The organism is Roseovarius sp. SK2 (genome assembly GCF_028807495.1).
Taxonomy (GTDB): Bacteria; Pseudomonadota; Alphaproteobacteria; order Rhodobacterales; family Rhodobacteraceae; genus Roseovarius; species Roseovarius confluentis.
This window is the reverse complement of the sequence record NZ_JARAMK010000001.1, coordinates 561,784-615,866: the sequence shown is the minus strand read 5'-3', so window position 1 is coordinate 615,866 and position 54,083 is coordinate 561,784. Positions and strand designations below refer to the sequence as shown.

60 protein-coding genes, 1 other RNA gene and 1 riboswitch (2 of these 62 only partly in view) are annotated in these 54,083 nt (G+C 64.9%); of the genes, 34 read left to right on the top strand and 27 right to left on the bottom strand.

What is annotated here, in order from left to right; all coding sequences use genetic code 11:
* Positions 1-624, bottom strand: the 5' portion of a protein-coding gene (locus PVV74_RS03090) for a hypothetical protein (RefSeq protein ID WP_274592186.1). It extends 246 nt beyond the left edge of the window; 624 of the gene's 870 nt are visible here — the first part of the coding sequence; it begins with the start codon at positions 622-624; its stop codon lies off the left edge, out of view.
* Positions 625-738: 114 nt separating this feature from the next.
* Here PVV74_RS03090 and miaB point away from each other — a divergent pair, with 114 nt between their 5' ends.
* The 10 genes from miaB (at position 739) to trmB (ending at position 10,418) form a co-directional block, all read left to right on the top strand.
* Positions 739-2,070, top strand: coding sequence for a tRNA (N6-isopentenyl adenosine(37)-C2)-methylthiotransferase MiaB (gene miaB, locus PVV74_RS03085; RefSeq protein ID WP_103761910.1), 1,332 nt, complete (start codon positions 739-741; stop codon positions 2,068-2,070).
* Positions 2,071-2,373: 303 nt separating this feature from the next.
* The gene (locus tag PVV74_RS03080) at positions 2,374-2,877 is read left to right on the top strand and encodes an OmpA family protein (RefSeq protein ID WP_245890403.1); all 504 of its coding nucleotides are present in this window, start codon (positions 2,374-2,376) and stop codon (positions 2,875-2,877) included.
* Between the two features lie 11 nt (positions 2,878-2,888).
* The gene (locus PVV74_RS03075; protein WP_274592185.1) at positions 2,889-3,191 is read left to right on the top strand and encodes a hypothetical protein; all 303 of its coding nucleotides are present in this window, start codon (positions 2,889-2,891) and stop codon (positions 3,189-3,191) included.
* A gap of 144 nt (positions 3,192-3,335) precedes the next feature.
* Positions 3,336-4,364 carry a PhoH family protein gene (locus PVV74_RS03070; RefSeq protein ID WP_103761701.1) on the top strand — a complete coding sequence of 343 codons (1,029 nt, stop codon included), beginning with the start codon at positions 3,336-3,338 and terminating at the stop codon, positions 4,362-4,364.
* Between the two features lie 90 nt (positions 4,365-4,454).
* Positions 4,455-4,949: an rRNA maturation RNase YbeY gene (ybeY, locus tag PVV74_RS03065; protein WP_274592184.1), complete on the top strand. Its 495-nt coding sequence runs from the start codon at positions 4,455-4,457 to the stop codon at positions 4,947-4,949.
* A gap of 44 nt (positions 4,950-4,993) precedes the next feature.
* Positions 4,994-5,926 carry a hemolysin family protein gene (locus PVV74_RS03060; RefSeq protein ID WP_103761700.1) on the top strand — a complete coding sequence of 311 codons (933 nt, stop codon included), beginning with the start codon at positions 4,994-4,996 and terminating at the stop codon, positions 5,924-5,926.
* A gap of 3 nt (positions 5,927-5,929) precedes the next feature.
* On the top strand, positions 5,930-7,462 hold the full coding sequence (lnt, locus tag PVV74_RS03055) for an apolipoprotein N-acyltransferase (RefSeq protein WP_274592183.1): 1,533 nt from the start codon (positions 5,930-5,932) through the stop codon (positions 7,460-7,462).
* Positions 7,463-7,501: 39 nt separating this feature from the next.
* Positions 7,502-7,552: riboswitch (SAM-SAH riboswitch) on the top strand.
* 5 nt (positions 7,553-7,557) lie between these two features.
* Complete coding sequence (metK, locus tag PVV74_RS03050) at positions 7,558-8,736, top strand: methionine adenosyltransferase (protein WP_274592182.1); 1,179 nt, start codon at positions 7,558-7,560, stop codon at positions 8,734-8,736.
* A gap of 103 nt (positions 8,737-8,839) precedes the next feature.
* Positions 8,840-9,703 carry a bile acid:sodium symporter family protein gene (locus PVV74_RS03045; protein ID WP_274592181.1) on the top strand — a complete coding sequence of 288 codons (864 nt, stop codon included), beginning with the start codon at positions 8,840-8,842 and terminating at the stop codon, positions 9,701-9,703.
* A 1-nt stretch (position 9,704) separates the two neighbouring features.
* Positions 9,705-10,418, top strand: coding sequence for a tRNA (guanine(46)-N(7))-methyltransferase TrmB (trmB, locus tag PVV74_RS03040; protein ID WP_103761696.1), 714 nt, complete (start codon positions 9,705-9,707; stop codon positions 10,416-10,418).
* Positions 10,419-10,494: 76 nt separating this feature from the next.
* Here trmB and PVV74_RS03035 read toward each other — a convergent pair whose 3' ends face one another.
* From PVV74_RS03035 to PVV74_RS03000, 8 genes are all read right to left on the bottom strand, one after another.
* The gene (locus tag PVV74_RS03035) at positions 10,495-10,860 is read right to left on the bottom strand and encodes a hypothetical protein (protein ID WP_274592180.1); all 366 of its coding nucleotides are present in this window, start codon (positions 10,858-10,860) and stop codon (positions 10,495-10,497) included.
* 63 nt (positions 10,861-10,923) lie between these two features.
* Entirely contained in the window at positions 10,924-12,096 is a 1,173-nt protein-coding gene (gene argE, locus PVV74_RS03030) for an acetylornithine deacetylase (protein ID WP_274592179.1), read from the bottom strand.
* A gap of 609 nt (positions 12,097-12,705) precedes the next feature.
* Positions 12,706-13,056: RNase P RNA component class A (gene rnpB, locus PVV74_RS03025), an RNA gene on the bottom strand.
* A gap of 12 nt (positions 13,057-13,068) precedes the next feature.
* Positions 13,069-13,755, bottom strand: a complete 687-nt coding sequence (locus PVV74_RS03020) for an N-acetylmuramoyl-L-alanine amidase (RefSeq protein WP_274592178.1) — start codon at positions 13,753-13,755, stop codon at positions 13,069-13,071.
* A gap of 16 nt (positions 13,756-13,771) precedes the next feature.
* Positions 13,772-14,641, bottom strand: coding sequence for a hypothetical protein (locus PVV74_RS03015; protein ID WP_274592177.1), 870 nt, complete (start codon positions 14,639-14,641; stop codon positions 13,772-13,774).
* A 34-nt stretch (positions 14,642-14,675) separates the two neighbouring features.
* Positions 14,676-16,160 (bottom strand): Asp-tRNA(Asn)/Glu-tRNA(Gln) amidotransferase subunit GatA, encoded by a 1,485-nt coding sequence (gene gatA, locus PVV74_RS03010; RefSeq protein WP_274592176.1) that lies wholly within the window; start codon positions 16,158-16,160, stop codon positions 14,676-14,678.
* The gene (gatC, locus tag PVV74_RS03005) at positions 16,160-16,447 is read right to left on the bottom strand and encodes an Asp-tRNA(Asn)/Glu-tRNA(Gln) amidotransferase subunit GatC (RefSeq protein ID WP_103761691.1); all 288 of its coding nucleotides are present in this window, start codon (positions 16,445-16,447) and stop codon (positions 16,160-16,162) included. The genes gatA and gatC overlap by 1 nt, the downstream gene beginning before the upstream one ends.
* A 34-nt stretch (positions 16,448-16,481) precedes the next feature.
* Positions 16,482-17,201, bottom strand: coding sequence for a ceramidase domain-containing protein (locus PVV74_RS03000; protein ID WP_338020412.1), 720 nt, complete (start codon positions 17,199-17,201; stop codon positions 16,482-16,484).
* Here PVV74_RS03000 and PVV74_RS02995 point away from each other — a divergent pair.
* Positions 17,200-17,892 (top strand): metal-dependent hydrolase, encoded by a 693-nt coding sequence (locus PVV74_RS02995; RefSeq protein ID WP_274592175.1) that lies wholly within the window; start codon positions 17,200-17,202, stop codon positions 17,890-17,892. The genes PVV74_RS03000 and PVV74_RS02995 overlap by 2 nt on opposite strands.
* A gap of 133 nt (positions 17,893-18,025) precedes the next feature.
* Here PVV74_RS02995 and PVV74_RS02990 read toward each other — a convergent pair whose 3' ends face one another.
* Complete coding sequence (locus PVV74_RS02990) at positions 18,026-18,481, bottom strand: nucleoside deaminase (RefSeq protein ID WP_103761688.1); 456 nt, start codon at positions 18,479-18,481, stop codon at positions 18,026-18,028.
* Between the two features lie 61 nt (positions 18,482-18,542).
* On the opposite strand from PVV74_RS02990, the gene PVV74_RS02985 reads away from it, so the two are divergent.
* Positions 18,543-19,346, top strand: coding sequence for a pseudouridine synthase (locus PVV74_RS02985; protein WP_274592174.1), 804 nt, complete (start codon positions 18,543-18,545; stop codon positions 19,344-19,346).
* Positions 19,347-19,384: 38 nt separating this feature from the next.
* Here PVV74_RS02985 and PVV74_RS02980 read toward each other — a convergent pair whose 3' ends face one another.
* Positions 19,385-20,395 (bottom strand): GlxA family transcriptional regulator, encoded by a 1,011-nt coding sequence (locus PVV74_RS02980; protein WP_274592173.1) that lies wholly within the window; start codon positions 20,393-20,395, stop codon positions 19,385-19,387.
* Between the two features lie 48 nt (positions 20,396-20,443).
* Here PVV74_RS02980 and dtd point away from each other — a divergent pair, with 48 nt between their 5' ends.
* From dtd to PVV74_RS02960, 4 genes are all read left to right on the top strand, one after another.
* A complete protein-coding gene (gene dtd / locus PVV74_RS02975) occupies positions 20,444-20,881 on the top strand; it encodes a D-aminoacyl-tRNA deacylase (protein WP_274592172.1) in 438 nt (145 codons plus the stop codon).
* 59 nt (positions 20,882-20,940) lie between these two features.
* The gene (locus PVV74_RS02970) at positions 20,941-21,459 is read left to right on the top strand and encodes a DUF2244 domain-containing protein (protein WP_103761685.1); all 519 of its coding nucleotides are present in this window, start codon (positions 20,941-20,943) and stop codon (positions 21,457-21,459) included.
* A gap of 149 nt (positions 21,460-21,608) precedes the next feature.
* Complete coding sequence (locus PVV74_RS02965) at positions 21,609-22,148, top strand: cytochrome b (protein ID WP_274592171.1); 540 nt, start codon at positions 21,609-21,611, stop codon at positions 22,146-22,148.
* A 105-nt stretch (positions 22,149-22,253) separates the two neighbouring features.
* Positions 22,254-23,444: a sensor histidine kinase gene (locus tag PVV74_RS02960; RefSeq protein WP_274592170.1), complete on the top strand. Its 1,191-nt coding sequence runs from the start codon at positions 22,254-22,256 to the stop codon at positions 23,442-23,444.
* Positions 23,445-23,466: 22 nt separating this feature from the next.
* Here the strand turns inward: PVV74_RS02960 and PVV74_RS02955 are convergent, their stop codons facing one another.
* The gene (locus PVV74_RS02955; protein WP_103761682.1) at positions 23,467-23,928 is read right to left on the bottom strand and encodes a GatB/YqeY domain-containing protein; all 462 of its coding nucleotides are present in this window, start codon (positions 23,926-23,928) and stop codon (positions 23,467-23,469) included.
* A 195-nt stretch (positions 23,929-24,123) separates the two neighbouring features.
* Between PVV74_RS02955 and carA the strand changes: the two genes are divergently transcribed.
* Together carA and PVV74_RS02945 are read left to right on the top strand one after the other, a co-directional pair.
* Entirely contained in the window at positions 24,124-25,272 is a 1,149-nt protein-coding gene (carA, locus tag PVV74_RS02950; RefSeq protein WP_274592169.1) for a glutamine-hydrolyzing carbamoyl-phosphate synthase small subunit, read from the top strand.
* Between the two features lie 88 nt (positions 25,273-25,360).
* Positions 25,361-27,277: a glycosyltransferase gene (locus tag PVV74_RS02945; protein ID WP_274592168.1), complete on the top strand. Its 1,917-nt coding sequence runs from the start codon at positions 25,361-25,363 to the stop codon at positions 27,275-27,277.
* On the opposite strand, the gene PVV74_RS02940 is transcribed toward PVV74_RS02945, so the two are convergent.
* A complete protein-coding gene (locus PVV74_RS02940) occupies positions 27,251-27,901 on the bottom strand; it encodes a GntR family transcriptional regulator (RefSeq protein ID WP_103761679.1) in 651 nt (216 codons plus the stop codon). The genes PVV74_RS02945 and PVV74_RS02940 overlap by 27 nt on opposite strands.
* Positions 27,902-28,006: 105 nt before the next feature.
* Here PVV74_RS02940 and PVV74_RS02935 point away from each other — a divergent pair, with 105 nt between their 5' ends.
* The 3 genes from PVV74_RS02935 to PVV74_RS02925 all read left to right on the top strand — a co-directional run bounded on the left by PVV74_RS02935 (position 28,007) and on the right by PVV74_RS02925 (position 30,674).
* Positions 28,007-28,651 carry a pyrimidine 5'-nucleotidase gene (locus PVV74_RS02935; RefSeq protein ID WP_274592167.1) on the top strand — a complete coding sequence of 215 codons (645 nt, stop codon included), beginning with the start codon at positions 28,007-28,009 and terminating at the stop codon, positions 28,649-28,651.
* A 143-nt stretch (positions 28,652-28,794) separates the two neighbouring features.
* Positions 28,795-29,997: a UbiH/UbiF family hydroxylase gene (locus tag PVV74_RS02930; protein ID WP_274592166.1), complete on the top strand. Its 1,203-nt coding sequence runs from the start codon at positions 28,795-28,797 to the stop codon at positions 29,995-29,997.
* Between the two features lie 2 nt (positions 29,998-29,999).
* Positions 30,000-30,674, top strand: a complete 675-nt coding sequence (locus PVV74_RS02925) for a M50 family metallopeptidase (RefSeq protein WP_274592165.1) — start codon at positions 30,000-30,002, stop codon at positions 30,672-30,674.
* A gap of 413 nt (positions 30,675-31,087) precedes the next feature.
* On the opposite strand, the gene PVV74_RS02920 is transcribed toward PVV74_RS02925, so the two are convergent.
* The 4 genes from PVV74_RS02920 to PVV74_RS02905 form a co-directional block, all read right to left on the bottom strand.
* Positions 31,088-32,215 (bottom strand): aminotransferase class V-fold PLP-dependent enzyme, encoded by a 1,128-nt coding sequence (locus tag PVV74_RS02920; RefSeq protein ID WP_274592164.1) that lies wholly within the window; start codon positions 32,213-32,215, stop codon positions 31,088-31,090.
* A 161-nt stretch (positions 32,216-32,376) separates the two neighbouring features.
* Positions 32,377-32,721 (bottom strand): hypothetical protein, encoded by a 345-nt coding sequence (locus PVV74_RS02915; RefSeq protein ID WP_103761676.1) that lies wholly within the window; start codon positions 32,719-32,721, stop codon positions 32,377-32,379.
* Between the two features lie 205 nt (positions 32,722-32,926).
* A complete protein-coding gene (locus PVV74_RS02910) occupies positions 32,927-33,385 on the bottom strand; it encodes an Lrp/AsnC family transcriptional regulator (protein WP_274592163.1) in 459 nt (152 codons plus the stop codon).
* Positions 33,382-33,840, bottom strand: a complete 459-nt coding sequence (locus PVV74_RS02905; RefSeq protein WP_274592162.1) for an Lrp/AsnC family transcriptional regulator — start codon at positions 33,838-33,840, stop codon at positions 33,382-33,384. The genes PVV74_RS02910 and PVV74_RS02905 overlap by 4 nt, the downstream gene beginning before the upstream one ends.
* A 129-nt stretch (positions 33,841-33,969) precedes the next feature.
* On the opposite strand from PVV74_RS02905, the gene ilvC reads away from it, so the two are divergent.
* Positions 33,970-34,992, top strand: a complete 1,023-nt coding sequence (gene ilvC / locus PVV74_RS02900; RefSeq protein ID WP_274592161.1) for a ketol-acid reductoisomerase — start codon at positions 33,970-33,972, stop codon at positions 34,990-34,992.
* A gap of 59 nt (positions 34,993-35,051) precedes the next feature.
* Here ilvC and PVV74_RS02895 read toward each other — a convergent pair whose 3' ends face one another.
* Positions 35,052-35,216: a hypothetical protein gene (locus PVV74_RS02895; RefSeq protein ID WP_274592160.1), complete on the bottom strand. Its 165-nt coding sequence runs from the start codon at positions 35,214-35,216 to the stop codon at positions 35,052-35,054.
* 102 nt (positions 35,217-35,318) lie between these two features.
* Here PVV74_RS02895 and PVV74_RS02890 point away from each other — a divergent pair, with 102 nt between their 5' ends.
* A complete protein-coding gene (locus PVV74_RS02890; RefSeq protein ID WP_274592159.1) occupies positions 35,319-36,242 on the top strand; it encodes a DMT family transporter in 924 nt (307 codons plus the stop codon).
* Between the two features lie 36 nt (positions 36,243-36,278).
* Here the strand turns inward: PVV74_RS02890 and folP are convergent, their stop codons facing one another.
* Together folP and PVV74_RS02880 are read right to left on the bottom strand one after the other, a co-directional pair.
* The gene (gene folP, locus PVV74_RS02885) at positions 36,279-37,289 is read right to left on the bottom strand and encodes a dihydropteroate synthase (RefSeq protein WP_274592158.1); all 1,011 of its coding nucleotides are present in this window, start codon (positions 37,287-37,289) and stop codon (positions 36,279-36,281) included.
* 106 nt (positions 37,290-37,395) lie between these two features.
* Complete coding sequence (locus PVV74_RS02880; protein ID WP_103761670.1) at positions 37,396-38,325, bottom strand: dihydroneopterin aldolase; 930 nt, start codon at positions 38,323-38,325, stop codon at positions 37,396-37,398.
* A 212-nt stretch (positions 38,326-38,537) separates the two neighbouring features.
* Between PVV74_RS02880 and PVV74_RS02875 the strand changes: the two genes are divergently transcribed.
* Positions 38,538-39,938 carry a glycine cleavage T C-terminal barrel domain-containing protein gene (locus PVV74_RS02875; protein ID WP_274592157.1) on the top strand — a complete coding sequence of 467 codons (1,401 nt, stop codon included), beginning with the start codon at positions 38,538-38,540 and terminating at the stop codon, positions 39,936-39,938.
* Positions 39,939-40,135: 197 nt separating this feature from the next.
* Here the strand turns inward: PVV74_RS02875 and PVV74_RS02870 are convergent, their stop codons facing one another.
* Complete coding sequence (locus PVV74_RS02870) at positions 40,136-40,387, bottom strand: YdcH family protein (protein WP_103761669.1); 252 nt, start codon at positions 40,385-40,387, stop codon at positions 40,136-40,138.
* Between the two features lie 134 nt (positions 40,388-40,521).
* On the opposite strand from PVV74_RS02870, the gene PVV74_RS02865 reads away from it, so the two are divergent.
* The 4 genes from PVV74_RS02865 (at position 40,522) to PVV74_RS02850 (ending at position 43,577) form a co-directional block, all read left to right on the top strand.
* On the top strand, positions 40,522-41,454 hold the full coding sequence (locus PVV74_RS02865; protein ID WP_103761668.1) for a hydrogen peroxide-inducible genes activator: 933 nt from the start codon (positions 40,522-40,524) through the stop codon (positions 41,452-41,454).
* Positions 41,455-41,826 carry a cupin domain-containing protein gene (locus PVV74_RS02860; protein ID WP_274592156.1) on the top strand — a complete coding sequence of 124 codons (372 nt, stop codon included), beginning with the start codon at positions 41,455-41,457 and terminating at the stop codon, positions 41,824-41,826.
* 131 nt (positions 41,827-41,957) lie between these two features.
* A complete protein-coding gene (locus PVV74_RS02855; RefSeq protein ID WP_274592155.1) occupies positions 41,958-42,740 on the top strand; it encodes an MBL fold metallo-hydrolase in 783 nt (260 codons plus the stop codon).
* Between the two features lie 81 nt (positions 42,741-42,821).
* Complete coding sequence (locus tag PVV74_RS02850) at positions 42,822-43,577, top strand: MipA/OmpV family protein (RefSeq protein ID WP_274592154.1); 756 nt, start codon at positions 42,822-42,824, stop codon at positions 43,575-43,577.
* Between the two features lie 17 nt (positions 43,578-43,594).
* On the opposite strand, the gene PVV74_RS02845 is transcribed toward PVV74_RS02850, so the two are convergent.
* From PVV74_RS02845 to ctaD, 5 genes are all read right to left on the bottom strand, one after another.
* Positions 43,595-43,837, bottom strand: a complete 243-nt coding sequence (locus tag PVV74_RS02845) for a hypothetical protein (protein WP_274592153.1) — start codon at positions 43,835-43,837, stop codon at positions 43,595-43,597.
* Positions 43,834-44,274, bottom strand: coding sequence for a MarR family winged helix-turn-helix transcriptional regulator (locus PVV74_RS02840; protein WP_274592152.1), 441 nt, complete (start codon positions 44,272-44,274; stop codon positions 43,834-43,836). The genes PVV74_RS02845 and PVV74_RS02840 overlap by 4 nt, the downstream gene beginning before the upstream one ends.
* 12 nt (positions 44,275-44,286) lie before the next feature.
* Positions 44,287-44,574, bottom strand: a complete 288-nt coding sequence (locus tag PVV74_RS02835; protein ID WP_103761662.1) for a putative quinol monooxygenase — start codon at positions 44,572-44,574, stop codon at positions 44,287-44,289.
* Between the two features lie 227 nt (positions 44,575-44,801).
* Entirely contained in the window at positions 44,802-47,270 is a 2,469-nt protein-coding gene (locus tag PVV74_RS02830; protein ID WP_274592151.1) for a 5'-nucleotidase C-terminal domain-containing protein, read from the bottom strand.
* Positions 47,271-47,521: 251 nt separating this feature from the next.
* Entirely contained in the window at positions 47,522-49,198 is a 1,677-nt protein-coding gene (gene ctaD / locus PVV74_RS02825; RefSeq protein ID WP_103761660.1) for a cytochrome c oxidase subunit I, read from the bottom strand.
* Positions 49,199-49,566: 368 nt separating this feature from the next.
* Between ctaD and PVV74_RS02820 the strand changes: the two genes are divergently transcribed.
* From PVV74_RS02820 to PVV74_RS02800, 5 genes are all read left to right on the top strand, one after another.
* Complete coding sequence (locus PVV74_RS02820) at positions 49,567-50,199, top strand: ATP-dependent Clp protease proteolytic subunit (RefSeq protein WP_103761659.1); 633 nt, start codon at positions 49,567-49,569, stop codon at positions 50,197-50,199.
* A 193-nt stretch (positions 50,200-50,392) separates the two neighbouring features.
* The gene (clpX, locus tag PVV74_RS02815; protein WP_103761902.1) at positions 50,393-51,655 is read left to right on the top strand and encodes an ATP-dependent Clp protease ATP-binding subunit ClpX; all 1,263 of its coding nucleotides are present in this window, start codon (positions 50,393-50,395) and stop codon (positions 51,653-51,655) included.
* A gap of 248 nt (positions 51,656-51,903) precedes the next feature.
* The gene (locus PVV74_RS02810) at positions 51,904-52,287 is read left to right on the top strand and encodes an NADH:ubiquinone oxidoreductase subunit NDUFA12 (protein ID WP_103761901.1); all 384 of its coding nucleotides are present in this window, start codon (positions 51,904-51,906) and stop codon (positions 52,285-52,287) included.
* A gap of 27 nt (positions 52,288-52,314) precedes the next feature.
* Positions 52,315-52,782, top strand: coding sequence for an outer membrane lipid asymmetry maintenance protein MlaD (gene mlaD / locus PVV74_RS02805; protein WP_274592150.1), 468 nt, complete (start codon positions 52,315-52,317; stop codon positions 52,780-52,782).
* A complete protein-coding gene (locus PVV74_RS02800) occupies positions 52,779-53,156 on the top strand; it encodes a DUF2155 domain-containing protein (protein ID WP_103761658.1) in 378 nt (125 codons plus the stop codon). Before mlaD ends, PVV74_RS02800 begins: the two co-directional genes overlap by 4 nt.
* Here PVV74_RS02800 and aat read toward each other — a convergent pair.
* Positions 53,120-53,770: a leucyl/phenylalanyl-tRNA--protein transferase gene (gene aat / locus PVV74_RS02795; protein WP_274592149.1), complete on the bottom strand. Its 651-nt coding sequence runs from the start codon at positions 53,768-53,770 to the stop codon at positions 53,120-53,122. The two genes, PVV74_RS02800 and aat, sit on opposite strands and share 37 nt — an antisense overlap.
* 95 nt (positions 53,771-53,865) lie before the next feature.
* On the opposite strand from aat, the gene PVV74_RS02790 reads away from it, so the two are divergent.
* Positions 53,866-54,083, top strand: partial view of a class I SAM-dependent methyltransferase gene (locus PVV74_RS02790; RefSeq protein ID WP_274592148.1) — the 5' end (the start) only. It continues 487 nt past the right edge of the window; the window shows 218 of its 705 coding nt (coding positions 1-218); the start codon lies at positions 53,866-53,868; its stop codon lies beyond the right edge, outside the window.

Below are 54,083 nucleotides of genomic sequence, written 5' to 3'. Positions count from 1 at the left end.
GGCGCGGAACAGCGAGATGCGGTCGATCTTGCGACGTTCCACCGGGATATGCTCCTCGTAGCGCCAGCGCAGACCGCCGAAGAAATCCAGTTGCCGTTCGCGCGGGTGGTTGTGGTTGTCGGGGTCGTTGCGCGCCAGCGCGTAATAGCCCGAGCGGTCGAGATGGGCATCCTCCAGCGACACGGCCCCGGGGTGGCGGTCGAGATCGCCGGCATAGAGGTCCACCACGTAGGTCAACATCGCGTCGCGACGTTCCTCTGTGTGAAAGGCCAGCATTTCGCCCACGGTGCGCGTCTCGCAGAACGGGAAGAACAGGTATTCGGCGTTGAAGCAATAATAGAGCCAGAGGCCCGGTGCGGCCTCGATCACGCGGTTCACCGCCTCGACGAAGCTGTCGCCCGCCGCGATGTCATGGCCGATCCGCTCGACCCGGTCGGCCACGTCGGGGGCCAGGTCAAAGGCGTGGGGCATGAACACCAGCACCGACGCAAACCCGGTGTCAAGTTGATGGCGGATCGCGCTGTCGACCTCGACCTCGTCCTCGACGAAGATCATGGCGACGGGGCCCTTGGCGAGCGCGGTGCCGGGGCTGTCGAAAAAGGCGGAGAGGGTGGGGTACTGCATCGTCATCCTCTGGGGCTGCGCCGGTAAAATTCCGCAATTCGCGGCGCATTGCAAGTCGGGCGGCAGGTGGTGTAGGCAGGCGCCTTGAAACCGCTTGAGATGCAGGGTGTGGCCATGTCCGAAGCGAAGAAGCTATACATCAAGACCTACGGGTGCCAGATGAACGTCTATGACAGCGAGCGCATGGCCGAGGCCATGGGTGGCGCGGGGTATGTCGAGACGGACACGCCCGACGACGCGGACATGATTCTGCTCAACACCTGTCACATACGCGAAAAGGCCGCGGAAAAGGTTTATTCGGAGCTGGGCCGGTTCAAGGGGCTGAAGGACGCCAAGCCGGACCTCAAGATCGGCGTGGCCGGCTGTGTCGCCCAGGCCGAGGGCGAGGAAATCATGCGCCGCCAGCCGATGGTGGACCTGGTGGTGGGGCCGCAAAGCTATCACAATCTGCCGGCGCTGGAGGCCAAGGCACGGGGTGGGGACAAGGCGCTGGATACGCAGTTTCCGCTGGATGACAAGTTCGAGACGCTGCGCAAGCGCGGTGGCAAGGCCAAGCGCGGCCCGACCGCGTTCCTGACCGTTCAGGAGGGCTGCGACAAGTTCTGCGCCTTCTGCGTGGTGCCTTATACCCGTGGGGCCGAGGTAAGCCGCCCGGTCAGCCGCATCGTGGACGAGGCGAAGGAGCTGGTGGAACGCGGTGTGCGCGAGCTTACCTTGCTGGGTCAGAACGTGAATGCGTACCATGGCGAGGGGCCGGACGGGAATGACTGGTCGCTGGCGCAGCTGATCTGGGAGTTGGACAAGGTGGACGGGCTGGAGCGCATCCGGTTCACCACCAGCCATCCCAACGACATGAGCGACGACCTGATCGCGGCGCATGGGGAGTGCGCCAAGCTGATGCCGTACCTGCACCTGCCGGTGCAGTCGGGCAGCGACCGGATTCTGAAGCGGATGAACCGCAGCCATACTGCCGAAAGCTATATCCGGCTGATCGAGCGCATCCGCGCGGCGCGGCCCGATATCCTGTTGTCGGGGGATTTCATCGTGGGCTTCCCCGAAGAGACAGAGGCGGATTTCGCGGACACGATGGCGTTGATCGAAGAGGTCCGCTATGGCTACGCCTATTCCTTCAAGTATTCCACACGGCCCGGCACGCCCGCGGCGGAGCGTGCGCAGCTGGACGAGGAGGTGAAGACCGAGCGTCTGCACCGCCTTCAGGCGCTGATCACCGAGCAGCAGCGCGCGATCCAGGACGCGATGGTGGGCCGCGAGGTGGGCGTGCTGTTCGAGAAGGCCGGGCGGCGCGACGGACAGATGGTGGGCAAGTCGGATTACCTGCACGCGGTGCATGTGAGCGACTCCACCGTGCAGTCGGGCGACCTGCGCCGGGTGGAAATCATCGAGAGCGGCGCCAATTCTCTGGGCGGGCGGGTGCTGCCTGCCTGAATTTCCGGCGGTCTGGCCGTAACGCCCTCTGGTGGCGGGGTAATTTGGCCTGTCGGGGTGTGGATAACCCATAGGTGGCCATTGTTTCCCGCAGTGCCACAATATCTGGCTATTTATACTTCACAACGCGCCGGAACTTGCTAAAGTCAAACAATAATTTGTTTTTTGTCGCGGAATCGCTGCCTGGTACCGTGACAAGCGGGGGAAATAATAAAAAGGACAGTGGCTGTGACGAACACGTTTTCGAAAACAGTGCGCACCCTGATGAACGGCCTTGCTGCCGTGGCTCTGGGTGTCGTGGCGATGACCGAGCCCGGTCAGGCGCAAAGTGGCCAGCGGGTCGTGAAAGGTGAGCGTTACGTGCCGACGATCTGGGTCGATCCGGACGGGTGCGAACACTGGGTGATGGATGACGGCTGGGAAGGGTACATGACCCCGCACGTGAACCGCCAGGGCATCCCGGTCTGCCGCCGCGGCAACGTGTGCGGCGTGGTCAACACCGACCAGCTCTTTGCGACTGACAGCGCGAATATCAATTCGGCCGGTCGTGCGCGTCTGCAGGAGTTCTTCCGCAGCACGGGGGCGATTTCCTACATCATCACCGGGCATACCGACAGCCGTGCGTCGGACCAGTACAATATCGACCTGTCCTATCGCCGGGCCAACTCGGTGGCGCGAATCGCTGCCGGCACCGGCGCGCGGATCGCGGATGTACGCGGCTATGGCGAGCGTCTGCCCAAGGCATCGAACAACACCGCCGCCGGCATGCAGCAAAATCGCCGCGTCGAAATCATCTGCATTCGCTGAAGGGGACCATGATGAAACTTCTTAAACTGATCGCCGTCGTTCCCCTTGCGGGCCTCGTCAGCGCCTGCGACGTGCCGAAGACTGACAAGACCGTCGACCGTGGCTTCGATTCCAAGCACCTGAGCCAGCTTCAGGCCGGGATCTGGGTCGATCCGAACGGCTGTGATCACTGGATCATCGACGACGGATCCGAGGGCTACCTGTCGCAGCGGCTGGACAAGTACGGCAAGCCGGTCTGTTCGGGCACCGCGCCGCCGACCGTGGCGACCGGGGGGTACAAGTCGGGTTCGCCCGTGCCGGACCCAAGCACCTGACATGCCGCTTTCGCCGAAATTCGTGCCGCAGCGATACCCGCTGCGGCATTTTTCGTTTCAAAGCCGTGACAATTGCGCCGTGGGCCTTGCCCTTGGGGGCGCATCTTGGCAGCATTGGCACAGGCCTTTGACAGGGAGATTTGATTGGTCACGAACGTGCTGACGTCGCAATCCGAAAGCAGCGACATTCTGGAAACGGTTGTCGAGTTCCCCGACAATTTCCTGTTGATCGACCTGTGCGGCGAATACGACCGCAACCTTGCCGAAATCGAGAAGAAGCTGGGCGTGCAGATCCTGCGCCGGGGCAACCAGCTTGCCGTGATCGGCGATCCGGAGCAGGCCAAGGAGGCGCGCGACGTGCTGCTGGCGCTGTACCAGCGGCTGGAAGAGGGCCGCACGGTCGAGCATGGCGACGTGGACCGAGAGCTGCGCATGGGGGCGGGCGGCAGTGCCGACCGCGGCGCGGGCGACGACGCGGCGGCGGATGGGGGTGACCAGCTTGAGATGTTCAAGGGCGGGCGGGTCGAGATCAAGACCCGCAAGAAGCCCGTCGAGCCGCGCACGGACGCGCAGAAGGCTTATGTGCAGGCGCTCTTTGCCAACGAGCTGGCCTTCGGCATCGGGCCGGCGGGCACCGGCAAGACGTACCTTGCCGTGGCTGTGGGCGTCAGCATGTTCATCGAGGGGCATGTCGACCGCATCATCCTAAGCCGGCCGGCGGTGGAGGCTGGCGAGAAGCTGGGTTATCTGCCGGGCGACATGAAGGACAAGGTCGACCCCTACATGCAGCCGCTCTACGACGCGCTGAACGATTTCTTCCCGGCCAAGCAGGTGGCCAAGCTGATCGAGGAGAAGCGGATCGAGATAGCTCCGCTGGCCTTCATGCGGGGGCGCACGCTGGCCAATGCGTTCGTGGTGCTGGACGAGGCGCAGAACGCCACCTCGATGCAGATGAAGATGTTCCTGACCCGGCTGGGCGAGGGCAGCCGCATGGTGATCACCGGCGACCGCAGCCAGATCGACCTGCCGCGCGGGGTGACGAGCGGGCTGCACGATGCCGAGCGGCTGTTGAAGGATATCCCGAAGATCGCCTTCAACTACTTCACTTCCAAAGACGTGGTGCGCCATCCGCTGGTGGCGGCGATCATCGAGGCCTACGACGCGGATGTCTGAGGCCGGGCACAATTTTCTTTGGAAGAAAATTGCCCGGAAAATTGCAATTTTCCGATCCGGAATTTTGCAAAATTCCGGCCTGCGCCCGGTGTGAGCGTTTCTGTCGATACGGTCATCGAGGATGACCGCTGGCTGGACGCGGGGCTGGAGCGGCTGGCCGTGCGGGCGGCGGAGGCGACGCTGGCGCACCTGGGGCTGGACCCCGCGGAGTGGGAAATCGCGGTGCTGGGCTGCGACGATGCGCGGATTGCCGCCTTGAACGAAGATTTCCGGGACAAGGCGGCGCCGACCAATGTATTGAGCTGGCCGAGCGAGGAGCGGGGCGCAGGCACCGACGGTGACGTGCCGGACCTGCCCGATGCGGGCCTCGACCCCGAGCTGGGCGATATCGCGATCGCCTTCGACACTTGCGCGAAAGAGGCCCGCGCGGCGGGCAAGCCGATGCAGGACCATGTGACGCATCTTATCGTTCACGGAATCTTGCATTTGCTGGGCTACGATCACGTTCGTGACAAGGATGCCACCTTGATGGAACGAACCGAGGTGGAGATACTTGGCAAACTGGGTCTGCCTGACCCATATTGAGTTACCCGTTGTCCGCGAACGCGGGCACGATTCGGAAAGGTAAGATGAACGACAGCAACGACGCCTCTTCTATGGCAGCGCATGGCGCGCGGTCCGAGGCATACAAGGGCGACGATCCGGCAGAGGATCAGAACGACACGCAGGGCGGGTTCTTCCGTCGCTTCTTTGGCGCGCTGGGCGTGGACGAAGAGTATGGCGGCGAGGAAGACGACCTGCAGGGTGATGGGGATGACACGACAGGCAACGGCCTCGCGCCCAACCTGGGGCTGGGCAACCTGCGGCGGCTTTCCGTCGAGGACGTGATGATCCCCAAGGCGGACGTTGTTTCCGTACCCGCAACAGTCACCAAGGATGAACTGGTCCAGACGTTCCGCGAAAGCGGGCTGACGCGTCTGCCCGTGTACGAGGGCACGCTGGACACGCCAACGGGCTTTGTCCACCTCAAGGATTTCGCGCTGAAGCACGGATTCAACGGGCAGGGCGCGGATTACTCGCTGGAAGAGCTGTTGCGTCCGCTGATGTACGTGCCGCCATCGATGACGATCGGCGTGCTGTTGCAGAAGATGCAGGCCGAGCGCCGGCACATGGCGCTGGTGATCGACGAATATGGCGGGGTCGACGGCCTGGTGACCATCGAGGACCTGATCGAACAGGTCGTGGGCGAGATCGCCGATGAGCACGACCAGGACGAGGGCGCCTATTGGTCCGAGGAAAAGCCCGGCTCTTATGTGGTGCAGGCCAAGGCCCCTCTGGAGGAGTTCGAGGCCGAGATCGGGCTGTCGCTGACCGACTCGGAAGAGATCGACGAGGAAGAGATCGACACGCTGGGCGGGCTGGTCTTCATGCTGCTGGGCCGCGTTCCGGCGCGGGGCGAGCTGGTCGAGCATCCCACGGGCATAGAAATCCAGGTGCTGGATTCCGATCCGCGGCGGATCAAGCGGCTGCGGGTGCGCCTGCCCGAGGCGATCGAGGGGTAATTCATGGTCCGTCTTGACGCGCTGACGCGGCAGATCGGTGAGGGCCGCGTGTGGACGCGCTATGCCTTTGCCGCCGGCCTGGGCGCCGCGGCGGCACTGGGGCAGGCGCCGTGGGGACTGTGGCCGCTGACGATTATCGCACTGGCGGTGATTTTCGGCCTTTGGCGCGAAACCCGCGGGTGGCTGTCGGCCACGATCCTCGGGCTGGTGGCGGGCACCGGCCATTTCGTCATCGCGCTCAGCTGGATTTTCGAGCCGTTCCTGGTGGATGCCGCGCGGCATGGCTGGATGGCGCCCTTCGCGGTGCTTGGGTTGTCGGTCTTCATGGCGTCCTACTGGGCCGCGGCCTTTGGCGCCGCACGGTCAATCGCCCCCCGCAGCGGCGTGGCGCTGGTCGGGGCCTTCGTCATCGGAGAGGTGCTGCGCGGATGGTTTTTCACCGGGTTCGCCTGGGCGCAGGTGGGGCATGTGCTGATCGACACGCCCTTGCTGTATTGGGCGTCCGTGGGCGGGGCCCTGGGCCTGTGTGCGCTGGTCATGGGGGCGGCGGTGGCGCTGTGGCACCTGGGCGCGGGCCGGCGCATGGCCGGGGCCGCAGGACTCGCGGGCATCGCGTTGCTTTATGGCGCGGGCGCGGCAATGACGCCGACGGACGCCGCCGCACCGGGACCGGAGGCGCAGACGGTGCGGCTGGTGCAGCCCAACGCGGCGCAGCACGAGAAATGGCGGCCCGAGAACCTGCAGATGTTCTACGACCGCCAGCGGCAGTTCACCGCCGCTCCGGGCGAGGATGGACGACCCGACCTGGTGGTCTGGCCGGAAACGGCGATCCCCACCTTCCTGCACGAGTCCGACGACCTTTTGGGCGGCATCGCGGCCTCGGCGCAGGGGGCACCGGTGGTGCTGGGCCTGCGGCGGCTGGACGGGCAGCGGTTCTACAACTCGCTTCTGCGGCTCGACGAGACCGGCGCGGTCAGCCAGGTCTATGACAAGCATCACCTTGTCCCGTTCGGGGAGTTCATGCCGCTGGGCGACCTGATGGCGCGGTTCGGCATCCATGGCCTTGCCGCCGAGGAGGGCGGGGGATATTCCGCCGGGCCGGGGGTGGAGCTTGTGGATATGGGCCGCTTGGGCACGGCGGTGCCGCTGATCTGCTACGAAGGGGTGTTTGCCCGCAACATCCTGTCGGCCCCCGAGCGGCCGGACATGATCCTGATGATCACCAACGACGCGTGGTTCGGAAAGATCTCGGGGCCCTACCAGCACCTTGCGCAGGGCCGGCTGCGCAGCGCCGAGCAGGGTCTGCCCATGGTGCGCGCGGCCAATACCGGCGTCTCGGCCATGGTCGACGGCACAGGCCGGATTCTGGCGCATATCCCCCTGGGCGAGGCGGGCTGGATCGACACGCCCCTGCCGCCGCCCTTGCCGCCGACGCTTTACAGCCGGACGGGCGAGGCGCCGGTGCTGGTGCTGGCGGTGCTGCTGATGCTGGCGGGCGGGGTCCTGTCACGCAGGCAGCGCGAGGCGCGGACTTAGCGATTGACCTTCGGGTACGGCCCGCCTAAGGAAGCGAGGTACCTGTCACAACGGCTTCCTGGCGTGGCGGGAATTGACCCTAATGGAGCACTTTCATGTCCCGAGATAATTACGTTTTCACCTCCGAATCCGTTTCGGAGGGGCACCCCGACAAGGTGTGCGACCGCATTTCCGATGCGATCCTCGACGCGTTCCTGTCCGAGGACCCGCTGGCGCGGGTGGCCTGCGAGACCTTTGCCACGACGAACCGTGTCGTGATCGGCGGGGAAGTCGGCCTGACCGACCAGAACAAGTTGCGTCAATACATGGAAAGCGTGGAGGATATCACGCGGGCCTGTATCAAGGACATCGGATACGAGCAGGACAAGTTCCACTGGAACACCTGCGAGATCACCAACCTGCTGCACGAGCAATCGGCGCATATCGCGCAAGGTGTCACCGGCGAGCGCGGCGACGAGGGCGCGGGCGATCAGGGCATCATGTTCGGCTATGCCACGAACGAGACCGACGCGATGATGCCCGCCCCGATCCAGTTCAGCCACGCGATCCTGCGGCGGCTGGCCGAGGTGCGCAAATCGGGGGCCGAGCCGACGCTGGGCCCGGATGCCAAGTCGCAGTTGACGGTGCGCTACGAGGGCGGCAAGCCGGTGGGCGTCACCTCGATCGTGCTGTCGACGCAGCATTTCGACGAGGACATGAGCAGCAAGGACGTGCGCGCGGTGGTAGAGCCCTATATCCGCGAAGTCCTGCCCGAGGGCTGGATCGGCGACGACACGTCCTGGCACGTGAACCCCACGGGCAAGTTCGTGATCGGCGGACCCGACGGCGATGCGGGCCTGACGGGCCGCAAGATCATCGTGGACACGTATGGCGGCGCGGCCCCGCATGGCGGCGGCGCGTTTTCCGGCAAGGACCCGACCAAGGTGGACCGCTCGGCGGCCTATGCCGCGCGCTACCTGGCCAAGAACGTGATCGCCGCGGGCATGGCGGAACGCTGCACCATCCAGTTGAGCTATGCGATCGGGGTGGCGCAGCCGCTGTCGGTCTATGCCGACACGTTCGGCACCGGCGCGGTCGAGCCCGCGGAGATCGAAAAGGCGATCCGCAAGGTCATGGACCTGACGCCGCGCGGCATTCGCGAGCAGCTGGAGCTGAACAAGCCGATCTACCAGCGCACCGCGGCCTACGGCCATTTCGGACGCGAGCCCGACGCCGATGGCGGTTTCAGCTGGGAGCGCACGGACCTGGTGGATGCGTTGAAGAAAGCGGTCTGAGCCAGACAGCACGGCATCGAAACGCGGGGGATTTCCTCCGCGTTTTTCATGCGCGACATGGCCCGCTGCGGCCCTTAGACTGCGCCAAAAGGGAGGGACCGGGATGATCCTTGATATCGGCCTGCCGCTGGCGCTGGCCTTCATCATGTTCTCATTGGGGCTGGGGCTGCATTTCGCCGATTTCGGCCGGGTGCTGCGCCTGCCCAAGCCTGCGCTGACCGGCATCGTGGCGCAGATCGTGCTGTTGCCGCTGGTGGCCTATGCGCTGATCGCGGCCTGGGGCTTTGGCGGGGGCATGGCGTTCGGCATCATGCTGCTGGCCTTCAGCCCCGGGGGCGTCACGTCGAACATGCTGACCAAGCTGGCCGGGGGCACCGTGGCGCTGTCGATCACGCTGACGGCGGTCGTGAGCCTGTTGTCGGTGCTGACGCTGCCGGTGCTGGTGGCCTGGGCTGCGACGCATTTCATGGGCGAGGCCGCGCCCGAGATCAGCGTCGTGAAGGTGGGCGTGGCGATGTTCCTGATCACGGCGCTGCCGGTCTTCGTCGGGCTGCTGCTGCGCCGTTTCGCGGCAGGGTTCGCGCTGCGGATCGAGCGGGTCTGCGAGATCGTGGCGCTGATCCTGTTCGTGCTGATCGTGGCGGCGGCGATTGCCAGCAACTGGGCGCTCTTGACAGAAAGCTTCGCGCGGCTGGGGCCGTTCCTGATCGTGCTGAACCTGGTGTTGCTGGCTGTGGGGATCGGCTTGGCACGGCTGATGGGGATCGCCGGGCGCGACGGCCTGGCCATCGCGGTGGAGATGGGCGTGCAGAACGCCACGGTGGGGATCACCATCGCCAATATCGTCGCGGCCAGCACGGGACTGTCGGAATTCGCCGTGCCGTCGGCGGTCTATGGTATCTGCATGTACCTGGTGAACATTCCCGCGCTGCTGGTGCTGCGCCGGGTTTTCGCGGCGGAGGCGTGAGATGAGCGAAGGCAAGCATTCCTCGGGCGCGCCGTGGCGCAATTTCTACGGCCGGTTCAAAGGCAAGCACCTGAAGAAATCGCAGGAAGCCTACCTGGACGAGGACCTGGCCGCGTGGTCGCCGGGGGCCGTGGACTGGGAGGTGAACCCCGAGCGAAAACCCATAGACCTCAGGGCCTTGTTCGGCGAACGTGATGTATGGCTTGAAGTGGGTTTCGGCGGTGGCGAGCACATGATCCACCAGGCGGCGGAGAACCCGGACGTGGGGATCGTCGGCTGCGAGCCCTACATCAACGGGGTCGCGAAACTGCTTGGGCAGCTGCGTGACAGCCATGTCGAGAACGTGGCGATCCATCCCGGCGACGTGCGTGACATGTTCGACGTCCTGCCCGAGGCCAGCATCGCGCGGGCGTTCCTGCTCTATCCCGACCCGTGGCCCAAGAAACGCCACCACCGGCGGCGGTTCGTGACGCCCGAGCACCTGGAGCCGCTGGCGCGGGTGATGAAGCCGGGGGCGATTTTCAGAGTCGCCACGGACATTCCCGATTACGTGCGCCAGACGATGGAACAGGTGCCGCGCCACGGCTTTACCTGGTTGGCCGAGGGGCCGCGCGACTGGCGGGAGCCGTGGGGTGACTGGATTTCCACCCGCTACGAGCAGAAGGCCCTGCGCGAGGGGCGGGTGCCGCATTACATGACCTTCCGGCGCGATTGACCGCGACCGGCTGGTCTTGAGTATTTGAAGCAAGAAAAAGCCGTGACGCGGCGGGTCATCCCGCCGAGCGCATGGCTTACATGTCGAAACCGTCCGGGCAGGCGACTTCGAACGAAAAGACCGTGCCGTCGACCTCGCCTTCGAGCACAAGCGGAAAGCCCGCGGCGTCGGTCGAGGTGCCGAACTGGTGAGTCTCGGTGCCGGTGCGAACCTCGATGCTGGTGACGCCGTTGGACACGAAGGCGGCCTCGAAGGCCGGGGCGCCGCCGCTGTCATGAGTGCGGGCGATCACGAAAGGATCGCGTTCGCAGATCAGCGGATGATCGAATTCCGTTTCGCCGAAATGGCCGGTCACGGTGCCATTGGGCGTATCGACCGGCGCCGCGTGGGCGGTTTGGGCCAAGGTCATCAAAAGGGCGATCCACGCGGATTTATAAAGCATCTCAACCTTCCAGGCGTTCGTGCAAAGTAATGGCGGCGGGGCTGGGACACGGCCCGCCCCTGGTTATGCAACCAGCTTGCCCTGCAATCGTTCCAGCATGTCGAGACATTGCGACAGCTGGTCGAGCGCCACGAACTCGTCGGCCTTGTGGGCCTGCTCGATCGAGCCAGGGCCGCAGATCACGGCCGACATGCCCAGGGATTGAAAGATGCCGGCCTCGGTGCCGAAGGCCACGCATTCGGCGTGGTTGGCGCCGGTGAGTTCCGACACGATGGTGCGGGCCTCGTTATCAGTGGTGGGGATGAGGCCCTCGACCTCGCCGATGACCTCGGTCACGATATCCGACTCGGGGTCGACGGCGCGCATGGCGGGCAGGAGCTCTTGCTCGATATAGGTCTTGAGCGAGTCCTTGACGAAATCGGCGTCCGAGGTCTGCACCGGGCGCATTTCCCAGTCCACCACCGCCTCGCTGGGAATGACGTTGTGGGCCACGCCGCCCGACAGCCGCCCGGTGTTGATGGTGGTCCAGGGCGGCTCGAACAGGCTGTTGGCGGGGGCGCGGTCGCGCAGCCTGTGCTTGAGGTCCAGAAGGCGTGCGATGTAGCGCACGGCGTATTCCACCGCGTTGACGCCGCGATCGGGGGCCGAGCCGTGGCCCGCCAGCCCGGAAAAGCGGGTGGTGTATTCATAGCAGCCCTTGTGCCCTTCGATGACGCGCATCATCGTCGGCTCGCCCACGATGGCGACCCCTGGCGTCAGCCCTTTGGCGCGCAGGGTCTGGGCCAGCGCACGGGCGCCGAAACAGCCCGTCTCTTCGTCATGGGTGAAGGCGAAATGCAGCGGGCGGTCGGGGTTAAGCGCGGCGTATTGCGGGGCCATGGCCAGCGTGGCGGCGATAAACCCCTTCATGTCGCAGGTGCCGCGGCCATAGAGCCGCCCGTCATGTTCCAGCATGTCAAAGGGGTTCGACGCCCAGTCCTGATCGGCCACGGGAACAACGTCGCTATGGCCGGACAGCACGATGCCGCCATCGCGTTCGGGTCCGATCGTGGCGAAGAGGTTGGCCTTCTGCCCGGACGGGTCGGGAAAGATCTCGACCCGCGCGCCGACCATGTCGAGACGGTTGGCGATGGAGTTGATCAGGTCGATGTTGGGGTCTGTCGATATCGTGGGAAAGCCGATCAGATCGCCCAGAATGCGCGAGGTGCTGTCCAGCAAATCGGTTCGAGCCGCCACGTTTGTCCCTTTCTTTCGACGATTTCTCTGACGTTGGTCCCGCTTGCAGGAAGGGTCAAGGGGGTAGGGCCCGTTGTGCGCGGAAACTGGGCGTAACCCAAAGATGTTTGTTGCCAACATGTCGCCACGCATGGCTCATGTCGGTGTTGGTGGCGAGAAAAATTCCAGGCATGGATGTGGTTTGCCGGCATATGCGCGTCACGATAAGAAAGTCTGCACCGTGAAGACATGGCCGGTATTGAGGAAGAGCGGTGATACCATGACGGCGATCAATTTTGTCGCCCGCAGTGGCGCGGTCCAAGTGAATCGTGGCGGGGTCCAGACTATCAGGGCGCAACGCCGATCCGGGCGGATGGCGGTCAGGAAACCTCTCTAAACTTTCGGCAAATCGACATTTGTGGGTACGAGCGCGTCGGCCAGAACCTCTAGGTGCGGCTGACAGATGGTCGCGTCGTCGTTGCCTCCGCCTCGAGCGAATGGATGCCTTACCAGATGCGCCAGGGGTGCTTGCCTTGGCAGGCCTCTTCTTCTGGCCGGAAACATCCCGGGGTTTGGGGCTGGCCCCAATCAATAAATAAAGCGCGGCGCAGCCGCACGATTTGATTGGAACTGCGCGGAGGGCCTGTAAGCCGGATTCTGTCGTAGGACGACCATTCATCTGGTCCTGCGGTTGCCCGCAGGCTTTAGCTGCCAACCCGGATCGCGGGGCCAAGGCGGCCCGAATGCGATCCCTATTCGGCATTGCTCCCGGTGGGGCTTGCCATGCCGGTCCGGTTGCCCGTCCCGCGGTGGGCTCTTACCCCACCGTTTCACCCTTATCCCGGATCAAGTCCGGGACGGTCTGTTTTCTGTGGCGCTTTCCCTCGGGTTGCCCCGGCCGGGCGTTACCCGGCACCGTTGCCTTGTGGAGTCCGGACTTTCCTCGCGGGCGTTCACCCACGCGGCCGTCCGGCCCTCCGCGCGAGGGGTGATCTATGCGTTTCCGCGCGATTGCGCAACGGGCCATTGCGCGGCAAGGCCGGCCATGAGCGCCCGGTCAGTGGCGTCTTCGGGGCCGGTGGTGCCGGGGCGAAAGCGGTCGCGGAAGGCTTGCAGGCGTTTTCCCGGGTCGCAGGAGGGCGGGTAGCCGAAGCGCGTGGCGGCGGTGTCGAAATCGCTTTCTGGCGCATCCTCAGGCTCACCCGGCCAGATCGCGAGGCCCTTGCGGGCGAGCCTTTGCCAGCCGAAATGGGGGCCGGGGTCGGCCTTGCGCTCGGGCGCCATGTCGGAATGGCCGATCACCCGCTCGGGCGGGATGGACCAGCGGCGCAGGATGCCGGGCAGCAACGCCTCGAGCGTGGTCATCAGCGGCTCGGGAAAGGGGCGTTCGCCGGGATTGTCGAGCTCGATCCCCACGGAGCGGGAGTTGATGTCGGTCACATCCCCCCAGGACCCGGACCCGGCGTGCCAGGCGCGGGCGACCTCGGCCACCATCTGCCAGGCGCGGCCGTCGGCGGCGATGAGGTAATGCGCCGACACTTCGGCCTGCGGATCGCAGAGACGCTCAAGCGCGGCCTCGGCGCTGGGCATGGCGGTGTAGTGGATCACCACGATGTCGGGCTGCGCGCCAAGGCGGCGCGGCCCGAAGTTGGGCGAGGGGTGCCAGAGCGGCGCTGTCACGCGGCCTGTCCGAAGATCAGTTCTGCACCGCCGCGCGGAACGGGCGGGGATCCCAAGCGCAGGCATATCCATCGCCATCGGGGTCGAGCCCCATGCGGTCGCGGCGCGGTCCGCCCTGGGCCAGGAAATCGGTCTGGGCCTGGTCGGGCGAGTTGTACTTGGCGCAGTTGCGCTGGAACTTGGCCTGCTTGTTGATGCCGACGCGGGTATAGAGCTGTTGACCCTTGGGGTGGCTGGTCTCCAGCGCGTATTGCACGATGTTGGGGCCGGTATTGCCGCTGCGTTCGGGCAGGGCGCCGGGCTGGACCACCTGGTACTGCGCCCGGTTCTGGGCGATCAGTTCTGCGTCATCCTGGATCGAGCGGGCGTTGCCCACGGCATCGAAATTGTTCTCGTTCGAGATGCCGCCCTCGCTGGTCACGGTCTGGGGCGCGGGGTTCGAGGGGCTGGCATGGACGATCTGCTGGCCCGAGTTCTGCGAGGTTTCGGCCAGACGCGCCGCGGTTTCGCGGGCGATCTCGTCGCTGGTGGAGGCCGAATTGAGACCGCCGGTGGGCGTGTAGGCGCCCGAGCCGGCTTGGCGCGTGGCGTTCGTGGACGACGTGACCGTGCCGCCAGTGGCAGGCGCGTTCGCGCCTTGCGTCGCGCTGAGCGGTGCGCCCGGATTGGCCTGGTTGCGGGTCTCGGGCGAGATCGCGCCGGCACGTGGCACGGCCGAGTTGCCTTGAAGCTCCGCATCGCGCGCGCGCTGCTGGGCGATATAATCGTCCGAGGTGCCGAAGCCAACGCCACTGCCGCTGTCAGGAAAGCCCGCGCCGCTGTCCGGGACACTGGGCGCACAGGCGGTCAGCCCGACAAGGGCCGTTACACAAAGAGAAAATCGCATCTGGTTAGGTCCTGCCGATTTGTTTTGCGGCAACTTACCACCATTTGCCGGGTTTGGCCACAAAGCCCGCCGCCGCCTCGAGCGCATAGGCGGTGTTGAGCAGATCGCCCTCTTCCCAGGGCCGCCCGATCAATTGCAGGCCCAAGGGAAGGCCGTTGCGGTTGAGGCCCGTGGGCACCGCGATGCCGGGCAGGCCGGCGAGGTTCACGGTGACGGTGAAGACGTCGTTGAGATACATCTCGACCGGGTCGTCGGACTTGCGGCCCAGCTCGAACGCCGCCGAGGGCGTTGCCGGGGTCAGGATGGCGTCGATGCCTTGGTCGAAGACATCCTCGAAATCCTTCTTGATGAGGGCACGTACCTTGCGGGCACGGTTGTAATAGGCGTCGTAAAAGCCCGCCGACAGCACGTAGGTGCCGACCATGACCCGGCGTTTCACCTCGTCACCGAAGCCTTCGGCGCGAGTTTTCTCGTACATCTCGGTGATGCCGTCGCCCTGCGCCAGCTTGGCGCGGTTGCCGTAGCGCACGCCGTCATAGCGCGCGAGGTTCGAGGAGGCCTCGGCGGGCGCGATGACGTAATAGGTGGGCAGGGCGTACTTGGTGTGGGGCAGCGAGATATCGACGATCTCGGCTCCGGCATCGGCCAGCATTTCCTTGCCTTGGCTCCAGTGCGTCTCGATCTCCTCGGGCATGCCGTCCATGTGGTATTCCTTGGGGATACCGATCTTCTTGCCGCGGACGTCGCCGGTCAGCATGGCCTCGAAATCCGGCACGGGGATGTCGGCGCTGGTGCTGTCCTTGGGGTCGTGGCTGCACATGGCTTCCAGCATGATCGCCGCGTCGCGCACGGACTTGGTCATCGGGCCGGCCTGGTCGAGCGACGAGGCGAAGGCGACGATGCCCCAGCGCGAGCAGCGCCCGTAGGTGGGCTTGATGCCAGTGATGCCGGTGAAGGCCGCCGGTTGCCGGATCGAGCCGCCGGTGTCGGTGCCGGTGGCGCCAAGGCAGAGGTCCGCGGAGACGGCGGAGGCCGAGCCGCCCGAGGAGCCGCCGGGCGTCAGCGCCATTTCGTCATTGCCGCGCCGCCACGGGTTGATGGCGTTGCCGTAAACGCTGGTCTCGTTCGACGAGCCCATGGCGAACTCGTCCATGTTGAGCTTGCCCAGCATGACCGCGCCCGCGTCGAAGAGATTCTGGCTGACGGTGGATTCGTATTCCGGCTTGAACCCGTTGAGGATGCCGCTGGCGGCCTGGCTCGGCACGCCCTTTGTGCAGAAGAGATCCTTGATGCCCAGCGGGATGCCGCACATCGAGGGCGCGTCGCCGGCTTGCAGGCGCGTGTCGGCGGCCTTGGCCTGTTCGCGCGCGATCTCGGGCGTGTGATGCACGAAGGCGCCAAGCGCGCCCGCGCCTTCGATGGCCGTCAGGCAGGCCTCGGTCAGTTCCTCGGAGGTGATCTCGCCCGCGCGGAGGTTATTGCGGGCGTCGGCGATGGTCATTGCATTGAGATCGGTCATTATTCCACCACTTTCGGCACGGCGAAAAAGCCCTCGCGGGCGTCGGGGGCGTTGGACAGCACCTTGTCCTGCTGGCCGCCGTCGGTCACAACGTCCTCGCGGCGCTTGAGGCGCATGGGCGTGACCGAGACCATGGGCTCGACGCCCTCGACATCGACCTCGTTCAGCTGGTCGATGAAGCCGAGGATCGTGTTGAACTCGTTGGCCAGCGCGGGGAGGTCGTCTTCCTCGACCCGGATGCGGGCCAGCTTGGCCACCTTGGCGGCGGTCGCGGTGTCGATGGACATGGGGGCATCTCCGTGTGCGTTATCGCATCCGCGTTTAGCGCCCGTGCGGGTGGGGTGCAAGGGCGTGGCGGCGGTAGAGCTCGATCATCCAGCCCAGCATGAGCGCGTTGAGGATGTGCCAGCCGAAATGGGTGCCGAGGGTGAGGCTGTTGCACAAGGGCGCGTCGAGGCTGCGGAAGGTGAGCGACAGCAGCAACAGGCCTGCGCCGAGGGCGAGGCCCCGCGACAGGGCGGCGTCGGCGCGCAGGAGCCAGGCGTAGAGGAGTATGACCAGAGGCAGGGTGAGGTAGGACGCCGAGGGGCCATAGAGCGGAAGCTGCGACAGGAGCGGCATGGCCAGCGCCGTGACCCCGAGAAAGGCCGGGATGGTGGTGGCGGAGGCCAGAACGGAGAGGCCGAGATAATACCGGGTCGCGGCATAGAGATAGGTCAGTGCGAAGACCATGATCGGCAGGACGTCGAGCATCGCGGCCCAGGGCTGGGCATAGGTGTGAAAGAGGAACGAGCCGATGCCGATAAGTGCCAGGAGGATGGTGAGCAGGCGGGCCAGCGCAAGCTCGGTGCCGCGCAGGCGGTGGGCCATGACCAGCGCCGCGACCAGGAAGGCGGCATTGGTGAGCGCGTTCACCGGCTCGGCCCAGAAACCGGGGTCGGTGCGTTCGCAATAGGCGTCGATGGCGCGGGTCCAGTCCATGTGGAAATCGGTGGCCTCTCTGCTAACTTCCTCGTTGGAATGACATAAGGAGAGCGTCATGAAAATCATCTGGCTTGGACATGCAAGTTTCCGCATCGAGATCGCCGATCAGGTGCTGCTGATCGACCCGTGGCTGACGGGCAACCCGATGCTGGACGAGGCGCACCATGACGCCGCCACCAAGGGGGCGACGCATATCCTGCTGACCCACGCGCATTTCGACCATGCCGCTGACCTGCCGGACCTGGCGAAGCAATTGTCGGTGCCGGTGGTGGGGCAGTTCGACCTGATGGGCTGCTGGGAAGAAAGCGCAGGGCTGGACGTGGTCGGCTTCAACAAGGGCGGCACGGTGCATCTTGGCGACGTGGCCGTGACGATGGTGCACGCGACGCATTCCTCGAGCTTTGGCGGCGAGAACGGTCCGCATGTGCCCGGCACCGAATGCGGGTTCATGATCGAGGGCGAGGGGCATGTGATCTATGTCTCGGGCGATACGGACGTGATGGCCGATATGGGCGTGTTCAACGACCTGCATCACCCCGATATCGGCATCCTGTGCGCCGGCGGTCATTTCACCATGGACATGAAGCGGGCGGCCTATGCGGCGAAGACGTTCTTCGATTTCAAGACGGTGATCCCGTGTCACTACAAGAATTTCCCGCTTCTGGAGCAGTCGGCGGCGGCGTTGAAAGACGGCCTGCCCGGGGTCGACGTGATCGAGCCGGAGGTGATGACGGCGATCGAGATCTGAGCGGGGCAAAACTTTTTTGAAAAGTTTTGCCAAAAGCTTTGAGAAAGCTTTTGGTGCCCGGGCCTTCAAGCGGGGTTCGGGCGTCGGCGTTGTTATGTGAGTATTTCTGGAAAGAAAAAGAGTGCGTTGCGCTTTAAACTTCACGCAGGGATTTGAAGAAGTCCTTCAGCAGGGCTTCCGCCTCGGTGGCGTTGATCCCGTCGTAGATATCCGGCGCGTGGTGCGTTTGCGCATGGGTGAAAATCCGGGCGCCGTGGGCCACGCCACCGGACTTGGGGTCGGCGGCGCCGTAGTAGAGCCGCGCGATGCGGGCATTCGCGATGGCGGTGGCGCACATCGCGCAGGGCTCCAGCGTGACAGTCAGGCTGTGACCGGGCAGGCGTTCGCTGCCGACGGCGGCACAGGCGGTGCGCAGGGCGAGGATCTCGGCGTGCGCGGTGGGGTCGCTCAGTTCGCGCGTTCGGTTGCCGGCCTGCGCCACGATCCGTCCTGCCGGGTCGGACACAACCGCGCCCACGGGCACCTCGCCGCGGTCCCGGGCGGCGCGGGCCTCGGCGAGGGCCGTGTCCATATGGCTTTTGAACGTCATGCCCCTGATTGCCGTGCGGGCGGTGCTTTCGCAAGGGGCAAGGATGGGGTAAGGCCGTGCCATGACTCGCAAACCCACCCAGAACACGCCCCCGGGCGACAGGATCGCCAAGGTGATCGCCCGCGCCGGTGTGGCCAGCCGTCGTGAAGCGGAGCGCATGATCGAGGCGGGCCGGGTGCGCGTGAACGGTGACGTGATCGACCGCGCGGCGCTGAACGTGACGGGCGCCGACCGGATCGAGGTGGACGGGCGCGCGCTGGATGCGCCCGAACCGCCGCGGCTATGGCTGTATCACAAGCCCGCGGGGCTGGTAACGACGACCCGCGACGAGCAGGGGCGCGAGACGATTTTCGACAAGCTTCCAGAGGACTTGCCGCGCGTTCTTAGTGTAGGTCGGCTTGACCTGAACTCGGAAGGGTTGTTGCTCTTGACCAATGACGGCGGCGTCAAGCGCAAGCTGGAGCTGCCCTCGACCGGCTGGGTGCGCAAGTACCGTGTGCGCGTGAAAGGGCGGCCCGAAGACGCCACGTTCGAGCCGCTGCGCAAGGGGCTGACGCTGGATGGCGAGGTGTTTCAGCCGATGTCGGTTGTGCTGGATCGGCAGAAGGGGGCCAATGCCTGGGCCACGGTGGGAATCCGCGAAGGCAAGAACCGCGAGATTCGCCGTGCGATGGAGGCGGTGGGCTGCCAGGTGAACCGGCTGATCCGGGTCTCTTATGGCCCGTTCCAATTGGGACAGTTGAAGGCGGGCGAGGTCGAGGAGATTCGTCCGCGGGTGCTGCGCGACCAGTTGGGTATGGACGAGACACCGGGCAAGGAAAAGCCAGCGAAGGGACGGCCGAAGGTTCAGCGGAAGCGTCGGTGAGGTAGCAATTTATATTTGAAAAACAGAGTGTTGTGCGGTCAATTTGATGTGGCTCCGCGACGATAGGCCTGTGGCGTGGTGCCATAGCGTTTGCGGAAGCGACCGGCCAGTTGCGAGGCGCTGGCGAATCCGGTCGCGGCGGCGATCTGGCCGATGCTGAGCCGGGTTTCGTTCAATAGCGCGTGGGCGCGGGCGATGCGCAGGTCGAGGTAATATTGCGCCGGTGTGGCGGCGAGGTAGCGGGTGAAATGCCGCTCAAGCTGGCGACGGGAGAGGCCCACTTCGGCGGCGACCTCGGAGATGTCCAGCGGGTCCTCGATATGGGCGGCCATCAGGTCGGTCGCCGCAATGAGCTGCGGGTTGTGACTGCCGAGCGCGGCGGCATAGGCAGGGCGCTGGGGCGCGCTGCGATTGCCGGCGCGGCGGTGCAGGCACATGTCGGCGACGATGGCGGCCAAGGCCGGTCCGTGATCGCGCTCGATGATTTCCAGCATCATGTCGGTCGCGGCAGAGCCGCCGCCGCATGTGAAAAGCCCGGCATCCTCCTCGTAAAGATGGCCGGTGGGCTCCAGGCCCGGAAACGTCTCGCGGAAGGCTGGCTGGTTTTCCCAGTGCAGGGTAAAGCGGCGGTCCTTGAGCCGCCCGGCGCGGGCCAGTGCGAAGGCACCGGTGCAGATGCCGCCCACCTGGATCCCGTGCGCCCATTGCCGATTGACCCATGTGACGGCCCGCGGCAGTGCCGTTTCCAGCGGGGCGATCCCGGCGCAGACGAAGGCCTTGTCGCTGCGCGACAGGTCCTGGGACTGGCTGTCGGGGGTGATGGTCACGCCGCAGGAACACGATACGGCTTCGCCGTCTATCGTGCTGATATACCAACGATAAAGCTCCTGTCCCGCGACCTGGTTGGCGACGCGCAGCGGCTCGATCGCCGAGGTGAAGGCCAGAAGCGTGAGCCTGGGCAAGAGCAGGAAATGATAGTCCTGCGGCGGGCCGTCATACTCGACCCGCAAACTGGCCGCGCCGCGCGGGACGAAGGATTTGCGTCCCATGTCAAATTCGTAGCATGTGCCGTGAAACTGGCAAGCAAGGACACTGACATGCGGGCATTGATACAGCGGGTGAGCGAGGCCGAGGTGCGGGTGGAGGGCGCGGTGATCGGGGCCATCGGGCCCGGTCTGCTGATTCTGGTCTGCGCGATGCAGGGCGATGGCGACGCGCAGGCCGATGCGCTGGCGGCCAAGGTGGCCAAGCTGCGGATCTTCAAGGACGAGGCGGGCAAGATGAACCGCTCGGTGCGTGATATGGGCGGCGGCGCGCTGGTGGTCAGCCAGTTCACGCTCGCCGCCGACACACCGCGCGGGACCCGGCCGGGTTTTTCCCAGGCGGCGGCACCCGAGGAGGGGCGGCGCCTTTACGAACGCTTTGCCGAAGCGCTGGCGGGTCAAGGCGTGCCGGTCGAGACGGGGCGGTTCGGTGCCGACATGCAGGTGGGCCTGGTCAACGATGGGCCAGTGACGATCTGGCTGGAGGTCTGAGGTCTTACGCGCAGAAATGTCGCGCTTCCTTCGCGCGCGGGGTGCGCTAAGATCCGGTCATGCCCTATCAGTGGAACCAGACGCGGAACGGTGAAGACGAGGTGTGCGAGCTGCGGCTCTGGCCGCATCGGTCGCTGCCGCGACGGGGCTTCGTGCTGTTCATCGTGATCACCTGCGGGATGCTGACCCTGCCGCTTTATCCGCTGATCGGGACGGTCACGCTGTGGGGGTTGCTGCCCTTCCTGTTGCTGGCGGTCTGGGGCGTCTGGGCGGCGCTGGAGCGGTCTTACAAGGACGCGCAGATGAACGAGGAACTGACGATCGACCGCGAGGCCGTGCACCTGGTGCGCACCAACGCCCGCGGTCCGGTGCAGGAATGGGATTGCGAAAGCTACTGGGCGAAGGTCGAGATGCACCCCACCGGCGGGCCGGTGCCGCATTACGTGACCCTGAAGGGCAAGGGGCGGCAGGTGGAAATCGGCGCGTTCCTGAGCGAGGACGAGCGCAAGGTGCTGTATGGCGAGATCGCCGATGCGCTGAAGCGGATCGCATTGCCTGACCCGGTGGGCGCAGGCTGACGGGCGCGGCGGGTCCGGTCCGCCGAGGCCAGATCGCACGGTGGCGCGGCTTTGACCTCCTTGACGCGCAGAAAAGTTGACGGTGCGCGACGGAGATGCGCGCGTGTCACGTAAGACACGCGAGTCCCTGCCAAAAAGGAGAATGAATCGTGCCCCTGAGAGATACTCCCGGCCACTACGGCCCCGTCAGCCGCATTTTGCACTGGGGCATGGCGGCGCTTTTCGCGGCGCAGTTCCTGTCGGCGGCGGCTCATTGGGCGTTGCCAAAGGAGAACGCCGTGCGTGACGTCCTTTGGAGCTATCACGGCACGCTGGGCGCGACGCTGTTCCTGCTGGTGCTGCTGCGCGGGGCCTGGGGCCTGGCGAATATTCCGCGCCGACCGCCTGCGCATGACGGGGTCGTCGGCCGCGCGGCGGTGGCGGGGCACCTCGCGATCTATGCGCTGATGGTGATCGTGCCGGCGGTCCGCCTTCTGGCGGCGGCGGGCAGCGATCGCGGGCTGAGTTATCTGGGGATCACGTTCGTGGCGCCGCGCGAGGTAGAGGTCGCATGGATGCAGGCGCCCGCCGAATGGCACGGCGAGATGGGCTGGATCCTGGCGCTGCTGGTGGTCGGTCACATTGCAATGGCCGTTGTCTGGCACCGGATGATCCGGCGCGACGACACGTTGCAGCGCATGGCCGGGTAGGGCGCGCGGTTCTTCTGCAACGGTCCGCACAAAGTGCGGCATCCTGCCTTTACGCGGGACGACAAACGCGGCATCGATGCGGCCTTGTAACTAGAAATTGGGCCGATGACACGTAACGATTATGAAACTGACGGCCGGTCGCGGCCAGGGTCCTTTCCCGAGGCCGCGTCCGAGCATCACTCCGGCGTTCTGCAACACCCGGAACGTTTGCGGGCCTTGCAAGAAACCGCGTTGCTGGACAGCCCCGAAGAAGAGGCGTTCGACCGTGCCGTCCGGCTGGCGCGCAGCCTGACCGGGGCGCCGACGGCGCTGTTCTCTCTGGTCGACGACACGCGACAGTTCTTCAAGGCGCTGAGCGGCTTCGCGCCCGACACAGGACCGATGCGAGAGACGCCGCTGTCGCATTCCTTTTGCCAGTACGTGGTGACCGGCAACGCGGCGATGAGCGTAGTGGATGCCCGCGAGCACGACCTGTTGTCCCGGAACCTTGCGGTGCCGGACCTGAACGTGGTCGCCTATCTGGGCGTGCCGGTGCAGGGGCGGCTGGGGCAGGTGATCGGCTCGCTCTGCGCCATCGACTCGTCGCCGCATGAGTGGTCAGAGCAGGATGAGCGCGCCCTGAAGGACATTGCCGCGTTCCTCGAGACCGAAATCGCGCTGCGCAAGCACATGTCCGAACGGGAATTGTTGATCGACGAGTTGAATCACCGCATCCGCAACATCTATTCGGTGGTCAACGCGCTGGTCCGGATGACGCGGGCCGAGGACCTGACGACCGAGGAGTTCGCGGCGCAACTGAATGGCCGGGTGCAGGCGCTGGCCGCGACCCATGGCCTGATCCAGCCGCTGGCGACCGTGACCGAGGATGCGGGCAACGACACCAGCCTGCATGCCCATATATCGACCCTGATGACGCCCTACACCGGGGCGGGCGGTCATGAGATCCGGATCGAGGGACCGGACCTGCCGGTGGGCTCGACCGCGTCGATCTACCTGGCGCTGGCGATCCACGAGCTGTCGACCAACGCGGTCAAATACGGGGCGCTGAGCGGGCCGGGCCGCGAGCTGGAGATCACCTGGACCGACGGCGACGACACGGTTGAGCTGACGTGGCGCGAGGCGGGGCCGGGCCACGTGGCGCGCACCGCTTCGGGCACCGGGTTCGGCTCGAAACTGGTGAAACTGTGCATCGAGGGGCAATTGCGCGGCGAGATTGCCACGGCGACCGACAGCACGGGCCTGACCTACACGTTTCGCATCCCGCGCGATAGGCTGACCGGCGCGCCGGCGGACTAGAACCGCCGGCGCGCGCCGCGTCTCAGGCGCAGAGCCGGTCCTTGACCCGCGGGCCCACCGCGCCGAAATCCATCTGGCCGGTATAGTTTTCCTTGAGGTGGCCCATCACCTTGCCCATGTCTCGGATCGAGCTGGCGCCGGTCTTGTCGATGGCGGAGTCGATGGCCTTGGTGACTTCCGCCTCGTCCAGTTGGCGGGGCAGGAATTCCTCGATCACCTCGATCTCGCGCTGCTCTTCCTGCGCGAGGTCGAGACGTCCGCCTTCCTCGTAGGCGCGGACGCTTTCCTGCCGCTGCTTGGTCATCTTGCCCAGGATGGCGAGGATATCGCCATCGGAACAGCCGGTGTCATTGTCGGTGCCACGGCGGGCGATGTCCTGATCCTTGATCGCGGCATTGATCAGCCGCAGCGTGCCGAGCCGCGTGCTGTCCTTGTCTTTCATGGCCTGTTTCAGGGCGTCGTTCACGCGCTCGCGCAATCCCATGTCAGGGTATCCTCTTGTCATCCCGTAAGCGTGCCACACTACTGGAAAGCGAAACGCCGTGCAATAAGCTGTGACACCCAGCCCGGCCCTTGTTTTGTTGACCGGCGCGAATGACGTTGCGGCGCGAAACGCGGCCTTGACCGCGCGCGCGGGTGACCATAGGTTCCGCGCAATTTGCCCGATGGAGAATCCCCGATGACGCACGCGCCCGATGCCCGTCCGACCGCCTGTCTTGCCCTGGCCGATGGATCGCTGTTCTACGGGCGCGGGTTCGGGGCCGAAGGCGAGGTCGCGGCCGAGCTGTGCTTCAACACCGCGATGACCGGCTATCAGGAGATCATGACCGACCCCAGCTATGCCGGGCAGGTGGTGACCTTCACCTTTCCGCATATCGGCAACGTGGGCGTGAACCCCGACGATGACGAGACCGCCGATCCGGTGGCCGAGGGCATGGTCGTGAAATGGGACCCGACCGAGCCCTCGAACTGGCGCTCGACCGAGCGCTTGGGCGAGTGGCTGGCGCGGCGGGGCCGGGTCGCCATCGGCGGCGTCGATACCCGCCGTCTGACGCGGGCCATCCGCCAGCAGGGCGCGCCGCACGTGGCGCTCGCACACCGCGCGGACGGCCAGTTCGACACCGAAGCGCTGGTCGCCAAGGCGCGGGCCTTTGCCGGGCTGGAAGGCATGGACCTGGCCCGGCAGGTGACCTGTGCGCAAAGCTATCGCTGGGATGAGATGCGCTGGGCCTGGCCCGACGGTTTCCCGCGCCAGACGCAAGCCCGGCACAAGGTCGTGGCGATTGATTACGGCGCCAAGCGCAACATTCTGCGCTGCCTGGCCAGCGCCGGCTGTGAGGTGACGGTGATGCCCGCCACGGCCACCGCCGATGACGTGCTGGCGCAAAGCCCCGATGGCGTGTTCCTGTCGAACGGCCCCGGCGACCCGGCGGCAACGGGCGAATATGCCGTGCCGATGATCCGCGGCGTTCTGGAAAAGAACCTGCCGATGTTCGGTATCTGCCTCGGTCACCAGATGCTGGGCCTCGCGCTGGGCGCGCGGACGATCAAGATGAACCACGGCCATCACGGCGCGAACCATCCCGTCAAGGACCTGACCACCGGCAAGGTCGAAATCACGTCGATGAACCACGGGTTCGCCGTGGACAGCCAGACCCTGCCAGAGGGCGTCGTGCAATCGCATGTATCGCTGTTCGACGGATCGAACTGCGGCATCCGCATGGCCGACCGCCCGGTTTTCTCGGTGCAGCATCACCCCGAGGCCAGCCCCGGCCCGCAGGACAGCTTTTACCTGTTCGAGCGGTTCGCGGCGTCGATGGACCGCTAGGGCGCGTCCGCCGCGTTAACCCCTTTTTTACGTTGTGTTAATCTTCTGTTGGTAGCCCTTTTTCCGTCACGCAGAAGGGCAGACGGATATGGGGATTTCGGAACTGCGCCAGCTCGGCCTGTCCGAGGACACAGCCGATATGGAGGCCGGGGCGGTCGAAACCGACCTGGTGCGCCGCGGAACGCTTGCCGCGCGGGACGCGATGCTTGCACGCCAGGTACGCCGGCATTGCGATGCGGATATGGGGCGGATCCTTGTCGCCGAGGGGCTGGTGACGAAAGGCGATCTTCTGGATGCGCATGTCCGCCGCTTCCGCTCGCGCCAGGTCGCCGCGGATGAACTCGCGGCACTGCCGCCCATTGCTGTGGACGCCGCCCCCCAGGTCCTTTTGCGTCATGCAGTCTTCCCGGTGACCGACCGCGATGGCCAGCCCGCCATCGTGACCGGCGACCCCGAGGCGTTGGCCCTTGCGCGCGCGCACCTTCCGGAAGACCTGCGGCAGACCCGCGTTCTGATCGCCCCGCGCGAGGTGGTTCAGTCCCACGTGGCGGATCATTTCGACGGCATCCTGACACGGGCGGCCCAGGCCCGCGTGCCGGTCATCGAAAGCTGTCGCAGCTGGGCGCAGGGCCATGCGCGGCGACTGGCGCTGGTGACGATGGCGGTGATCGGACTGGTCGCGCTGACACTGGTTTTCCCGCGGGCGATGCTGGCGCTGATGATGGGCTGGGCGGTCGTCACGCTGGCCGTGTCCGGGGTGTTCAAGCTGCTGGCCTTCGTGGCGCGTATGTCCGAGGGGCCGGTCGCGCCGGTTGTGCCGCCGGCCGACGACAAGACCCCGTTGCCAAGGGTGTCGGTCCTGGTGCCGCTGTTCCGCGAAACCGAGGTGGCGCATGCGCTGGTGGCGCGGCTGACGCAGCTGACCTATCCCAAGTGCCTGCTCGACGTGGTGCTGGTTCTGGAAGAGGAAGACGCCATGACCCGCGCGACGCTGGCGCAGATCGACCTGCCCAGCTGGATCCGGGTGGTGGTGGTGCCCGACGGACAGCCGCGCACCAAGCCGCGGGCGATGAACTATGCGCTGGATTTCTGCGAGGGTGACATCATCGGGATTTTCGACGCCGAGGATGCGCCTGAAGCCGACCAGATCACCCGTGTGGCGCGGCACTTCCAGCAGGCCCCGCCCGAGGTGGCGTGCCTGCAGGGGGTCCTGGACTACTACAATCCGCGTCAGAACTGGCTGGCGCGGTGTTTCACCATCGAATACGCCACCTGGTTCCGCACGATCCTGCCCGGCATGGCGCGGCTGGGCTTTGCCATCCCGCTGGGCGGCACGACGCTTTATTTCCGGCGCGACGCGCTGGAGGCGCTGGGCGGCTGGGACGCGCATAACGTGACCGAAGATGCCGACCTAGGCTTTCGTCTGGCCCGCCACGGGTTCCGGACAGAGATGGTCGCCACCGTCACCGAGGAAGAGGCGAATTGCCGGCCCTGGGCCTGGGTCAAGCAACGCTCGCGCTGGCTGAAGGGGTACATGACAACCTACCTGGTGCACATGCGGCGCCCCGGGCTGCTCTATCGGCAGTTGGGAGCATGGAAATTCTGGGGCTTTCAAGCGCATTTCGTGACCGCGGTCAGCCAGGTGATGCTGGCGCCGCTGCTGTGGTCCTGCTGGCTCGTGTTCTTCGGCCTTCCGCACCCGTTGGACCCGGTGCTGCCGCGTGCCGTGATGGCCGTTTGCGCCGGGCTTTTCGTTGTGATCGAGGCGTTGAACCTGACGATCTATCTCAGCTCGGTCATGGGCCTAAAGCATCGTCACGTGATGGTCTGGGTGCCGACGATGCATTTCTATCAGCCGCTTGGGGCGATCGCTGCTTACAAGGCGCTTTACGAGTTGGTTCTGAAGCCGTTCTTCTGGGACAAGACCGCGCATGGCCTGTCGCTGGACGTGGCGCCGCCGCCGGCCGTGAAATCGCCCCTAGATCAGCGTGCCCAGTTCCCCTGAATCCAGTTTCAACCGGGTCACGAAGGCCTTGGAAATATGGGCGCGCAATGCCTCGCCCGCGGCCTCGGCGTCGCCGTTCTCGATGGCGGTGACGATGGCGTCATGCTCGGCCAGCGCATCCTCGGGGCGGCCAAGAGCGGCCAGAGACGTGGTCGCCATCAGCGCCATGGAGCGATGCACCAGGTCCAGCTGCTGCACCAGGAAGCGGTTGTGCGAGGACAGGTGGATCTGCTTGTGAAAGCGCCGGTTGGCGCGGGCCATCGCCTTGGGATCGTCAATCAGGGCGTGATCGTCAGTGACCATGTCGCGCAGCACGCGCACTTCTTCCGGCGCGGCATGACGGGCGGCCAGGTTGGCGGCCAGCCCCTCCAGCTCGGCGCGCACGACATAAAGCTCTGCCAACTGGTTGTGATCCAGTGACGACACGATCAGGCTGCGGCCGTCGCGGGTCAGCAGGCTCTGGGTTTCCAGCCGTTGCAGCGCCTCGCGGATCGGCGTGCGCGACACCCCGAACCGCTCTGCCAGGTCGCTTTCCACCAGGCGGTCGCCGGGCTTGTAATCACCGGTGTCGATCGCCTCGAGGATCAGGTGGTAGGCATCTTTCTGCGGCGCGGCTATGGTCATCGCACTCTCTTTTGTTATCTGGTTTCGATGGATGAGAGTATGCGGGGCAGGGCGCGGGGTGCAAGCCTTGCAGGGCCCTGCGACAATAAAGAGCGGATGGAAACGATGGCGAAAGAATTCTTCGCGCATGTGGAGACCTGGGTCTTTGACCTCGACAACACGCTGTACCCGCCCGAGATGCGCCTGTTCGACCAGATCGAAGTGCGGATGACGCAGTTCGTGATGGACGCGCTGGGTGTGGACCGGGCCGAGGCCGACCGGCTGCGGCTGGACTACTGGCGGCGGCACGGCACGACGCTGGCCGGGCTGATGCGAGAGCATGACGTGGACCCGGGGCCGTACCTGACGGATGTGCACGACATATCCTTCGACGTGCTGGAAACGGACGCGGAGCTGGCCGCGCATATCCGGGCGCTGCCGGGGCGCAAGATCGTCTATACGAACGGCTCGGCCCCTTATGCGCAGCGCGTGGTCGAGGCGCGGGGGCTGGAGGGTCTTTTCGACGCGATCTACGGCGTGGAACATGCCGGGTTCCATCCCAAGCCGGACCGGGCGGCGTTCGACCGGGTCTTTGCCACCGATGGCGTCGTCACGGCACGGGCGGCGATGTTCGAGGATGACGTGCGCAACCTTGCGGCGCCACATGCGATGGGGATGCGGACCGTGCTGGTCGGCCCCGAGGTGGTCGAAGCCGATCACGTGCATCACCATACCGACGATCTGTCAGGATTTCTGTCGCGGCTGGTCTAGGCGGAGGACTTCATGTGTCGAGTCGGGTACGCCATGCAAGGCACTGACCGTGATCGATTAATCATTTATCTGGCGCTGCGTTCCGATGCCGCTGGTGACCGCGTCACGCGCGGCCTATGTTGAACGCGAAGGAGGCAGGAAACATGCGCCCATTCGATTTCGACATCATCGTATCCGGCGGCGGCGTGGCCGGGCTGTCGGCGGCGGCCCTGTTCGGGGGCGCCGGGTTCCGCGTGCTGTGCGTTGATCCGGCCCCGCCGGTGACCGAGCGCGATGCCGAAGGATCGGACCTGCGCACCACCGCGATTCTGCAACCGGCGCAAGCGCTTCTGGCGGAGGCGGGGATATGGGACCGGCTGGACGCCGAGGCGGCGCCTTTGCAGGTGATGCGCATCGTTGACGCGGGCGGCGACGTGGCGGAGCCGCGCGTCGTCAAGGATTTCGATGCGGGCGACATTTCGGAAAAGCCCTTTGGCTGGAACCTGCCCAACTGGCTCTTGCGGCGCGAGATGGTGGCGCAGTTGGACAGCCTCGACACCGTGGAGTTTCGTTCCGGCGTGGCGGCGGAAACCCTCTTTACCCGCGAGGCCGAGGCGCGGGTGGGCCTGAGTGACGGCACCAGGGCGCGTGCCCGGCTGGTCCTGGCCGCCGACGGGCGCGGCTCGCCCATGCGGGAGGCTGCCGGTATTCCCGTGAAAACAACGCGCTACGGCCAAAAGGCGCTGGCCTTTGCCGTGACGCACCCAATCCCGCATGACAACGTCTCGACCGAGATCCACCGCACGGGCGGCCCCTTCACGCTGGTCCCGCTGCCGGATTACGAGGGGCGGCCCTCGTCCGCCGTGGTGTGGATGGAGGAAGGTCCCGAGGCGCAGCGGCTGGCCGGCCTGGACGTGGCGCAATTCGAGGTGGAGATGAGCACGCGGTCCTGCCACCTTTTCGGGCCGCTGACGCTGGCCTCGCGCCGGACGGTCTGGCCGATCATATCCCAGGTGGCCGAGCGCATGGCGGGCGAGCGGATCGCCCTTGTGGCCGAGGCCGCGCATGTGGTGCCGCCCATCGGGGCGCAGGGGCTGAACATGTCGCTTGGCGATCTGCACGTGCTGCTGGAGTTGGCCACCGCACATCCCGACAGTCTGGGCGACCGCGAGATGCTGGAGACCTATCACAAGCGCCGCCACTGGGACGTGATGGCGCGGGTCACGGGCATCGACGTGCTGAACCGCGCGTCCATGGTCAGCGCGCCGGTGCTGCGCGACGCGCGGATGCAGGCGTTGAACGCGCTTTACGGGCTGGCCCCGGTGCGCAAGACGCTGATGCAGCTTGGTCTCGGCGCAAGGGGCTGAGAATGCAGGCGTTTCTGCGCGGCCATTGGCAATTGCTGCTGCTCGTTGCTGCGATTGCCCTATTGTGGCGGACCCCCGTGGTGATCCCGCTGAAACTGCTGGTGGTGTTTCTGCATGAGCTGGGCCACGTGCTGGCCGTGCTTCTGACCGGCGGCGAAGTTCTGGACCTGACGCTCGACCCGATGCAGGGCGGGTCGGTGACATCGCGCGGGGGCAGCCGGTTCCTGAGTCTGAGCGCGGGCTACCTCGGATCGCTCATAATCGGGGTCGGACTGTTCATGGTCGCTGTGCGAACAAAGGCGGACCGGACTGTGCTGGGCCTGCTTGGCATGACGCTGCTGGCTGTGACAATTCTGTATGTGCGCGCGCCCTTCGCCCTGGTCTTTGGCGTGATGACGGGAATCGTGCTGCTGCTGGTGGCGAAATACCTGCCCCGAGACGTGAACGATCTGATCCTGCGGGTGATCGGGCTGGCCTCCATGATCTATGTGCCGTTGGACATCTACAGCGATACCATCGCGCGCGGCTGGCTGCATTCCGACGCGCGGATGCTGGCCGAGGAGTTCGGCGGCACCACGTGGATGTGGGGCGGGCTGTGGCTGTTGGCCAGCGGCTGGGTGATCTGGATGTGCCTGCGCCGGGGGCTCGGCGCGGTTAGCAATGTACGGCTGCGGTAGAAGTACGTGGTGCTAAAGGACGAACCCACGCCGCAAATTTCGGAATATTCAACGGTTGACAAAGTATGGATCGTTCCTCACCTTAACTTTGCAGGTGGAGGTGTCTGTTGACTGCGGTCCAAGACACTTTGAACGAACATTGGCGACAACTATCGAGGCGGGATAACTCCCGTAGTGTGCCAATCGTTCTCTCACGATAACCGGACAGTTCTTTCTGCCTCTACAAAAGTGAGGTGAAGAAAGCATGGGTGCAGAGGTTATCGAACTGATTTCATTGTTAATAGGCGCAGTCACGCTGTGGTTGGCTTGGCTGCACTACAACAAAGACTAAAACAACGCAGCGTCCACTCGGAGTGGGCGCTGCAATTCTTACATCTCGCCTCTATACTTGGCTTGTCTATCACAAAAAAAGCTTACAGCACCCTATCGAACACTTCTTTCAGCCGGGCCTTCGCGGCCTCGACGTCATAGAGCTTGTCCAGACCGAAAAGCCCCAGCCGGAAGGTCATGAACCCGTCGGGCTCGCCCACTTGCAGGGGCACGCCGGCGGCGATCTGCATGCCCTCGGCGGCGAATTTCTTGCCGTTTTGCACCTCGGGGTCGGTGGTGTAGCTGACCACCACGCCAGGCGCGCCGAACCCATCGGCCGCCACGGATGTCACGCCGTTGTCGGCCAGCATGGCACGTACCGAATTGCCCAGGTCCCATTGCGCCTGCCGCAGTTTTTCAAAGCCGAAGTCCTTCGTCTCCTGCATGGTATCGCGAAACCCGCGCAGCGCGTCGGTGGGCATGGTGGCGTGATAGGCATGACCGCCGTTCTCATACGCCTGCATGATCGCGTGCCATTTCTTGAGGTCGATGGCGAAGCTGTTGGAGGTGGTCTTGTCCAGCCGCTCCAGTGCCCGGTCGGACATCATCACCAGACCAGCGGAGGGCGAGGCCGACCAGCCCTTTTGCGGGGCGGAGATCAGCACGTCGACGCCGGTCTGTTTCATATCGACCCAGGCGCAGCCCGAGGCGATGCAGTCGAGCACCATCAGGGCGCCCACCTCATGCGCGGCCTCGGCCAACGCGGTGATGTAGTCATCGGGCAGGATGATGCCGGCGCTGGTTTCCACGTGCGGCGCGAAGACGGCGTCGGGCTTGGCTTCGCGGATCTTCGCCGTCACTTCCTCGATCGGGGCGGGGGCAAAGGGGGCCTGTGCCCCGTTGCCGGTCTGGCGGGCCATGCAGACGGTCGTGTCCGATGTGAACTGTCCGGCCTCGAAAATCTGGCTCCAGCGATAGGAGAACCAGCCGTTGCGCACGATCAGCGCATGGGCGTCATGGCCGAACTGGCGCGCGACGGCCTCCATCGCGACGGTACCACCACCGGGCACGATGGCCACGGCAGAGGCGTTGTAGACCTCTTTCAGCATGGCCGAGATGTCGGTCATGACCCCTTGGAACGCCTTGCTCATGTGGTTGAGCGAGCGGTCGGTGAAGACGACGGAATATTCCAGCAGGCCGTCGGGGTCGATATCGGGGCGAAGAGCGGTCATGAGCGTCCTGTCCTGGTTTGGAAAACTGGCGGCAGTATGCCTCGACGCGCGGCGGGATGACAGGGCGTCATGCCGTCACGCCGAAGTGTTTTTCAGCACGCCGCACATGAGAACGCCGCGACGCACGGGGCGCCGCGGCGGAGCACGACCGAAGGCCGGACTTACTTGCTGGCGTAATCGACGCTGACGCGGGCCGACCGGACCGAGACGGTTTCGCCGTCGCGGGCGAAGGTGAACACGCGGTCCTGCACGCCGGGCAGACCGAAGGTCACCGTGTCGCCATCCGACAGGTGCATCCGCAGGCGTGCGGGATCGGCGGGCGCCTCGCCGGTGACATATGTGGCGGTCAGTGCGTAGGCGTCGCCATCCTCGATCCAGTAGACGCTCATGTCGGCATCGGTTTCATGCAGGGTTACGCCGGCATTCGCCCGTGTCAGCGTGACGGTATCGGCAATGGCCGTGGTTGCTGTCAGGGCAAGGGCGGCGGCGGTCAGGATCGTTTTCATGGGGTACCTCGTTCGGTTGCAGGTGGTTACCGACCTCGTGGAATGCCGGGTCGGCACGCTAATTCTGCAACGCAGCATAGATGTGTTGCAGGGGGCGCGGCTAGCCGCCGATTCTGCATACCCGTCATGCGGATGGCGAATAAGTCTATGTAATTAAAGAATACTTTGGCATGCAGGCATGCCGCAGTATACAGCCGCGGTGATATCAGCCGATCGGGCCGGGGCAGCGTTCCTCGCTCAGGAGCACGTTCGCCTCGACGTCTCCGACGCCCGGAAGGGTCATGATGCGGCGGCGCAGCACGCGCTCGAAATCCGAGATGTCGCGGGCCACGACGCGCAGGCGATAGTCGTAGAGGCCAAGAATATGCTCGACCGTCTGTACCTCGGGGATGGCAGACACCGCGCGTTCGAAATCGGCAAGGCTGACGCGGCCCTTGGTGGCCAGTTTCAGGCCCAGAAAGACAGTGACGCCGAACCCCAGCGCCTCCTTGTCGAGGTCGAGCCGCTGGGTTTTCAGAATGCCCGCGTCGCGCAGTCGCTTGATGCGGCGCCACGCGGCGGGCTGGCTGAGGCCCAGGGCACGGCCGATGGCGCCCGCCGATTGCGTGGCGTCCTTCACCAGCGCGCGCAGGATCTGGCGGTCGGTCGTGTCCAGTTCGATCATAGGGGAAGCACCTCGTCGGTCTTGATCTGCGCGACGTGCATCAATGCCTCGATATCGGTGATGTGGGGCAGGGTGAGGATCGCGGTGCGATAGATCTCCTGGTAATGGGCCATGTCGCGGGCGATGACCGACAGGCGGGTGTCGACCCGGCCCAGGAAGGACTGGATTTCCAGTACCTCGGGGATGGCGCGCGCGGCTTCGGTGAATTCGTCAAAAGCGGTGGGCACGGTCTTGTCGAGCGTGATGCGCAAGGAGACCTCGACCGTATAGCCGAGCGCGGCCCAGTCGATCACCGCGTGATTGCCGCGCAGAAGCCCCGCCTGCGCCATGCGGTCCAGCCGCCGCGCGCAGGTGGCGGGGGTGACGCCTGCGAGACCCGCGAGGTCGGCGGGGCCGAGTGTCGGGTCGTGCTGGTACTGGCGCAGGATGCGGCGGTCGGTGTCGTCGAGTTGCATGGAATTTTCGAGTATTTGCAGATCGGTGAATGATTATCGCATCATTTCGAGAAATCATACCGAAAAAGCCGGGATCTCTTTCGAAATTTTCGTCATCTTCCACGTCATCTGACGACAAAGGAGAGAACCATGCGCGTCTATTACGATCGCGATTGCGATATCAACCTGATCAAGGACAAGAAAGTCGCCATCCTGGGCTATGGCAGCCAGGGCCACGCCCACGCGCTGAACCTGCGCGACAGTGGCGCCAAGAACCTCGTCGTGGCGCTGCGCGAGGGCAGCCCCTCGGCCAAGAAGGCCGAAGGCGAGGGCCTGAAGGTTATGGGCATTGCCGAAGCGGCGGCCTGGTGCGACCTTATGATGTTCACCATGCCCGACGAATTGCAGGCCGAGACCTACAAGAACTACGTGCATGACAACCTGAAAGAAGGGTCGGCGATTGCCTTTGCCCACGGTCTGAACGTGCATTTCGGCCTGATCGAGCCCAAGGACGGCGTCGATGTCATCATGATGGCGCCCAAGGGCCCCGGCCATACCGTTCGCGGCGAATACACCAAGGGCGGCGGCGTTCCCTGCCTCGTGGCCGTGCACAACGACGCCTCGGGCAAGGCGCTGGAGCTGGGCCTCAGCTATTGCTCGGCCATCGGCGGCGGGCGGTCTGGCATAATCGAGACCAACTTCCGCGAAGAGTGCGAAACCGACCTCTTCGGCGAGCAGGCGGTCCTCTGTGGCGGTCTCGTCGAACTGATCCGCATGGGCTTCGAGACGCTGGTCGAGGCGGGTTATGCCCCCGAGATGGCCTATTTCGAGTGCCTGCACGAGGTGAAGCTGATCGTCGACCTGATCTACGAAGGCGGCATCGCCAACATGAACTACTCGATCTCGAACACCGCCGAATATGGCGAATATGTCAGCGGGCCGCGGGTTCTGCCCTATGAGCGGACCAAGAAGGAAATGAAGGCGATCCTGCACGACATCCAGACCGGTGCGTTCGTGCGCGACTTCATGACCGAGAACAAGGTCGGCCAGCCGTTCTTCAAGGGCACCCGCCGCATGAACGATGCGCATCAGATCGAGGAAGTGGGCGAGAAGCTGCGCGCCATGATGCCGTGGATTTCCGCGGGCAAGATGGTCGACAAAGAGAAAAACTGAGGCCATCAGCACGCAAAACGGAAAGAGCCGGTGAGTTGCGCCGGCTCTTTTCATTATTGTCAGTCGACCGGCTTGTGAGAATCGCCGTCCTTGGCAAGCGAACTTGGCGGGATGTCGGCATCTTTCTTTCGCTCTTCGGTCTTTTGCTTGTTGCGAGCGGCCAAGATGAGCACGATCACCAAGGTGATGATCGACAGGGCCGCAGCGCCGATGGCTATGTCCATTAAGGGCCTCCTTTCAGTCCCAAGACGTGGCTGCGCCGCGACGAACGACAATGCGCTTGGGACGTTTTGACACGCACCCGCATGACCGGAGAGTTGATCTGAATGGAGAAAACAATTGCTGTCGCACCGGTAAACTGGCTGAGGCTCTGCGCGCTGGGCATGATCTGGGGCGCGTCCTTCATGGCGGTCAGCGTGGCGCTGGACGGGGTCGGGCCGCTGACCGTGGTGGCGGTGCGGTTGACCCTGGGGGCGCTTTTCCTGCTGCTACTCTGCCGCGCGACGGGCCGGGGCCTGCCGCGCCGTCGCGGGCCTCAGGCCGGACGGCTTTGGGCGTTCATCGTGGCGATGGGGCTGTTTTCCAACGCCTTGCCGTTCTTTTTGCTCAGCTGGGGCCAGCAGGTGGTCGCGTCGGGCTTTGCGGGTGTCTGCATGGCGGCAGTGCCGCTGCTGGTCCTGCCGCTGGCGCATTTTCTGGTACCGGGCGAGCGGATGCATATGCGCCGCGCGGTGGGCTTCGTGATGGGCACGCTGGGTGTCGCGGTGCTTATCGGACCGGAGGCGTTGCGCTCGACCGGTGCGGAATTCGAGATGCTGGCGCGGCTGGCCTGTGTCGCGGCGGCGGGATGTTATGCCGTCGGGTCTATTTTCACACGCCTCGCGCCGGAGGTGGATCGCCTGTCGCTGGCTGCCGCCGTGCTGACCGTCGCGGCGGTGGTGTTCACGCCTTATGCGCTTGCGGTCGAGGGCCTGCCAGAGATGCCGCAGGGCCGGACGCTTTGGGCGCTCATATACCTTGGTTTGTTGCCGACGGGCGTGGCGCAAATCCTGCTGGTGCAGGTGATCCGCGATGCCGGGCCGGTCTTTCTGAGTCTGGTGAACTACCAGGTGCCGATCTGGTCGATCATCTTCGGTGCTGTGGTGCTGTTCGAAGCGCTGCCGCCCAGCCTCTACCTTGGTCTTGCGCTGATCCTCGGGGGTGTGGCGCTCAGCCAATTGGGGGCGCTGCGGCGACTGTTCGGCGCCTGATAAAATTCGTACGAATTTTATCAGGCCGGAAAATTTCTAATTTTCCGGCGCGACGGTGGCGGCCATCCAAAGCCTGAGCGCCTCCGACGTTTCGGCCACGTCATGCACACGGTGGATCTGGATGCCTTGCGCAACCCCGGCCAGCGTCACGGCGATGGAGCCGGGGGCGCGGTGGCGGGCCTCTTCGGCGCCGCCGATCGTGCCGATAAAACGCTTGCGGGAGGCCCCCAGCAGCACCGCGCAGCCCAGCCCGTGAAACAGCGCCAGATTGTGCAGCAGCGTCAGGTTGTGCTCCAGCGTTTTGCCGAAGCCGATGCCGGGATCGGCGACGATCCGGTCGCGGGGAATACCTGCGTGTTCCAGCGCGGTGATGCGTTCCTCCAGCCAGTCATAGACATCAAGAGCCACGTTGTCATAGCGCGGATCCTTCTGCATCACGTCGGGCGTGCCCTGCGCGTGCATCACGCAGACTGGCAGGCCGGCCTCGGCGCAGAAGGGCGCGAGGTCAGGGTCGAAGGTGAAGCCCGCCACATCGTTGACGAGGCTCGCGCCGGCCTGATGCGCGGCGCGGGCGACGGGGGCCTTGCGGGTGTCGATGGAGATGGGCACGCCGGAGCGCTGGCGCAGCGACGCGATGACCGGGGCGGTGCGGGAAATTTCCTCGTCCATGGGCACTTCGGCGGCGCCGGGGCGGGTGGATTCGCCGCCGATGTCGATGATCTCGGCCCCCGCGGCGGTCATCGCCTCGGCCCGGACCAGCGCCGCGTCGGGCGCGTTGTGCTGGCCGCCGTCGGAAAAGCTGTCGGGCGTGACATTGAGGATGCCCATCAGGGCGGGGCGCGCCATGTCCAGCCCGGTGACGGGCGCCCGGGGGCCCGTCAGGCGGGCCAGTACCTCGGGCGGGGCGTCCTGCGCCGGGATCAGGCGGGGAGGCGCGTCGCGGTGCAGTTCCTCGACCGTGTCGAACCAGCACCAGCCCCCCGCCAGGGTCCGGGCCGTGTCGGGGCGGGCGTGGTCGGTGCGGGGGATGGGGCGGTAGTAGGGCATGTCGGGTGTTCTTCGGGTCAGCGAGGTCCCGGGTCAAGCCCGGGACGGGGTGTCAGGCGGCTGGGAGGTCCCGGATCGGGTCCGGGACGGCTTGTGAGACGGGGTCTCACAAGCCGCTTTGGGCGATATCCTGCACCAGCGTCGGAACGGGTGGGTCGTTGGGCGGCACCTCGCCGATCAGGAGCAGGTCGGAGGCGTCCATGTGCCCGGCGAACCACGCCGCCAGCCCCACCGGATCATCCGGCCCGGTGCGCGGGCCGTCCACGGCATCGAGCACGATCTTCGACGGGGCCCAGACGCTGATCTGGCCGTTCTTCATCGCCCAGTCCAGTTCCGTCCGTGTGCCCACCACCACGCAACGGTCATCGCGCCCGGCCAGAACCCAGGCGTTCTGTTCCAGCGCCAGCAGATCGACACGGCGCTGCGACATGCGGTGCCCGGTCTTGGGGCTGTCGACGCGGTTGTGGCCGACGCAAAGGATCACCGGCTCGGCCCGCGCCTGAAGCTGGTCGAGCCAGCGCGACAGGTTGGGCGAGCCGATCGCGGTGTTCGACAGGTACACCACATGCGGATGCGGTGTGATGTCGGCGTGATGGCCCACGGGCTTGGTCTTGAGGTCCTCGACCGAGCGGACGATCTCGACCCCGAGCGCGCCCGGCCCACGGTCCAGTTTTTCCACCCGCACGAAGGTGCGCACCGCCTGCGGTTCCAGCAGGATGCGCTCTGCAATGCGTTCGGACAGGGTTTCCAGCAGGTTCAGTCGCTCCTCGGCCAGTTCGGCGGCGATGGCCTCGGTCACCTTGTCATAACTGAGGATGCGGTCCACGTCGTCGTCTATCGAGGCAGTCATCGGGCGCACCTCGACCACCACGTTGAACGCGACGCGCTGGGTCGTGCCGCGTTCGGCCTGGAACGCGCCGATCTCGACCTCGACCACGTGATCGCGCACCGAGATCCGGTCGAGCGGGCCGTCGGGGGCAGTGGCGTCGGCACGCTCGGACGGATGCGCGAAGGCGAGACGGATTTCCTTGGACATTTGGGCCTCCCCCCAATTTTCATCCAGCCGGGCATATCATGGTGCGGGGCGGGGGTGGAACCCGTAAATGCGACGGGCTGCGCCTCGGCTCCGGCAGATGCGGCGGGTGACGGGGCAATCGGCGGAATATCCCCGATCCTGCCGCACGATCCATCTGAACGGAACGTGGCCCGGAAGCGCTGCGTTGACCTAGAAACAGGAGGAGCGCGCCCATGACTGCCGATACAGCGCAGAACCGAACCTTCACCCATCCCAACGTTGCAGAGGTCGACCAGACCGACCGGCTCGTGCCGGTCAACCTGCGCCAGTCCGGCGGGACGCCGGTGGAGATGCTGGTCTCGACCCGGGTCCGCAAATCGCCCTTCTGGCATCTGTCGGTCGAGGCGGGCGCATGGCGGGCAACGGTCTATAACCGGATGTACCACCCCCGCGGCTACGTGCGGGAAGAAGACGGCGGCACGATGGCCGAATACCGCAGCCTGGTGCATCGGGTCACGCTTTGGGATGTCGCCGTCGAGCGGCAGATCAGGGTGCGCGGGCCGGATGCCGAGGCCTTCGTGAATTTCGTGATTACCCGCGATGCCACGAAAATCAAGTCGATGCATGGCAAGTATTGCATTCTTTGCGACGCAAAAGGCGGCATCCTGAACGATCCGGTCCTTCTGCGGCTGTCAGAGGACGAGTTCTGGTTCTCGATCTCTGATTCGGACCTGCTGCTTTGGCTGCGCGGGGTCAACGTGCACGGCAACTGGGATGTCGAGATCGACGAAATCGACGTCGCTCCGTTGCAGGTGCAGGGGCCATTATCCGAGGATCTCATGGTCGACCTTGTGGACGAGACTTTGCGGGACGTGCCCTATTACGGCATGATGGAAGCCACGATCGGTGGGGCACCCGTTGTCATCAGCCAGACCGGGTTTTCCGGCGAGAAAGGCTATGAAGTCTACGTGCGCGACGCCTCGGAGAACGCCGAGAAAGTGTGGTACGCCATTCGCGGCACCGGCGCGCGCTACGGCCTGCGGGTGATCGCGCCCGGACACCACCGCCGGATCGCGGCCGGCATCCTGTCCTGGGGGCAGGACATGGATCACGAAACCTCGCCCTTCCAGGTGAACCTCGCGTACCAGGTGCCGAAGGAGAAGCAGGCGGATTACATCGGCAAGGCCACACTCGAGCGGCAGCGTGACGCGATCGAGGCAGGAAACTATCCGTTCAACCTCAAGATGGTCGGGATCAAAATGGGCGGCTTGCCCGTCACCGACTACCCCTCCGATTTCTGGCTGGTGCAGGATGAGGACGGCAATCGCGTCGGCTATGTCACGTCCGCCTGGTGGTCGCCGGAGCTGGAGGTGAACATCGCGCTGGCTTTCGTGCCGTGGACACTTTCGGATATCGGATCGCGGCTGCAGGTGGAATTGCCCGAGGCCTATGCAGAGCATTCCGGGCAGGCGGCGTCGGCAGACGTCTGCGAGGTGCCTTTCCGCCCCTCCGAACACCCCAATGTGCGCGAGGCGCGAGGCGCGCGGCTGAGCGCAGCTGCGCCTAAGACCCCCAGTCGGGGCAGGTCCGGCAGCGACGCCCCTGTTCGCCGCCCCGGACCTGCCCCGGATTGACGACAAGCCCCCGGAATGGACCGCTTACGTAGTCGGCTCGCGCGATCCAGGCATGTCGCCACGCGCGTCGGGCCGGGATGAGGGTACGGCCCCCGCGCGGAACTCAGTCGTCCAACAGCACCTCTTCGAGCTCGTCGAGGTCCTGGCTGCGCAAGAAGCGCGGCGCCATCAGCGCGATGTAGAAATCGATCACCGCGTTACCCGGAATGGAATTGCTGTTGCCAACCGAGGCGGGCCGGACGCGGGTCCAGCCGCTTCAGCAGGGTCTGGGTCAGGCGGATCGCATCACGCAGGCCCAGCCGCTCCTGTTTCAGCTGCTTGAGGCGCAGCGCATCGGCGGCGGGCTGGCTTTGCTCGCGGGTGATCCGCAGGTCGATCTCGCGGTGGCGGCGGGTCAACGTGTCGATCCGGGCCTTCAGGCTCTTGGGCGAAAGTGTGCGGCGTTTCATGTGGGTCCTCCCGATGATGCGTGTTGAACTGTGGCAAAGAGATGGGGAGGGGTGTGCGAAGATTAAATCCTATCGAAGCTGAAAATCCGATAGGAAAAACCTATCTTGAAAAAGACCCCGCGAAGGACCATGCGATGGACGATATCACCTTGCGCCAGTTGCGCTATTTCCTGGCGCTCAGCGAGGCGGGCCATTACCGCAAGGCCGCGGAACGCGCCGGAATCAGCCAGCCCTCGCTCAGCCAGCAGATCGTTCGGCTTGAATCCGCGCTTGGTGTCGAGTTGGTCGAGCGGGGCCGGCGCGGGGCCGTTCTGACGCCTGCCGGGCGCGAGGTGTTGGCGCAGGCCCGCAAGGTGATCGACGAGGTCGAGACGCTGGCGACGCGGGCGCGCGAAGCGAAGGACGGCGTTGGTGGCACGCTGCGGCTGGGCACGACGCCGACACTGGGGCCGTATCTTCTGCCTTATGTCACGCGGCGGCTGCACCGCGCTTACCCCGCGCTGAAGCTGGTGATCCGCGATGCCGCCCCGCGCGTGCTGCAGGATGAACTGGACGAGGGTCGGCACGACATGATCCTGACGCAACTGCCGGTGCAATCCGCCGATGTGGACGTGATGCGGCTGTTCCGCGAGCCGTTGAAGCTGGCCATGATGCAAGACCATCCGCTGGCGGCGGCGGCACGGGTCGACGAAGCTGACCTGCAAGGGCAGGACGTGCTGTCGCTGTCTGATGCCTACTTGCTGCACGGCCAGATCCTGCGTCTGTGCGAGGATGTGGGCGCGCGTCTGCGCCAGGATTACGAGGGCACCAGCCTGGATGCGCTGCGCCAGATGACGGCGCTGGGCATGGGTGTCAGTTTCCTGCCCGCGCTCTATGTCCGGTCCGAGGTGGATGGAAAAGACGGCGACGTGGCGATCCGGCCTTTCAATGGCGACCGGCTGACCCGCTCGATCGGGCTGGTCTGGCGCCGACGGGCGGCCCATGCCGCGCTGGCCCGGCGGATCGGCGGGATCGTCCAGGCGGTGGTACAGGAGCATTTCGCCGACCTTGTGACATTGGAGGCCTAGATGCTGAAATACACTCCCGGGGAAGATGTCGGCTCGCTGGAGCACTGGCCCTTCGATGCCCCGGAAAGCGATTACCGCATGCTGCGCGGCGATCCGGTCTGTCACGGGCGGCTGGATGCAGGCGGACCGGGGCACGCCACGCGCACCGGCATCTGGCGCTGTTCCGAAGGGGCATTTGCCTGCACCGAGCAGGGCGACGAGATGATGGTGATCCTGCAGGGGCGCTGCCGCATCACCGATCACGCCACCGGCGCTGTGCTGGATCTCGGCCCCGGCGACACCGCTTTCGTCCGGGACGGCATGCGGGTGACATGGGATGTCTCCGAGGCGGTGACAAAGGCCTTCATGGGCTGGAAGCCCGGCGAATATTGAACGCGGGTCGATTTCCGCGGTCCGTTTCCGAACGCCCCTCGCCACAGGTCGGGATCGCACTACCTGCCTGCTCGAACGGTGGCCGGCCCCGGGCCGGAAACCACAAATTGGAACAGACAGGGAGAACCCCCATGACCACCAGACGCAATTTCCTGATCGGCACCGCCGCCGCCGGCACCGTGACCGTTCTGCCGTCGCTGGCCTTCGCCGCCGAGGAAGGCGCCAGCATGAGCTTTCTTGACGGGGTCGTCAGCATTCATCCCATTTCGCACGCCTCCTTCGTGATGGAGACGCCCGCGGGCGTGGTCTATGTCGACCCGGTGGGCGAGGCGTCGGAGTACGAGGGTCTGCCCGATCCCGAACTGATCCTTGTCACCCACCGGCACGGCGACCACTACAACGCCGACCTCTTGGGGGTTCTGCCCGAGGTGCCGATCCTGACCAATGCCGACGTCATGGGCATGATGCCCGAGGACATGCAGGGCCGCACCCAGGCCATCGCCGCCGGCGAGACGACCGAGATGATGGGGCTGGGGATCGAGGCTGTACCGGCCTACAACCTCACCGAGGACCGCATGGATTTCCATCCGCAGGACCGGGGCGATATCGGCTTTGTCGTGACCATGGATGCGGGCCGGGTCTATATCTCGGGTGATACCGAGGGCACGGACGAGATGCGCGGCCTGGAAGACATCGACGTGGCGTTGGTCTGCATGAACTTGCCCTTCACCATGACCGCCGAACAGGCTGCAGACGCGGTGGCCGAATTCGCGCCTGCCGTGGTGATCCCGTATCACTATCGCGGCCGCGACGGCGGCACGCAGGACCCCGAGGCCTTTGCCCAAATGCTGAGCGATGCGGGGGCCGAGACCGAGGTGTCTCTGCATGACTGGTACAACGGCAGCCTGAGCTGATCTTACCCGTGTCGCCGCGCCATGGCGCGCGCGGTGGCACGCCGCCGCCTTTGCCCCCACCGCAAGACATTAGGACCGCATATGAAATCCACATTCCTGATCGCCGCCATGACGTGTGTTCCCGGCATGGCCCTGGCCCAGTCCGGCCCCAGCCTGTCCTTCTCGGCAGGCATCGGCGGGATTTACCAGCCCGAGTATTTCGGCTCGGACGACTACGAGGCGGATGTGACCGGCGGGTTCAAGTTCGGCCACCTCAAGATCGGCCGGCTGGAATTCGGCGACCCCGATCCCAACGCCGTCGATCTGGGATGGCGGCCCCGCGGCTCGCTTCGCGTGATCCGCGAACGCGACAGCTCGGACCACGTGGAACTTACCGGATTGCGCGACGTCGATTTCAGCCTCGAGATCGGCGGCGGCGTCGGCTACAACGCCGAGAATTTCCAGGCCTTCGCGGATGTGCGCTATGGCGTGGTCGGCCATGAAAGCTGGGTGGGCGAGCTTGGCGCCGACGCGATCTTCCGCCCCTCGGACGACTGGACCGTCACCGTGGGGCCACGGGTGCTGTGGGGGGCGGATGATTACACGTCGACCTATTTCGGCGTCACCCCGGCCGAAGCGGGGCTGTCGGCCTTTCCCGCCTACGCGCCCGGCTCGGGCATCGTCAGCGCGGGGATCGAGGTCGGCGCGCAGTATGAACTGTCGCAGAACTGGTACCTGGATGGCACGCTGGCCTGGAACCGGTATGTCGGCGACGCGGCGGATTCACCCATCGTCCAGGACGATGACAGCTTCACCGTGTCGTTGGCCGCGATGCGGCGGTTCAACTTCGGCCGCTGACGCAAGGCATTGCGGTTTTATCTGTCAAAGGACACCGGTGAAGCGGGGGCCTTTGCGTTATTGCCGGTGGAGCGGTCCAGTCGCCGGGCCACCAAGGGCGCGATCCCTAGCGAGATCAAGGGGACGAGTACGCCGGTCAGAACCAGCGTGCGCAGGGGCATTGGCCAGTCCGGGCCGATGGCCTGCAAGACAGCCAACCCCACCATGACCAGCGGCCAGACCGCCAGCCACACCAGGAAGATCCGCAAAGCGGGCCTCATGGATCTTCGCCTTCCATCTCGTTCGCGATAATGCGGAAATAACCGGGCAGGATGGTCGTCAGCCTTTCCCGCCCCTCGGGTGTCAGTGCGATATGGCGGATGCGGCTGTCGTTCTCGTCCGTCACCTTGGTCACCAACCCATCGTCGAGTAGCGTCCGAAGGGTCCGCGCCACCACCGGGCCGGACACGTCCAGCCGCTCTGTGATCTCGCCCACGGTCAGGCTGTCGCGATCTTCCTCGCGGTCGATCACGATCAGGAACAGGAACCGAAGCTGCGAGAACCCATGCCGCGCGAAATAGGCGTCCAGCCGCCGGATCAGCAGGCTGGCCCGCCGCAGCAGGGCAAGCCCGTCGCGGATCGTCTCCGGGCCGGTATCATAATGGCCGGAATAGCTTTCGATCATGCGCCGCGTGGGCAGGTCCTTGAGAAAGAACATGGGCCGGCAGTCTCAGGCGATCGGGTGCATGAACGTGAGTTCGACGGGCGCGGCCAGCAACTGCTCGTAACGCTCGAACACTTGCCTAGTGTAGGGTTGAGCATGATGCGCGTCGAAGGCGGCCTGATCGTCCCAGATCTCGGTCAGGTGCAGGCTACCGCTGTCGACATTGCGGTGCAGGGTGAAATGCTGGCATCCTGCTTCGGCGCGGGTCTCGGACAGGATGCCCAGGATGGCATCGCGGGCCTCGTCCAGACAGTCTGGCTTGGGGTGGATGGTGGCGAAAACGCTGAGGGACATGAGGCGGCTCCTGTGATTCTGAATTTTTATTACCATGGTATATATCATGGTAAATGTAAATCATTTCACATCGAAGCGTCATCCTCAGGCCTGATCCGAGGATCTCTTGCGCCATGAGATCCCGGATCAAGTCCGGGATGGGCCGGGGGGCAGAGCGGCGGGCCGTGACGTGAAGATGAAAAAGGCCCCGGATTGCGCCGGGGCCTTTTTGGTCGTTCTGCGGCAGGTCAGGCGAAAAGGAAATCGTCCACGGCCGCATCCAGCGCCGCACCATCGTGGAAGGCCAGGTTCTGAATGCGCATGTCATCCTCGGGGCCGGTATCGACCTCGGAAAACGCCGTGGCGGCGGTGTTGTGATTGTCCAGCAGATACTCGGCCAGCGCGTCCTGCTCGGTGCCGTCATCCGCGAAGGTGGCATCTCCGGTCTGCACGCCTTCCTGTTCGAGTGGCACGAAATCAAAGTCCTCGGGGAAGGGGTAGCCATCCCCGCCACCGATGAAACTGCCATCGTCGTCAAAGCGCGGCGCGGCCAGGAAGCCCAGCGTCACGACGCCGTATTCCTGGTCGGGATTCACGATCACACCGTCATCCACCAGCACCGCGCGGATCTCGCCGGTGTCGGGGTCGACAAAGGCCGCGTCGTCGATCCGCGCGCCCGACGGGGCATCGGGGTCAAAGCTGAACTCGACACCCGCCACCTGGATGAACTGGCCCGCAACGCCGGGCAGGGCGGCGACGCCATGTTCCAGAACCGCCACCAGCTCGGTCGCGGTCAGCTGGCCGACCACAAGGTCGTTGTTGAACGCGAGCGTGGTCTGGATGTCGTTCTGGCTTATACCGCCCGTGGGCTTCACCACGGTGCCGTCGCTGTCGAGGATCTGCTCGTTCACGACGCGCACCGGCTCGGTCCCGCCGGCGGGCACCACCGTCTGGCCGATCGAGGCGCGGATACCGCCGCCGTTCTTGACCGACACCCAGATGTCGTCGCCATCACCGAACATCTCGTTGGCATAGTCCAGGTTGGCATCTGCCGTCAGGTTGCCCAGGTTAGTTTCCTGCGTGCGCACCCCGTCAGGGTCTTCGCCTGTGCCGGTGCCCGACCGGTTGCCGTTCAGGAATACCTCCGAGATACCGAATACATTGCCTTCGGTCGCCAGGATCTGGTCCTGGATCGCATCGGCGATGGCCTGTATTTCGGGGTCGATCAGCGCACCTGCATTCAGGTCCGCCACGCCCTGGTCGTCAGTGGCATAGGCGCCCGAGACATCCGCGTCATAGCTTTCGGGGATGATGTTGCCATTGGCGTCGAACTCGATCACCAGCCGGCCCACGTACTTGTAGCTGCCATCGGTGTTGACGACCGCCGTGGTGGTGCCGCCCGCGTTGTCGATGAAGGCCGGGTACTGGCCCTGATCGCTGTCACCGTCGCGGGCACGGTCGTTGTCGTCGAATAGCCGGGTGTTCGAGCCGCCGGCGACGATGACGTCCACGTCGGTCAGGCGCTCGGCCAGTCCGAACTCGATGCCGATCTGCTGCATGTGGCCCAGCATGATCACCTTGTCCATGGTTGGGTTCGCGGCCAGCAGGGCGTCGACCTCGGCCTGGATCTCGGCGGCCAGCGCATCCAGCTCGGCCTCGGTGGGGTCGGTGCCGGCCCAGCCGGGGGTGATGCCCACGTCGCCGGGCGACGAGATCGAGCCCAGCGTCGGCGTCGTGGCGCCGACGACGCCGATGCGCTCGCCGTCCTGTTCGATCACGGTCGAGGAGGTGACGACGTTTGCCTGCGGCGCCTGCCCACCCTCGACGGCTAGCGGTGCGAGGTTGGCATCGGTCGAGAAATCGAGGTTGGTCGACAGGTAGGGAAACAGCGCCCCGGCGAAATCCATGCCGTCCAGATCGGTGCCTGACAGGGCGGCGAAATCCCCCTCCGCGTCGCCCGAGATCAGGTCGGCCAGCGTGCCGGTGCCGAAATCGAACTCGTGGTTGCCCAGGGCCACCGCTTGCACGCCCAGCTCGTTCTGGATCTGGATATCGGCGATGCCGGCCGAGCCGAAGACCTCTGCAGAGGCGTCATAGAACAGGCCGGGGATGAACGCGTCGCCCGAGGACAGCGTCAGCGTCGCGTCGGCGCCCACATCCTCGTCGCGCAGCGCGTTCAGCACAGCCGACAGGTTGGGCGCATCCTCGACCGCGGCGGCACCGGCCTCCTGGTCGGCGAAATGCAGCAGATTCAGGGTAAATGTATCGTCGCGGTCCAGCATCTCGACCGAAACGCTGGCTTCCTCGCTTTCGGTCTCGCCGTTCGAGACGCGGTAGGTGAAATCCAGTTCGCCGTCGAACCACGGGAAGGCCTTGACCTTGACGGTGCCGTCCTTGTTGATCTTGACGAAGCCTTCGAGGTGGCCGCTGTCCTCGTCGCGCAGCAGCACCAGCTTGCGACGGCCCACATCCTGGCCGTTGATCTCTGACACGAAGAGGTCATCGGCATCGCTTTCCTCGCCCGGCAGGTCATTCGCCAGAAGGTCCAGCGTGGTCTTGCGACCAACTACGCGCGCCACGTCGTCCGTGGCGGTGGGGGCGGGTGCCGGGTCATTGTCCTCCTGCGGATTGGACCAATCCCAGAAGCCGGGAAACTTGTCTTTCCATGAAAACCCGCGGTTGCCCCACGGCGTACCGAAATCGTGTCTGAAAAACATCTGAAGACTCCCCTTGTCCGATTGGTTCCACGTCGCAGCGACGCGGCATCGGACAAAGAAAAGCCCCGCGTAGGTAACAGGCACGCAGCGGGGGTGTTAAATTTTTGTGAATGGCGACGGGCCGTGGCGAGGCAGAGCGCAACGGAAAGGTATCGGCACAACTCGAAACAGATGCGACGCCGCAGACGAAAGAGAAAGGCCCCGGATTGCTCCGGGGCCTTTCGAAAAGTTTCAGGCTGGTCAGCCGGCGCTTAGTGATGCGCGGGCTGCTTGTCCCAGTCTTCCCGCTTCGGCAGCTGCTCGAACGTGTGTTCGGGCGGCGGGCAGGGCAGGGTCCATTCCAGCGTGTCGGCATATTCGTTCCAAGGGTTGTTCTGGGTCACTTTCGCGCCGCGGAACAACGCGTAGAACACCACGCCGAAGAAGAAGAGGAAGCTGGCGAAGGAAAGGAACGCGCCCAGCGACGACCAGTAGTTCCAGACCGCGAAGGCCTCGGGGTAGTCGATGTAACGGCGGGGCATGCCCTGACGTCCCAGGAAGTGTTGCGGGAAGAAGGTCAGGTTCGCGCCGATGAACATCGCCCAGAAGTGCAGCTTGCCCATCCATTCGGGGATCATGCGCCCGGTCATCTTGGGGAAGTAGAAGTAGACCCCCGCGAAGATCGCGAAAACGGCACCAAGGCTCATCACGTAGTGGAAGTGCGCCACCACGTAGTAGGTATCGTGATAGGCCCGGTCGATGCCCGCTTGGCTGAGGACGATGCCGGTGACGCCGCCCACGGTGAACAGGAACAGGAAGCCGAACGCCCAGAGCATCGGCGTCTTGAACTCGATCGCGCCGCCCCACATCGTGGCGATCCAGCTGAACACCTTCACGCCTGTCGGGACCGCGATGACCATCGTGGCCAGCATGAAGTAGGATTGCTGGGTCAGCGACATGCCCACGGTGTACATGTGGTGCGCCCACACGACGAAGCCGAGGAAGCCGATGGCGATCAGCGCCCAGACCATCGGCAGGTAGCCGAAGATCGGCTTGCGCGCGAAGGTCGCGATCACGTGGCTGATGATGCCAAAGCCGGGCAGGATGATGATGTACACTTCCGGGTGGCCGAAGAACCACAGGATGTGTTGGTACAGAACCGGGTCACCGCCGCCCGCGGGGTCGAAGAAGGTCGTGCCGAAGTTGCGGTCGGTCAGCAGCATCGTGATGGCGCCCGCCAGAACCGGCAGCGACAGCAGGATGAGCCACGCGGTCACGAAGATCGACCAGCTGAACAGCGGCACCTTGAAGAGCGTCATGCCCGGTGCGCGCATGTTCAGGAAGGTGGTGATCATGTTGATCGCGCCCAGGATCGAGCTTGCGCCCGACACGTGCACGGCAAAGATCGCCAGGTCCATCGACATGCCCGCCTCGTTGGTCGAAAGCGGTGGGTAGAGCACCCAGCCCACGCCCGAACCGAGCTGCCCATTGCCACCCGGCGCCAGTAGCGAGGCGACACCCAGCGACGTGCCGGTGACATAAAGCCAGAAGCTGAGGTTGTTGAGGCGCGGGAACGCCATGTCCGGCGCGCCGATCTGCAGCGGCATGAAGTAGTTGCCGAAGCCGCCGAAAAGGGCGGGGATCACCACGAAGAACATCATCAGCACACCGTGATAGGTGATCATGACGTTCCAGAGGTGGCCGTTCGGGGTACATTCGCCGGCGGCCGCCGCGGTGAACCGCGCGCCTTCCATGCACATGTACTGAACGCCCGGCTCCATCAGTTCGAGCCGCATGTAAACGGTGAACGCCACCGAGATCAGGCCGACGAATGCCGACGTGATCAGGTAGAGAATCCCGATATCCTTGTGGTTGGTGGACATGAACCAGCGGGTGAAGAACCCGCGATTGTCTTCATGTCCGTGGCCGTGAATGGCTGCGTCTGCCATCTGGGTGCCTCCTGCTGGTCATTTATACAGGGACACCGCATGGCGAAGGGGTCAGACAGACTCCCCCGCGACGTGTCCCGCAACACGAGAAAGGTTCTAGAATGACCCGCGACAATGAGCAATGCGCCAGATTGACATATGCGGATATTTTTTGTCGCAGCCGGACGGGCAGTGAAACGCGGCCAGAGCCCCGCAAAAATTAACGATTTCTTCACCAAAGCGGTGTTTCGGAGGCGCGGGCCAACGGGCCCCGAAGCCGCAATCGAAAATCGCCGGTCGCTCTTGAAGCCCCCCCGGCCCACGCATAAGGTTCACTCCGACGCGGGCCGATCCACGGTCCGGACCATGCGCATCAAGAGGCAGGCAACATGACAGACCCGATGGAAACCTACATGAACACGCTCGTCCCCATGGTGGTCGAGCAGACCAGCCGCGGCGAACGGGCCTACGACATCTTCTCGCGTCTGCTTAAGGAGCGGATCATCTTCGTGAACGGCCCGGTGCATGACGGCATGTCCAGCCTGATCGTGGCGCAGCTTCTGCACCTCGAAGCCGAGAATCCCTCCAAGGAAATCTCGATGTATATCAACAGCCCCGGTGGCGTCGTGACCTCGGGCCTGTCGATCTACGACACCATGCAATACATCAAGCCCAAGGTCAGCACGTTGGTCATCGGCCAGGCCGCCAGCATGGGCAGCCTGCTGCTGACGGCGGGCGCGGCGGGGATGCGGTTCTCGCTGCCCAACAGCCGAATCATGGTCCACCAGCCTTCGGGCGGCTACCAGGGCCAGGCGACGGATATCATGATCCACGCCGAGGAGACGCTGAAGCTGAAACGGCGTCTTAACGAAATTTACGTAAAACACACAGGACAATCGCTGAAGAAGGTCGAGGACGCGCTGGAGCGCGACAACTTCATGTCGCCCGAGGACGCGAAGGAGTGGGGCCTGATCGACGAAATCGTGGAAAACCGTGCAAAGGGTGAAGAAGACGGCAAGTGATCCGCCCGAGTGCGGTGGAAGGCGGGGTAGGAGCGATTTTGACATTGAGGTGCCAAACGCTCTGCCCTAAGCTGCCTCGAACGGACGAGAAACAAGGGACCCGCGCCAGGGCCGGCTGACCCGGTCGCATACATCCACAGTGGCGCAAATCGATGGGCCCAAAACGCGGCGCGACACGCCGAAAGGTGCAAGAATGGCGAATAATTCCGGTGGCGACAGCAAGAACACGCTCTACTGCAGCTTCTGCGGCAAGAGCCAGCACGAGGTTCGAAAACTGATCGCGGGTCCGACGGTGTTCATCTGCGACGAATGCGTCGAGCTTTGCATGGACATCATCCGCGAAGAGACCAAGACCGCCGGGCTGAAGGCGACCGACGGTGTGCCCACCCCGCGCGAGATCTGCGATGTGCTGGACGATTACGTGATCGGCCAGTTCACCGCCAAACGCGTGCTTTCGGTCGCGGTGCACAATCACTACAAGCGGCTCAATCACTCCGGCAAGAACGACATCGAACTGCAGAAGTCGAACATCCTGCTGATCGGCCCCACGGGCTGCGGCAAGACGCTTCTGGCGCAGACGCTGGCGCGGATTCTCGACGTGCCCTTCACCATGGCCGACGCCACGACGCTGACCGAGGCCGGGTACGTGGGCGAGGATGTCGAAAACATCATCCTCAAGCTGTTGCAGGCGTCGGAATACAACGTCGAACGCGCGCAGCGCGGCATCGTCTATATCGACGAGGTCGACAAGATCACCCGCAAGTCGGAAAACCCCTCGATCACCCGCGACGTGTCGGGCGAGGGCGTGCAGCAGGCGCTTCTGAAACTGATGGAAGGCACCGTGGCCGCCGTACCGCCGCAAGGCGGGCGCAAGCATCCGCAGCAGGAATTCCTGCAAGTGGACACGACCAACATCCTGTTCATCTGCGGTGGGGCCTTTGCCGGGCTCGACAAGATCATCAGCCAGCGTGGCAAGGGCTCTGCCATGGGCTTTGGCGCCGATGTGCGCGACGAGGAATCGCGCAACGTGGGCGAGGTGTTCAAGGACCTCGAACCCGAAGATCTGCTGAAATTCGGCCTGATCCCGGAATTCGTCGGCCGCCTGCCGGTTATCGCGACGCTGGAGGACCTCGACGAGGATGCACTGATCACGATCCTGACCCAGCCGAAGAACGCGCTGGTCAAACAGTATCAACGCCTGTTCGAGCTGGAGAACGTGACGCTCAGCTTCACCGACGATGCGCTGAGCGCGATTTCCAAGCGGGCGATTGCACGCAAGACAGGCGCGCGCGGTCTGCGCTCGATCCTCGAGGATATCCTGCTCGACACGATGTTCGAACTGCCCGGCATGGAAGATGTCGAGGAAGTGGTCGTCAACGAGGAAGCCGTCAGTGCCGAGGCCGCACCGCTGATGGTGCATGCCGAGGCCAAGAAGGAAGGCACCAGCGCGGGCTGACCCGACGGTGGGCCTTTGGAGGCACAAATTTTTACAAAAAATTTGGGCAAGAAAATTCGAATTTTCTTGCCCATTTTCTTTGAAAGAAAATGGTCCAGTGCCGGATCGCACGACAGGAATACGGCCCGGCGTCTCCTTGCCGGCCAACACCAGCCAATGGCGAAGACAGGCCGGCAGGGCCGCGTCCGGGCTGGACCTTGGCGGCAATCTGCGGCATATCGGGACCAAGCATAGTCCGGAGGATCATGATGGGTCTGCTCACCTCGCTTCTGCGCGCCGTCACATGGTGGAACGGCGCCACGCTCAACACGATGATTCACACCCGCCGCAATGGCATGAAGGTCGGTGAGGACGATCAGGGCAACACCTTTTACCAGACAAGCGACGGCAAGCGCCGCTGGGTGATCTTCAACGGTGAGGCCGAGGCCAGCCGCGTCAGCCCCGAGTGGCATGGCTGGCTGCACCACACCTACAAGGAGCCGCCCACCGAGGCGCCGTTCAAGCGCAAGCCTTGGGAAAAGCCGCACGAGGAAAACCTTACCGGCACCGCGCTGGCTTATGCGCCCGCCGGCTCGATCCGCCGCGCCGATCCGGCCGAGCGCCGCGACTACGAGGCCTGGAGCCCCGAGTAACCCCGACCCACCAGCCAGGAGCCGCCCATGGCCAGCGAGAACATGACCGAGGTCGCCGTCGGCGGGGCCGTGCTGGCGATTGCCGCGGGTTTCGTGATTTATGCCGGACAAGTCAGCGGCTTTTCGGGCGCCGCGCCGGAGTACGAGCTGCGCGCCAGCTTTCGCAGCGCCGACGGCATAGACGTCGGAACCGATGTACGCCTGGCCGGCGTCAAGGTCGGCCGCGTCACCGACATGCAGCTCGACCCCGACACCTACCGCGCCCGCGCCGTCTTTACCGTGCGCGACGATATCGAGGTGCCCGACGACAGTGCGCTGGCGATCAGTTCCGAGGGTCTGCTGGGTGGCAATTTTGTCGAGATCATGCCCGGCGGTTCGCCCTTCTACTTCACCGCTGGCGACGAGATCGAGTTCACGCAAGGCTCCGTCAGCCTGATCGCGCTTCTGACCAAGTTCGTGGCCGGAGACGACGACGGTGGAGATGCCCCCGAATGACCCCCTGGCACCGCAGCATCCCGGCCGCCGCCCTCATGGCGCTGGCCCTTGCCGCGCCCGCCGCGGCGCAGGAAGAGGTCGAGGTCGGCACCGGCGTCGTGCTGCGCTGGGTCGACAAGATCACCACCGAATCCGGCGACCTCGAGATCGCCAATGCCAGCGCTGCAAGTGTCGGTCGGATGCGCATCGAACTGGGCGAATGCCGCTATCCCGCGGGCAATCCGGCGGGCGACGCCTATGCCTTTCTCACCGTCCACCCCGAGGAATCCGCGCCGCCGATTTTCTCGGGCTGGATGCTGGCCTCGTCGCCCGCGCTCAACGCGGTGGAACATCAACGCTATGACATCTGGGTGTTGCGCTGCATGACCCAATGAGGCGCCGGATCGAAAGGCGGGTGGTTGATATCCGCCTCCGCCTCCAGCGCGCGGGCCAGCTGCTTGCGGTAAGCCGCGCGTGGGATTTCCTGCGCGCCCAGGCTGGCCAGGTGCTCGGTCTGGAACTGCGTGTCGAAGAGCAGAAAGCCACAGCGCCGCAAATGCCCCGTCAGGTGCGCCAGCGCCAGCTTTGACGCGTCGGTGCGGCGCGAGAACATGCTTTCGCCGAAGAACGCGGCACCCAACGTCACGCCGTAAACCCCGCCGATCAGAAGGTCGTCCTGCCAGATCTCCAGAGAATGGGCGTGGCCCCTGGCGTGCAGTTCCAGGTAAAGCGACCGGATCTGCCCGTTGATCCACGTCTCCGCGCGGTCGGCGCAGCCGTCCACCGTGCCGGCGAAATCCGCGTTGAGTGTGGCATTATAGGCCCCGCGCCGCATCCGACGTGCCAACGAGCGTGAAACGTGGAACCCCGACAGCGGCAGCACGCCGCGCATCCGTGGGTCGACCCAGAACAGATCGGGGTCGTGGCGCGACTCGGCCATCGGGAAAATGCCCGCGGCATAGGCCTGCAACAAGAGGTCTGGATCAAGAGGCGGCTGACGGTTTGACATTGGCGTCCGGATGGCGGGGCAGGGCGGGGCGGCGTTTACGCTTCGTTACACCTCCCATGGTAAGCCTTTGCACGGTGCATGGCAAAGGAGATGACATGGACGGCCTGAACGATGCGCCCGCCGTGGGTGGGACTGATGGAAATTGCGCGGTGCAAGACACCCTGCGCCAGCGCGCCAACCGGCGTCAGGCGCGCTACGGCATGTTGTTCGATTGTTTTCGCCACGTCATCACCGACAGCAGTGTGCTCTACCTCGGTGCCGGCGACGGCAAGTGGTGCGCCGACCTCGCGCAGGCCGGCGCGTTGCAGGTTGT

Coding starts and splice junctions, on each gene's coding strand:
- metK (WP_274592182.1), top strand. CDS start 7,558: ATGTCCCGAGATAATTACGTTTTCACCTCCGAATCCGTTTCGGAGGGG.
- aat (WP_274592149.1), bottom strand. CDS start 53,770: ATGTCAAACCGTCAGCCGCCTCTTGATCCAGACCTCTTGTTGCAGGCC.
- PVV74_RS02890 (WP_274592159.1), top strand. CDS start 35,319: ATGGAGAAAACAATTGCTGTCGCACCGGTAAACTGGCTGAGGCTCTGC.
- PVV74_RS02820 (WP_103761659.1), top strand. CDS start 49,567: ATGACAGACCCGATGGAAACCTACATGAACACGCTCGTCCCCATGGTG.
- PVV74_RS02980 (WP_274592173.1), bottom strand. CDS start 20,395: ATGGGACGCAAATCCTTCGTCCCGCGCGGCGCGGCCAGTTTGCGGGTC.
- PVV74_RS02960 (WP_274592170.1), top strand. CDS start 22,254: ATGACACGTAACGATTATGAAACTGACGGCCGGTCGCGGCCAGGGTCC.
- PVV74_RS02835 (WP_103761662.1), bottom strand. CDS start 44,574: ATGTCCCTCAGCGTTTTCGCCACCATCCACCCCAAGCCAGACTGTCTG.
- dtd (WP_274592172.1), top strand. CDS start 20,444: ATGCGGGCATTGATACAGCGGGTGAGCGAGGCCGAGGTGCGGGTGGAG.
- PVV74_RS02865 (WP_103761668.1), top strand. CDS start 40,522: ATGGACGATATCACCTTGCGCCAGTTGCGCTATTTCCTGGCGCTCAGC.
- mlaD (WP_274592150.1), top strand. CDS start 52,315: ATGGCCAGCGAGAACATGACCGAGGTCGCCGTCGGCGGGGCCGTGCTG.
- gatA (WP_274592176.1), bottom strand. CDS start 16,160: ATGACCGATCTCAATGCAATGACCATCGCCGACGCCCGCAATAACCTC.
- PVV74_RS02995 (WP_274592175.1), top strand. CDS start 17,200: ATGAAAATCATCTGGCTTGGACATGCAAGTTTCCGCATCGAGATCGCC.
- PVV74_RS02985 (WP_274592174.1), top strand. CDS start 18,543: ATGACTCGCAAACCCACCCAGAACACGCCCCCGGGCGACAGGATCGCC.
- PVV74_RS02990 (WP_103761688.1), bottom strand. CDS start 18,481: ATGACGTTCAAAAGCCATATGGACACGGCCCTCGCCGAGGCCCGCGCC.
- lnt (WP_274592183.1), top strand. CDS start 5,930: ATGGTCCGTCTTGACGCGCTGACGCGGCAGATCGGTGAGGGCCGCGTG.
- PVV74_RS02940 (WP_103761679.1), bottom strand. CDS start 27,901: ATGACCATAGCCGCGCCGCAGAAAGATGCCTACCACCTGATCCTCGAG.
- PVV74_RS02810 (WP_103761901.1), top strand. CDS start 51,904: ATGGGTCTGCTCACCTCGCTTCTGCGCGCCGTCACATGGTGGAACGGC.
- PVV74_RS02875 (WP_274592157.1), top strand. CDS start 38,538: ATGACTGCCGATACAGCGCAGAACCGAACCTTCACCCATCCCAACGTT.
- clpX (WP_103761902.1), top strand. CDS start 50,393: ATGGCGAATAATTCCGGTGGCGACAGCAAGAACACGCTCTACTGCAGC.
- PVV74_RS02915 (WP_103761676.1), bottom strand. CDS start 32,721: ATGAAAACGATCCTGACCGCCGCCGCCCTTGCCCTGACAGCAACCACG.
- ctaD (WP_103761660.1), bottom strand. CDS start 49,198: ATGGCAGACGCAGCCATTCACGGCCACGGACATGAAGACAATCGCGGG.
- PVV74_RS03045 (WP_274592181.1), top strand. CDS start 8,840: ATGATCCTTGATATCGGCCTGCCGCTGGCGCTGGCCTTCATCATGTTC.
- folP (WP_274592158.1), bottom strand. CDS start 37,289: ATGCCCTACTACCGCCCCATCCCCCGCACCGACCACGCCCGCCCCGAC.
- ilvC (WP_274592161.1), top strand. CDS start 33,970: ATGCGCGTCTATTACGATCGCGATTGCGATATCAACCTGATCAAGGAC.
- PVV74_RS02925 (WP_274592165.1), top strand. CDS start 30,000: ATGCAGGCGTTTCTGCGCGGCCATTGGCAATTGCTGCTGCTCGTTGCT.
- PVV74_RS02895 (WP_274592160.1), bottom strand. CDS start 35,216: ATGGACATAGCCATCGGCGCTGCGGCCCTGTCGATCATCACCTTGGTG.
- PVV74_RS02930 (WP_274592166.1), top strand. CDS start 28,795: ATGCGCCCATTCGATTTCGACATCATCGTATCCGGCGGCGGCGTGGCC.
- PVV74_RS02845 (WP_274592153.1), bottom strand. CDS start 43,837: ATGAGGCCCGCTTTGCGGATCTTCCTGGTGTGGCTGGCGGTCTGGCCG.
- PVV74_RS03080 (WP_245890403.1), top strand. CDS start 2,374: ATGACCGAGCCCGGTCAGGCGCAAAGTGGCCAGCGGGTCGTGAAAGGT.
- PVV74_RS02800 (WP_103761658.1), top strand. CDS start 52,779: ATGACCCCCTGGCACCGCAGCATCCCGGCCGCCGCCCTCATGGCGCTG.
- PVV74_RS03060 (WP_103761700.1), top strand. CDS start 4,994: ATGAACGACAGCAACGACGCCTCTTCTATGGCAGCGCATGGCGCGCGG.
- PVV74_RS02905 (WP_274592162.1), bottom strand. CDS start 33,840: ATGCAACTCGACGACACCGACCGCCGCATCCTGCGCCAGTACCAGCAC.
- PVV74_RS02850 (WP_274592154.1), top strand. CDS start 42,822: ATGAAATCCACATTCCTGATCGCCGCCATGACGTGTGTTCCCGGCATG.
- PVV74_RS02945 (WP_274592168.1), top strand. CDS start 25,361: ATGGGGATTTCGGAACTGCGCCAGCTCGGCCTGTCCGAGGACACAGCC.
- PVV74_RS02970 (WP_103761685.1), top strand. CDS start 20,941: ATGCCCTATCAGTGGAACCAGACGCGGAACGGTGAAGACGAGGTGTGC.
- PVV74_RS02955 (WP_103761682.1), bottom strand. CDS start 23,928: ATGGGATTGCGCGAGCGCGTGAACGACGCCCTGAAACAGGCCATGAAA.
- trmB (WP_103761696.1), top strand. CDS start 9,705: ATGAGCGAAGGCAAGCATTCCTCGGGCGCGCCGTGGCGCAATTTCTAC.
- PVV74_RS02840 (WP_274592152.1), bottom strand. CDS start 44,274: ATGTTCTTTCTCAAGGACCTGCCCACGCGGCGCATGATCGAAAGCTAT.
- PVV74_RS03000 (WP_338020412.1), bottom strand. CDS start 17,201: ATGACGCTCTCCTTATGTCATTCCAACGAGGAAGTTAGCAGAGAGGCC.
- PVV74_RS03075 (WP_274592185.1), top strand. CDS start 2,889: ATGAAACTTCTTAAACTGATCGCCGTCGTTCCCCTTGCGGGCCTCGTC.
- PVV74_RS02870 (WP_103761669.1), bottom strand. CDS start 40,387: ATGAAACGCCGCACACTTTCGCCCAAGAGCCTGAAGGCCCGGATCGAC.
- PVV74_RS02855 (WP_274592155.1), top strand. CDS start 41,958: ATGACCACCAGACGCAATTTCCTGATCGGCACCGCCGCCGCCGGCACC.
- PVV74_RS02910 (WP_274592163.1), bottom strand. CDS start 33,385: ATGATCGAACTGGACACGACCGACCGCCAGATCCTGCGCGCGCTGGTG.
- gatC (WP_103761691.1), bottom strand. CDS start 16,447: ATGTCCATCGACACCGCGACCGCCGCCAAGGTGGCCAAGCTGGCCCGC.
- PVV74_RS02935 (WP_274592167.1), top strand. CDS start 28,007: ATGGCGAAAGAATTCTTCGCGCATGTGGAGACCTGGGTCTTTGACCTC.
- PVV74_RS02830 (WP_274592151.1), bottom strand. CDS start 47,270: ATGTTTTTCAGACACGATTTCGGTACGCCGTGGGGCAACCGCGGGTTT.
- carA (WP_274592169.1), top strand. CDS start 24,124: ATGACGCACGCGCCCGATGCCCGTCCGACCGCCTGTCTTGCCCTGGCC.
- PVV74_RS03035 (WP_274592180.1), bottom strand. CDS start 10,860: ATGCTTTATAAATCCGCGTGGATCGCCCTTTTGATGACCTTGGCCCAA.
- PVV74_RS03015 (WP_274592177.1), bottom strand. CDS start 14,641: ATGCGATTTTCTCTTTGTGTAACGGCCCTTGTCGGGCTGACCGCCTGT.
- PVV74_RS02920 (WP_274592164.1), bottom strand. CDS start 32,215: ATGACCGCTCTTCGCCCCGATATCGACCCCGACGGCCTGCTGGAATAT.
- miaB (WP_103761910.1), top strand. CDS start 739: ATGTCCGAAGCGAAGAAGCTATACATCAAGACCTACGGGTGCCAGATG.
- PVV74_RS02880 (WP_103761670.1), bottom strand. CDS start 38,325: ATGTCCAAGGAAATCCGTCTCGCCTTCGCGCATCCGTCCGAGCGTGCC.
- PVV74_RS02860 (WP_274592156.1), top strand. CDS start 41,455: ATGCTGAAATACACTCCCGGGGAAGATGTCGGCTCGCTGGAGCACTGG.